At 32.5% G+C, this 57671-nt stretch carries 52 protein-coding genes and 1 tRNA gene (2 of these 53 cut by a window edge); 34 read left to right on the top strand and 19 right to left on the bottom strand.

Going from position 1 to position 57671, the window contains the following annotated elements:
- From IUY40_RS11340 to IUY40_RS11325, 4 genes are all read right to left on the bottom strand, one after another.
- Positions 1 to 79: the 5' end (the start) of a Gfo/Idh/MocA family oxidoreductase gene (locus IUY40_RS11340; protein ID WP_195736981.1), read on the bottom strand. Its footprint begins 920 nt before the window's first position; the window shows 79 of its 999 coding nt (coding positions 1-79); it begins with the start codon at positions 77 to 79; the stop codon falls past the left edge of the window.
- Positions 80 to 375: 296 nt separating this feature from the next.
- Positions 376 to 2496, bottom strand: coding sequence for a prolyl oligopeptidase family serine peptidase (locus tag IUY40_RS11335; RefSeq protein WP_195736980.1), 2121 nt, complete (start codon positions 2494 to 2496; stop codon positions 376 to 378).
- Positions 2497 to 2609: 113 nt separating this feature from the next.
- Positions 2610 to 4817 carry a TonB-dependent receptor gene (locus IUY40_RS11330; RefSeq protein WP_195736979.1) on the bottom strand — a complete coding sequence of 736 codons (2208 nt, stop codon included), beginning with the start codon at positions 4815 to 4817 and terminating at the stop codon, positions 2610 to 2612.
- Positions 4818 to 5018: 201 nt separating this feature from the next.
- Complete coding sequence (locus IUY40_RS11325) at positions 5019 to 5363, bottom strand: hypothetical protein (protein WP_195736978.1); 345 nt, start codon at positions 5361 to 5363, stop codon at positions 5019 to 5021.
- A 422-nt stretch (positions 5364 to 5785) separates the two neighbouring features.
- On the opposite strand from IUY40_RS11325, the gene IUY40_RS11320 reads away from it, so the two are divergent.
- Complete coding sequence (locus IUY40_RS11320) at positions 5786 to 6487, top strand: porin family protein (RefSeq protein WP_195736977.1); 702 nt, start codon at positions 5786 to 5788, stop codon at positions 6485 to 6487.
- Here IUY40_RS11320 and IUY40_RS11315 read toward each other — a convergent pair.
- Positions 6482 to 7093, bottom strand: a complete 612-nt coding sequence (locus tag IUY40_RS11315; RefSeq protein WP_229335511.1) for a hypothetical protein — start codon at positions 7091 to 7093, stop codon at positions 6482 to 6484. The two genes, IUY40_RS11320 and IUY40_RS11315, sit on opposite strands and share 6 nt — an antisense overlap.
- Before the next feature lie 412 nt (positions 7094 to 7505).
- Here IUY40_RS11315 and IUY40_RS11310 point away from each other — a divergent pair, with 412 nt between their 5' ends.
- From IUY40_RS11310 to IUY40_RS11220, 19 genes are all read left to right on the top strand, one after another.
- Positions 7506 to 9977 carry a bifunctional UDP-N-acetylmuramoyl-tripeptide:D-alanyl-D-alanine ligase/alanine racemase gene (locus IUY40_RS11310; RefSeq protein WP_195736976.1) on the top strand — a complete coding sequence of 824 codons (2472 nt, stop codon included), beginning with the start codon at positions 7506 to 7508 and terminating at the stop codon, positions 9975 to 9977.
- Positions 9978 to 10061: 84 nt separating this feature from the next.
- The gene (gene mscL / locus IUY40_RS11305; protein WP_195736975.1) at positions 10062 to 10436 is read left to right on the top strand and encodes a large conductance mechanosensitive channel protein MscL; all 375 of its coding nucleotides are present in this window, start codon (positions 10062 to 10064) and stop codon (positions 10434 to 10436) included.
- Between the two features lie 164 nt (positions 10437 to 10600).
- Positions 10601 to 11590 carry an aspartate-semialdehyde dehydrogenase gene (locus IUY40_RS11300; RefSeq protein WP_195736974.1) on the top strand — a complete coding sequence of 330 codons (990 nt, stop codon included), beginning with the start codon at positions 10601 to 10603 and terminating at the stop codon, positions 11588 to 11590.
- Positions 11591 to 11711: 121 nt separating this feature from the next.
- Entirely contained in the window at positions 11712 to 12221 is a 510-nt protein-coding gene (locus IUY40_RS11295; protein ID WP_195736973.1) for an SMI1/KNR4 family protein, read from the top strand.
- 25 nt (positions 12222 to 12246) lie between these two features.
- Positions 12247 to 12711, top strand: a complete 465-nt coding sequence (locus IUY40_RS11290; protein WP_195736972.1) for a DUF4265 domain-containing protein — start codon at positions 12247 to 12249, stop codon at positions 12709 to 12711.
- 65 nt (positions 12712 to 12776) lie between these two features.
- Entirely contained in the window at positions 12777 to 13304 is a 528-nt protein-coding gene (locus IUY40_RS11285; protein WP_195736971.1) for a GNAT family N-acetyltransferase, read from the top strand.
- Positions 13305 to 13406: 102 nt separating this feature from the next.
- Positions 13407 to 13790: a DUF1801 domain-containing protein gene (locus IUY40_RS11280; RefSeq protein WP_195736970.1), complete on the top strand. Its 384-nt coding sequence runs from the start codon at positions 13407 to 13409 to the stop codon at positions 13788 to 13790.
- Between the two features lie 15 nt (positions 13791 to 13805).
- Positions 13806 to 14204, top strand: coding sequence for a tautomerase family protein (locus IUY40_RS11275; protein ID WP_195736969.1), 399 nt, complete (start codon positions 13806 to 13808; stop codon positions 14202 to 14204).
- A gap of 15 nt (positions 14205 to 14219) precedes the next feature.
- Positions 14220 to 14729 carry a hypothetical protein gene (locus IUY40_RS11270; protein WP_195736968.1) on the top strand — a complete coding sequence of 170 codons (510 nt, stop codon included), beginning with the start codon at positions 14220 to 14222 and terminating at the stop codon, positions 14727 to 14729.
- Positions 14730 to 14750: 21 nt separating this feature from the next.
- Positions 14751 to 15119, top strand: coding sequence for a glyoxalase superfamily protein (locus IUY40_RS11265; RefSeq protein ID WP_195737030.1), 369 nt, complete (start codon positions 14751 to 14753; stop codon positions 15117 to 15119).
- A gap of 171 nt (positions 15120 to 15290) precedes the next feature.
- Complete coding sequence (locus tag IUY40_RS11260; RefSeq protein ID WP_195736967.1) at positions 15291 to 16079, top strand: PhzF family phenazine biosynthesis protein; 789 nt, start codon at positions 15291 to 15293, stop codon at positions 16077 to 16079.
- A 15-nt stretch (positions 16080 to 16094) separates the two neighbouring features.
- Complete coding sequence (locus IUY40_RS11255) at positions 16095 to 16625, top strand: N-acetyltransferase (protein WP_195736966.1); 531 nt, start codon at positions 16095 to 16097, stop codon at positions 16623 to 16625.
- A 23-nt stretch (positions 16626 to 16648) separates the two neighbouring features.
- Positions 16649 to 17002: a hypothetical protein gene (locus IUY40_RS11250; protein ID WP_195736965.1), complete on the top strand. Its 354-nt coding sequence runs from the start codon at positions 16649 to 16651 to the stop codon at positions 17000 to 17002.
- Positions 17003 to 17109: 107 nt separating this feature from the next.
- Positions 17110 to 17901 carry an arylamine N-acetyltransferase gene (locus tag IUY40_RS11245; protein ID WP_229335509.1) on the top strand — a complete coding sequence of 264 codons (792 nt, stop codon included), beginning with the start codon at positions 17110 to 17112 and terminating at the stop codon, positions 17899 to 17901.
- A gap of 249 nt (positions 17902 to 18150) precedes the next feature.
- A complete protein-coding gene (locus IUY40_RS11240; protein ID WP_195736964.1) occupies positions 18151 to 18978 on the top strand; it encodes a helix-turn-helix domain-containing protein in 828 nt (275 codons plus the stop codon).
- 135 nt (positions 18979 to 19113) lie between these two features.
- Positions 19114 to 20079 (top strand): nitrilase family protein, encoded by a 966-nt coding sequence (locus tag IUY40_RS11235; protein ID WP_195736963.1) that lies wholly within the window; start codon positions 19114 to 19116, stop codon positions 20077 to 20079.
- A gap of 372 nt (positions 20080 to 20451) precedes the next feature.
- Entirely contained in the window at positions 20452 to 20958 is a 507-nt protein-coding gene (locus tag IUY40_RS11230) for a GNAT family N-acetyltransferase (RefSeq protein WP_195736962.1), read from the top strand.
- A 220-nt stretch (positions 20959 to 21178) separates the two neighbouring features.
- Positions 21179 to 21799: a hypothetical protein gene (locus tag IUY40_RS11225; protein WP_195736961.1), complete on the top strand. Its 621-nt coding sequence runs from the start codon at positions 21179 to 21181 to the stop codon at positions 21797 to 21799.
- A 176-nt stretch (positions 21800 to 21975) separates the two neighbouring features.
- A complete protein-coding gene (locus IUY40_RS11220; protein WP_195736960.1) occupies positions 21976 to 22359 on the top strand; it encodes a helix-turn-helix transcriptional regulator in 384 nt (127 codons plus the stop codon).
- A gap of 91 nt (positions 22360 to 22450) precedes the next feature.
- On the opposite strand, the gene IUY40_RS11215 is transcribed toward IUY40_RS11220, so the two are convergent.
- The 6 genes from IUY40_RS11215 to IUY40_RS11190 all read right to left on the bottom strand — a co-directional run bounded on the left by IUY40_RS11215 (position 22451) and on the right by IUY40_RS11190 (position 30625).
- Positions 22451 to 24079 (bottom strand): type I restriction-modification system subunit M, encoded by a 1629-nt coding sequence (locus IUY40_RS11215; protein ID WP_195736959.1) that lies wholly within the window; start codon positions 24077 to 24079, stop codon positions 22451 to 22453.
- A 9-nt stretch (positions 24080 to 24088) separates the two neighbouring features.
- Entirely contained in the window at positions 24089 to 25162 is a 1074-nt protein-coding gene (locus tag IUY40_RS11210; RefSeq protein WP_195736958.1) for an AAA family ATPase, read from the bottom strand.
- Between the two features lie 3 nt (positions 25163 to 25165).
- Complete coding sequence (locus IUY40_RS11205) at positions 25166 to 26470, bottom strand: restriction endonuclease subunit S (RefSeq protein WP_195736957.1); 1305 nt, start codon at positions 26468 to 26470, stop codon at positions 25166 to 25168.
- Positions 26463 to 29441: a type I restriction endonuclease subunit R gene (locus tag IUY40_RS11200; protein ID WP_195736956.1), complete on the bottom strand. Its 2979-nt coding sequence runs from the start codon at positions 29439 to 29441 to the stop codon at positions 26463 to 26465. Before IUY40_RS11200 ends, IUY40_RS11205 begins: the two co-directional genes overlap by 8 nt.
- Before the next feature lie 166 nt (positions 29442 to 29607).
- Positions 29608 to 29692, bottom strand: a tRNA-Ser gene (locus IUY40_RS11195).
- 60 nt (positions 29693 to 29752) lie between these two features.
- Complete coding sequence (locus IUY40_RS11190; RefSeq protein ID WP_195736955.1) at positions 29753 to 30625, bottom strand: LysR substrate-binding domain-containing protein; 873 nt, start codon at positions 30623 to 30625, stop codon at positions 29753 to 29755.
- A 91-nt stretch (positions 30626 to 30716) separates the two neighbouring features.
- Here IUY40_RS11190 and IUY40_RS11185 point away from each other — a divergent pair, with 91 nt between their 5' ends.
- Positions 30717 to 31949 (top strand): MFS transporter, encoded by a 1233-nt coding sequence (locus IUY40_RS11185; protein WP_195736954.1) that lies wholly within the window; start codon positions 30717 to 30719, stop codon positions 31947 to 31949.
- A gap of 244 nt (positions 31950 to 32193) precedes the next feature.
- Here IUY40_RS11185 and IUY40_RS11180 read toward each other — a convergent pair whose 3' ends face one another.
- The 4 genes from IUY40_RS11180 to IUY40_RS11165 all read right to left on the bottom strand — a co-directional run bounded on the left by IUY40_RS11180 (position 32194) and on the right by IUY40_RS11165 (position 36209).
- Positions 32194 to 33225, bottom strand: a complete 1032-nt coding sequence (locus IUY40_RS11180; RefSeq protein ID WP_195736953.1) for an asparaginase — start codon at positions 33223 to 33225, stop codon at positions 32194 to 32196.
- Entirely contained in the window at positions 33215 to 34351 is a 1137-nt protein-coding gene (locus IUY40_RS11175) for a 1-acyl-sn-glycerol-3-phosphate acyltransferase (RefSeq protein WP_195736952.1), read from the bottom strand. Before IUY40_RS11175 ends, IUY40_RS11180 begins: the two co-directional genes overlap by 11 nt.
- Positions 34352 to 34416: 65 nt before the next feature.
- The gene (locus IUY40_RS11170) at positions 34417 to 35196 is read right to left on the bottom strand and encodes a TatD family hydrolase (protein WP_195736951.1); all 780 of its coding nucleotides are present in this window, start codon (positions 35194 to 35196) and stop codon (positions 34417 to 34419) included.
- A 281-nt stretch (positions 35197 to 35477) separates the two neighbouring features.
- Positions 35478 to 36209 (bottom strand): tetratricopeptide repeat protein, encoded by a 732-nt coding sequence (locus IUY40_RS11165; protein WP_195736950.1) that lies wholly within the window; start codon positions 36207 to 36209, stop codon positions 35478 to 35480.
- 315 nt (positions 36210 to 36524) lie between these two features.
- Between IUY40_RS11165 and IUY40_RS11160 the strand changes: the two genes are divergently transcribed.
- The 3 genes from IUY40_RS11160 to IUY40_RS11150 all read left to right on the top strand — a co-directional run bounded on the left by IUY40_RS11160 (position 36525) and on the right by IUY40_RS11150 (position 39622).
- On the top strand, positions 36525 to 36962 hold the full coding sequence (locus IUY40_RS11160; protein WP_195736949.1) for a retropepsin-like aspartic protease: 438 nt from the start codon (positions 36525 to 36527) through the stop codon (positions 36960 to 36962).
- A gap of 220 nt (positions 36963 to 37182) precedes the next feature.
- Positions 37183 to 38706, top strand: coding sequence for a T9SS type A sorting domain-containing protein (locus IUY40_RS11155; RefSeq protein ID WP_195736948.1), 1524 nt, complete (start codon positions 37183 to 37185; stop codon positions 38704 to 38706).
- A 202-nt stretch (positions 38707 to 38908) separates the two neighbouring features.
- Positions 38909 to 39622 (top strand): inclusion body family protein, encoded by a 714-nt coding sequence (locus IUY40_RS11150; protein ID WP_195736947.1) that lies wholly within the window; start codon positions 38909 to 38911, stop codon positions 39620 to 39622.
- A 162-nt stretch (positions 39623 to 39784) separates the two neighbouring features.
- Here the strand turns inward: IUY40_RS11150 and odhB are convergent, their stop codons facing one another.
- Entirely contained in the window at positions 39785 to 41011 is a 1227-nt protein-coding gene (gene odhB, locus IUY40_RS11145) for a 2-oxoglutarate dehydrogenase complex dihydrolipoyllysine-residue succinyltransferase (RefSeq protein WP_195736946.1), read from the bottom strand.
- Between the two features lie 101 nt (positions 41012 to 41112).
- Positions 41113 to 43884, bottom strand: a complete 2772-nt coding sequence (locus IUY40_RS11140; RefSeq protein ID WP_195736945.1) for a 2-oxoglutarate dehydrogenase E1 component — start codon at positions 43882 to 43884, stop codon at positions 41113 to 41115.
- 115 nt (positions 43885 to 43999) lie between these two features.
- Between IUY40_RS11140 and IUY40_RS11135 the strand changes: the two genes are divergently transcribed.
- The gene (locus IUY40_RS11135; RefSeq protein WP_195736944.1) at positions 44000 to 44551 is read left to right on the top strand and encodes a hypothetical protein; all 552 of its coding nucleotides are present in this window, start codon (positions 44000 to 44002) and stop codon (positions 44549 to 44551) included.
- Positions 44552 to 44638: 87 nt separating this feature from the next.
- On the opposite strand, the gene IUY40_RS11130 is transcribed toward IUY40_RS11135, so the two are convergent.
- A complete protein-coding gene (locus tag IUY40_RS11130) occupies positions 44639 to 45001 on the bottom strand; it encodes a hypothetical protein (RefSeq protein WP_195736943.1) in 363 nt (120 codons plus the stop codon).
- 84 nt (positions 45002 to 45085) lie between these two features.
- Positions 45086 to 46060 carry a polyprenyl synthetase family protein gene (locus tag IUY40_RS11125; protein WP_195736942.1) on the bottom strand — a complete coding sequence of 325 codons (975 nt, stop codon included), beginning with the start codon at positions 46058 to 46060 and terminating at the stop codon, positions 45086 to 45088.
- Between the two features lie 210 nt (positions 46061 to 46270).
- On the opposite strand from IUY40_RS11125, the gene IUY40_RS11120 reads away from it, so the two are divergent.
- The 9 genes from IUY40_RS11120 to IUY40_RS11080 form a co-directional block, all read left to right on the top strand.
- A complete protein-coding gene (locus tag IUY40_RS11120) occupies positions 46271 to 46741 on the top strand; it encodes a YceI family protein (protein WP_195736941.1) in 471 nt (156 codons plus the stop codon).
- 97 nt (positions 46742 to 46838) lie between these two features.
- Positions 46839 to 47438: a TetR/AcrR family transcriptional regulator gene (locus IUY40_RS11115; RefSeq protein ID WP_195736940.1), complete on the top strand. Its 600-nt coding sequence runs from the start codon at positions 46839 to 46841 to the stop codon at positions 47436 to 47438.
- 21 nt (positions 47439 to 47459) lie between these two features.
- Positions 47460 to 48830 (top strand): TolC family protein, encoded by a 1371-nt coding sequence (locus IUY40_RS11110; protein ID WP_195736939.1) that lies wholly within the window; start codon positions 47460 to 47462, stop codon positions 48828 to 48830.
- 4 nt (positions 48831 to 48834) lie between these two features.
- Entirely contained in the window at positions 48835 to 49905 is a 1071-nt protein-coding gene (locus IUY40_RS11105) for an efflux RND transporter periplasmic adaptor subunit (protein ID WP_195736938.1), read from the top strand.
- A 23-nt stretch (positions 49906 to 49928) separates the two neighbouring features.
- Positions 49929 to 53105, top strand: a complete 3177-nt coding sequence (locus IUY40_RS11100) for an efflux RND transporter permease subunit (protein ID WP_195736937.1) — start codon at positions 49929 to 49931, stop codon at positions 53103 to 53105.
- A 214-nt stretch (positions 53106 to 53319) separates the two neighbouring features.
- Positions 53320 to 55812 carry a TonB-dependent receptor gene (locus IUY40_RS11095; RefSeq protein WP_195736936.1) on the top strand — a complete coding sequence of 831 codons (2493 nt, stop codon included), beginning with the start codon at positions 53320 to 53322 and terminating at the stop codon, positions 55810 to 55812.
- A gap of 61 nt (positions 55813 to 55873) precedes the next feature.
- Complete coding sequence (locus tag IUY40_RS11090; protein WP_195736935.1) at positions 55874 to 56206, top strand: hypothetical protein; 333 nt, start codon at positions 55874 to 55876, stop codon at positions 56204 to 56206.
- A 28-nt stretch (positions 56207 to 56234) separates the two neighbouring features.
- Positions 56235 to 56537, top strand: coding sequence for a hypothetical protein (locus tag IUY40_RS11085; protein ID WP_195736934.1), 303 nt, complete (start codon positions 56235 to 56237; stop codon positions 56535 to 56537).
- Between the two features lie 3 nt (positions 56538 to 56540).
- A protein-coding gene (locus tag IUY40_RS11080; protein WP_195736933.1) for a PepSY-associated TM helix domain-containing protein crosses the window boundary here: on the top strand, positions 56541 to 57671 show its 5' portion. The gene runs 414 nt beyond the window's last position; 1131 of the gene's 1545 nt are visible here — the first part of the coding sequence; it begins with the start codon at positions 56541 to 56543; the stop codon falls past the right edge of the window.

Genomic DNA, 57671 nt, shown 5'->3' with positions numbered 1-57671 from the left:
TTGCTTTTTGAAACGCTGGTCCGCTTTTTACTTCGGTTACATTACCACAGCCTATAATTCCCCATCTTACAATTTCCATGTTTCTGTTTTTTTTGGTAGTTCAAATTTAGCTTAAACTAAATAAAAAGTTTACCATGAATTCGCTAATTATTTTTTTCACTGCTCCCGATAGTTATCGGGATAAAAATATTTGAGCAGATACACACAGATTTTCAACTAATCAGATCTGCAGAATTTGCGTGAAACAATAAAAAACAAACTACGAATTCGCCAATTAGCACGGATTTTAAAACTTTGCGGTTAAATTTAATCTCACAAAAAAAACAGGCTCCTCAAATTAGAGAAGCCTGTTTTTAACTATTTAATTCTTAAGTCTTACTTTTTAGGTAATGCTTTAAATCCCATATTGAATAATGTAAATGCCTGAATATCGACATTTTCTTGAATTGTAGCTGCTACTGATTTTCCTGCTCCATGCCCTGCTTTTACATCGATACGGATTAAAACTGGATTGTCTCCTGTTTGTTTTTCCTGTAATTCGGCTGCAAATTTAAAACTATGTGCTGGTACTACTCTATCATCATGATCTCCTGTAGTTACCATAGTTGCTGGGTAATGAACTCCTTTTTTTACATTGTGAACTGGTGAATATCCTTTGATGTATTCAAACATTTCTTTGCTATCCTGTGCTGTTCCGTAATCGTATGCCCAACCTGCTCCTGCTGTAAATGTATGGTAACGTAACATATCCATAACTCCTACTGCTGGCAACGCCACTTTCATTAATTCTGGACGTTGTGTCATTGTTGCTCCTACTAATAATCCTCCGTTTGAACCTCCACGAATCGCTAAGAAATCTGAAGATGTATATTTTTGAGCGATAAGATATTCGGCTGCTGCGATGAAATCATCAAACACATTTTGTTTTTGCATTTTTGTTCCTGCATCATGCCATTTTTTACCATATTCTCCTCCTCCACGAAGATTTGGAACTGCATAAACTCCTCCATTTTCCATCCAAACTGCATTTGCAATACTAAATGATGGCGTTAAGCTTACATTAAATCCTCCGTAACCATATAAAATAGTTGGGTTTTTACCATCTAATTTTAATCCTTTTTTATAAGTAATCATCATTGGTACTTTTGTTCCGTCTTTAGAAGTATAGAATACTTGTTTGGATTCGTAATCGGCACTTTTGAAATCAACTTTTGGTTGCTGATAAATTTCTGATTTTCCAGACTTAACATCAAATGAGTAAATAGTTCCTGGAGTTGTGTAATTTGTAAATGAGTAATAAACTACTTTATCTGCTTTTTCTCCGCTAAATCCACCTGCTGTTCCTAACGCTGGCAATTTTATTTCGCGAACTAATTTTCCTGTATAATCATATTGTTTTACTGCAGAAACAGCATCTTTCATATAATTTGCAAAGAAATATCCCCCTCCTGTTGATGGCGAAAGTACATTCTCTGTTTCGGCGATGAAATTTTTCCAATTTTCTGGTTTTGGATTGCTTACATCAACTGTTACAATACGCTTGTTTGGGGCATTTAAGTCAGTTTCGATAAACAATTTTGTTCCTTCGTTTTCGATAACATTGTTGTCGCTATTAAAATTATCAACTACAGTAACTATCGGACTATTTTCTTTAGTTAAATCTTTAATGTATAACTCATTTCCGTAAGTAGAGTTTGCTGCTGTAATAACCAAATATTTCATATCATCGGTTACTGAACCTCCAACATATCTTCTTTTTTGGTCTTGTCCAAAAACAACTTTATCATCTTTTTGAGGAGTTCCTAACTTGTGGAAATACAATTTGTGCTGATCTGTTTTTGCAGACAATTCGCTTCCTTTTGGTTTATCATAACTTGAATAGTAGAATCCTTCTTTCCCTTTCCAAGAAATACCACTAAACTTTACATCTACCAATGTATCTTCTAATACTTTACGAGTTTGTGCATCAATGATGATTACTTTTCTCCAATCGCTCCCTCCCTCAGAAATAGAATAAGCTGCAAGTGAACCATCTTTAGTAAAATCTAATCCTCCTAACGATGTTGTTCCGTCTTTTGAGAATGTATTTGGATCTAGAAAAACCTCATCTTTTCCATTTTCACCTTTTCTATACACTACAGATTGGTTTTGCAATCCGTTATTTTTAGAATAATATGTTGCTTTTCCTTTTACAGAAGGAGCTCCAATTTTTTCATAGTTCCATAACTTTTCCATTCGTTTTTTTAACTCATCACGAAAAGGAATTTGGTCTAAATACGCATAGGTAACTTTATTTTCTGCTTTTACCCAAGCAGCAGTTTCAGCAGATTTATCATCTTCCAACCAACGATATGGATCACTTACTTTAGCATCAAAATAGGTATCAATAGTTTCTCCCTTTTTGGTCTCAGGATATTGTATAGAATTTGATTTTTTACTTTGTCCAAACGCAACTGTTGTAGCGGTTATAGCCATTAGAATACTAATTTTTTTCATTGTTATAATATTTCAGTTTGTAGCAAAAATAGTTATTTTTTCAATCTAATTTAATATAAAAGCGCCAACTATATCGTTAGCGCTTTTAGCGGTCTTCTTTACGATTTATTATCTTACAAATTGAAATTAACTCCTAAAACTATGTTACGTCCTATATTAGGAATTCCATCTGTTTTTAATCGAGATAGGTGTGCAATATATTTTTTATCAAATAAGTTATTTCCGTTTATATTTACATCAAAAGCAGTTTTTCCAAATTTCACTTTTCCTCCTAAACCTAGATTAACCAATGAATATCCTTTTGAAGCTGTTTCAAAACCACTTACATTATCCTGATTAAAAGTAGAACTTACATTTAAAGTTGCAAATCCATCTTGGAACCAGTTTTTGATATTAAACTCTGTTCTTATGGTATTATTCCAGTTGTTTGCAGGAATTAATGGCAGGTAATCTCCATTTTGTTTTTTGCCAGTTACAGTTTCAAAACTAGTTTCAAAATGCAACCAATCTAAAGGATGTGGATGAAAATGTAATCCAACCTCTCCACCATATAATTTAGCATTATCTTGTACATAAGCAAAAACATCATTATTATCGATTATTTCTCCTGTTGGCGAAGTATAAATATAGTTGTTTACATGATTATAAAATCCATTTACAAAAAACTCAAAATGGCTGTTTTTATATTCTAGATTCAAATCTGTTTGTACGTTTTGTTCTGTTTTTAAAGCACTATTCCCAATTTCATAACGATTTGTTCCTTCATGAACTCCATTTGATGTTAGCTCTGCCAAGTTTGGTGCTCTAAATCCCGAAGCTACATTTAAACGCATTGTTAGATTATCGGCAAGATTGGTTTTATACCCCAATGATGCATTAAAGCTATCAAACGATTTGTCTAATGCCTGAAAATAACCTTCTTCTCCTTCTGTTCCGTGTGCAATCGAAGTTATATTTCGGTTATCAAAACGCAAACCTGCTTGTAACACATTACTTTTCCATTCGTAATTTGCCGTTCCAAAAACTCCAAAATCATTTGTTGTTGCATCTGGTATTAAATATTCTTTTCCCGAATTGGCATTCTTTTGATGCATTCCTTGAACACCAACAATAGTTTCGATTTTACCCATTTTAGGCAAATGATATTTTGCATTGTAATTAAATGTTTTCAGTTTCATGTGTAATGAAGCTTCATTACTATCTTCGAACTCACTTCTGTCATTTGTGATATATCCTAAATCAACATCTAGTTTTGAATTCTGAAAAAAGAAAACATTATTTAAACTCAACAAATGGTTAAAAACCCCTTGTCTGGGAAACTCTGTTTTTTTACTAGTCGTTTGTTCTCCAAAACCTTCTTCTGGAATTCCTAAATTTAGTTTGTTGTAATTGTAACGTAAAACACTCGAGAAGCTAGAATTACTATATCCTATTCCGGTTTTAAAATCAGTTTCATTATAACGCGTATTGGTTACACGGTCACTATCTCCAGCTTTATAATCAGAATGTGAGTTGAAACTTCCGCGAGCCAAAAATTTCCAATTTTCTGTAGATGTTTTTAAACCAATTGAAGAATTACTTCCTTGTGTATTTGAAAAATATTTCTGACTGAAATTTGCCTTGAAATCTCCTGCATCTGCAAATTTCTCTGGGTTAAAATACAAAACTCCTCCCAAAGCATCTGAACCATATAATAATGATGCTGGTCCTTTTATAACCTCAACACTTTCGACTCCTGCATCGTTTAATCCCAAACCATGTTCATCTCCAAATTGTTGATTCTCTAATCGAACTCCTTGTGAGTACACTAAAACACGATTTCCACTTAATCCTCGGATTACTGGTTTACCAATAGAAGTTCCTGTAGAAATTTGAGAAACTCCTGGTATTGTTGCTAGTCCTTCTATCAATGTCGAAGTTCCTTTTTGTTGTAATGTTTTTATAGTTTCATGTTCTACTTTCATTACGTTTTGTGATTGTAATTTGCTAAAAGCGGTTGACACAATTACCTCGTCCATTTCAAAAGCTGCTTGCGAAAGCAAAATATCCAACGTGTTCTCTTTTAATAATTTTTCGATATTTTTATTTTGAGTTGTGTAACCTACAAACGTAAACGCAATACGTAATCCTCCTTTTGGAAGATTATTTAAGACATACTTTCCATTTTCGTCGGTTGTCGTTCCTTTATGTAATTCTGCTACATAAACCGAAACTCCTGGAACTGGCTGATTTTGCAAATCGGTTACGGTTCCTGAAACTGTATTTTGGGCATTAACTAAACCTGAAAACCCTAAAATTAGGGCAATTATAATTTTTTTCATTGTAAATGATACTATAGTTAGATGATTTATTCGTTTAAAAAAACTCAAAAAAACATATAAATAAGCTCAACAACTCCGATAACTATCAGAATTAGTAAACCATTTTTACTTTTCGAATTTATAAACGAAGATTTTGTTTGATTTTAGGAAAATCAAAACGGGGTAAACACGTTGCATTCCGAAAATATTGGATACAAGAATCTAAACTATAGGTGGGCCTCGAAGGGAATATAAACTTCCGGAAAATAAAATAATTGTTCCGGAGAAGTTAAAGAAATAAGGAATTTCATCATGAAAAACAGGTAACTGAAATGTGAATTTTTCAGGTGTAATATAGCTGCTTATTGCAAAATGACACACATAACAATAATCGAAATTATGGTGCTGATGCGTTATTTCGGTATTTGTTACGTTATACTCATGATGGCATTGTTTTTTTGAAAACTCTTGTACAATATGCTCATAACTATGAAATGACTGAAACAGCATTGAGAACAATACCGTTATCGTCAAAGAAATACTTATTATAAACTGTTTTCTTTTCATGCCCTACAAAGGTATAAAAAACATGTAAACGAAAAGAATACTATAGAAAAAAGAAAATACTGAGGTTTTAAGTTGCAGATAAAGGTACTGAGCCACTAAGTGGCAAAGCTAAAAGGTTCAGAGGCTTTCCTTAAACCATAAAAGAAATAGTAGTTTATGTAAACATACACATAAACTTAAATGTCCTTACATTACTTACATGATTAAACAAAAAAAATACTTTTAATCTATTAATACTGATAGCTATCTGGAGTGGCTGAAATTTAAAAATAAATCCTAAATTTGAACAAATCATAACACAAAACAGAATATTCACAATCAAATCGAAACCGAAACACTCAAAATCTTATATTTGTATTGTTTATATCAAAATACAAAAATCACTTATACTCTTAGAACAATCATTAAAACCAAAATCCAAAATGCGATTATTTTTTAGTTGTATATTTTTAGTATCGTTTCTGAATGTTTTTTCTCAGGAAGAAAAGGCTCCAGCTGCTGATGCTCCAAAAGTAAAAATTGATTCTCTGTACAGAGAAGATCAGTTTTATTTTGCCATTACCTATAATGCATTAGCAAATGCTCCAGAAGGATTGTCGCAAAAGAAATTTTCGGCAGGACTGAATTTTGGTTTTTTAAGAGATATGCCTATTAATAAAAATCGTAACGTATCGATTGCTACAGGTTTAGGATTTAGCTATAAAAATTACTTTCAAAATCTTGCCATAACTGGTACAAACGACGCTCCTATTTATAATGTTGTTAACTATTCGGATGTTAATAGTAACAAATTTACTCAGTATTTAATCGATTTACCAATTGAATTCAGATGGCGAACTTCTACTTTTGAGAGTTATAAATTTTGGAGAATTTACGGTGGCGTAAAATTTAGTTATCTTTTATTCGACCGTTCTGTTTACAAAGATTCTGAGCAAAAAGTGGTCATTAAAAACAATAAAGATTTTGAAAAAATACAATACGGAGTCTATATTTCATCTGGTTTCAACACCTGGAATATATATGCCTATTATGGCTTAAACTCTTTATTTAAATCGGCAAAAACTCCTACGGAAGATATCGATATGCGAACGATGAATATTGGTATAATCTTCTATATCCTATAACCAAAAAACTAAAAATAGTATTTGCGGAATTATCCCTATCAATAATCCTATAATGAGTTCCTTATTGGTGTGAGCATTCATTTCTAGGCGAGATGAAGCCACAAAACCATTCATTAATATAAAAAAGGCAACCCAACACATCATACCAGCAGGCACTTGAAGATGTCGGCTTAAACCAATTGCGAAAATCGTTAATCCGCTAATGGCTATCATGTGCAAACTAGCTTTTATTTTAAAAAAAGACAATACCAGTGCAATTATAGTACTAAACAATGCTCCTAAAAAGAAAAAATGCAACTCTGGATATCGCATAATCACTACACTACGCTTAACCAATAAAATAATTAAAAAACAATGAAGCACCAACGGAATCTTACGTTGTGACGTTTCATGAATCATAATCGAATCGACATTTCCTGTTGAACGAAGCAGTAAGAAAAACAAAATTGGAACCAAAACCGTAATAATCAATATTTGAAAAAGAATAAAGAATTTCTCCTCATTGGCAAATGCATCTTCTTTAAAAAAAAGGTAAAACATACTCGCATACATCGAAATAAACAATGGATGGAATAGATAAGAGATTATTGGAAGAAGCTTTTTCAACGGCTTAATTTTATTGTCTTGAACAAATATAAAAAAATATATGACTTACTATAAATTGCTCAAAATTTTAACAGCAACTAAAATTAAGGAACGCGGATGAAGCAGTTTTTTATCAGCGCCATCCGCTTTCCCTTTTTAAATAATCTTTGCGACACGAAATCAAGGAACGCAGATGACGCGGATTCGCCAAGGCGAAAACGCGGATAAAAACGGATTTTTTTCAATTGTTTTAATAAATCCGTGTCATCCGCGTTCCCTTTTTAGATAATCTTTATCACCTGAATAATTGCATTTTTAAGAAAATATTAAAAACTCTTTTCTACCTTTAATGCTTCAAATTAAGTTTAGCTTTCTAAATCAGACTTATCGTTAATTACATATTACATTTCAACATAAAACACTTCATAATACAATGCCTATAAATCTTAAAAATATAATTCAAATACTTCATGCTAAATGGTTTGGCGGCAATTCTGACATCAATATCGACCATCTTTCTATTGATAGCCGTTCTTTACAAAACGGACCTAAAACTTTATTTTTCGCTTTAAGCGGACCAAACAATAATGCGCATGATTATATTCCTGACTTAATCGAAAAAGGCGTTCATAATTTTGTAGTAACACATATTCCTGAAAATTATACACAAAGAGCTAATTATATAGTTGTCGAAAATTCACTAACTGCATTACAGGCCGTAGCTGCTTACTATCGAAGTCTTTTTGATTTCCCTATTATCGGATTAACCGGAAGTAACGGTAAAACGATAGTAAAGGAATGGCTTAATTTCTTGTTGAGTCCTGACCATAACATTATAAGAAGTCCAAAAAGCTACAACTCACAAGTTGGCGTTCCGTTATCGGTTATTGCAATCAATGAGAAACACAATCTAGGTATTTTTGAAGCTGGAATTTCGACAGTTTCTGAAATGGATAAACTAGAAAAAATCATCAAACCTACTATCGGACTTCTTACCAATATTGGTTCAGCACACGACGAAGGCTTTTTAAATCTAGTACAAAAGATAGATGAAAAACTACTTTTATTCAAAGAAACTCCCGTAATTATTTACCAAAAAACGGAGGTTGTTCATTCTTGTTTGACACAATTTGCAGCCGAATATCTACTGGAATCCAGAAAGCTTTTTTCTTGGAGCTTTACTGATAAAAATGCCGATGTTTTAGTTACTACAAAACAAACTCATAACGAAAACATATTAATCCGATATGAATATATCGATGAAATAAATGAATTTACTATTCCGTTTCAAGACGATGCTTCGATAGAAAATGCTGTTTCGTGTCTGATGGTTTTGTTGTACTTAAAATACGATTCGGCTACAATCCAAAACCGAATGCATTTATTATATCCTGTAGAAATGCGCCTAGAAGTAAAAACGGGAATCAACAACTGCAGTATAATCGATGATAGTTATAGTTCGGATTTTCAATCGCTGAAAATCGCATTAGATTTCTTAGAAAGTCAAAACAAATTCAAAAAGAAAACCGTGATTTTATCTGACATTCTTCAGAGTGGCTTTTCTAATGATGAGTTATATGCAAAAGTAGTTCAACTTATCGAATCTAATAAAATAAGCCGTGTTATTGGTATTGGCTCAACGATTTCAAAATTTGCTGATAAATTTTCGAATTGTATTACATTTCCTGATACAGCAACATTCATTACGCATTATGAATCATTGGATTTTGAAAATGAAACCATTCTTGTAAAAGGAGCACGCTCATTTCACTTTGAAGAGATTGTTGCGTTACTCGAAGAGAAAACACATGAAACAATTCTAGAAATTAACCTCAACGCCATTGGTCATAATCTTAATTTTTTTAAATCAAAAATAAATCCAAACACCAAAATGATGGTGATGGTAAAAGCATATAGTTATGGAAATGGCGGACTGGAAATTGCCAAATTACTCGAACATCATAAGGTGGATTATCTGGGTGTGGCTTTTGCCGATGAAGGAATCTCGCTTAAAAATGGCGGTATCAAACTTCCTATTATGGTGCTTAATCCAGAAACGACTACTTTTTCGGCTATTATTCAGCATCAATTAGAACCTGAAATCTATAGTTTAAAAGGGTTAAATGCTTTTTTAAAAATTGCTAAAGAGAAAAAACTACATCATTTTCCGATTCATATAAAATTAGATACAGGAATGCACCGGCTAGGTTTTGAAGCCAATACAATCGATGAATTAATTACTACTCTAAAAGGAAATACAACTGTCGAAGTAAAAAGCGTATTATCGCATTTAGCAACCAGTGATGAAGAGAAACATTTTGACTTTGTCCTTTCTCAAATTGATTTATTCGAGAAACTATCTTCTAAATTATTGACAGAACTAAATATCAATCCGATCCGACATATCCTGAATACCTCCGGAATTAGCAATTTCCCACAGGCCCAATACAATATGGTTCGTTTGGGAATTGGTTTATACGGAGTATCTAATGACCCCGCAGAACAAAAATATTTGGAAAATGTAAGTACATTAAAATCGATTATTTCACAAGTAAGAACTATTCCCGTTGGTGACAGCGTAGGTTATGGACGTCGTTTTGTGGCTGAAAAAGAAACCCGAATCGCTACAATTCCGATTGGTTATGCCGACGGAATTGCCAGGCTTTGGGGTAACGGAGTGGGTTTTGTAACTATAAAAGGGCAAAAAGCACGAATTATTGGAAACATTTGCATGGATATGCTCATGGTTGATGTAAGTACCATTGATTGCAAAGAAGGTGACGATGTAGTAATCTTTGGCGAAAGCCCAACTGTAATCGAAATGGCACAGGAATTACGAACGATACCGTATGAAATCCTAACCAGTATTTCGCAACGTGTGAAACGTGTCTTTTTCCGTCAGTAATATTTTAGTTCATAATTAATTAAAATATGCGAAATATTACTTATTTTCGAGTGAAAAAAAATTTTAAACTAAATAATATCAATTATGGGAATGCTATCTGAATTTAAGGAATTTGCAATGAAGGGCAACGTGGTAGATTTGGCTGTCGGTGTCATAATTGGAGCTGCTTTTGGTAAAATTGTGAGCTCGTTTATAGAAAATGTTATTACACCATTACTATTAAAACCTGCATTGGATGCTGCACATTTATCTACAATCGAAGAATTAACTGCTTTTGGAGGTGTAAAATATGGTTTATTTATCTCGGCAGTAATTAACTTTATTATTGTGGCTTTTGTACTATTTATGATAATCAAAGGGATTAATCATGCTAAGAAAAAAGACGTTGCTCCGCCTGCGCCTGCTGGACCAACGCAAGAAGAATTACTTACGCAAATTAGAGATTTGTTAAAGAAATAATCCGCTACACTATTGTCTAATTAAACCGTTCAAAATCTGAACGGTTTTTCTTTTTTGTTACAAATGTAACTTTTTGTTATTTTTTGTGAACCCGCTTGTTTTCAACTTCATTATACCTATTTTTGCACTTCAAATAACAAACATTCACAATAAAAAATATAAAAATGAGAATAGCGATTGTAGGCGCTACCGGTATGGTTGGCGAAGTAATGCTAAAAGTGTTGGCAGAAAGAAATTTCCCTGTTACAGAATTAATTTTGGTTGCATCTGAGAAATCAGTTGGTAAACAAATCGAATATAAAGGAACAAATTATACGGTAGTTGGATTGCAAACAGCAGTTGACATGAAAGCTGATATTGCAGTTTTCTCAGCTGGCGGAGAAACTTCATTAGAATGGGCCCCAAAATTTGCAGCTGCAGGAACAACTGTTATCGACAACTCGTCGGCTTGGAGAATGGATCCTACAAAAAAATTAATCGTTCCTGAAATCAATGCTTCTACTTTAACAAAAGAAGATAAAATTATAGCAAACCCAAACTGTTCAACCATTCAAATGGTTTTAACATTGGCTCCATTGCACAAAAAATATAATATTAAAAGAATTGTTGTTTCTACTTACCAATCGATCACAGGAACTGGTGTAAAAGCAGTAAAACAATTAGAAAATGAATACGCTGGCGTAAAAGGCGAAATGGTTTATAAATATCCGATTCACAGAAATGCTATTCCACATTGCGATAGTTTTGAAGAAAATGGATATACCAAAGAAGAAATGAAACTGGTTCGTGAAACACAAAAAATTCTTGGCGACAACACTATCGCTGTAACGGCAACTGCGGTTCGTGTTCCTGTTGTTGGCGGTCATAGTGAAGCTGTAAACGTTGAGTTTACAAATGATTTTGATGTAAATGAAGTACGTGAGATTTTACATCATACTGACGGTATTGTTGTTCAGGATAACCTTGACACATTTACCTACCCCATGCCTCTTTATGCAGAAGGAAAAAATGATGTATTTGTAGGCCGTATTCGTCGTGACGAAAGCCAGCCAAATACTTTAAATATGTGGATTGTTGCCGATAACCTAAGAAAAGGTGCTGCAACAAATACAATTCAGATTGCAGAATATCTTGTTGCTGCAAAATTGGTATAATACACACAATTATATTAGATAAAAACCGTAATCGCAAAATTGTGATTGCGGTTTTTTCGTTTAAAAACTTTATTCTCAACAATAAAAAAGCCATATCTTAGCTATTAAAAACTCAGAACGCATGAACTTCGATAACTATAAAATAATCCCGAATTACAACACCCACAGAACCGACTTGTTTCTTGCTGATGATGAAGACATTCAGGCTTGCGAACAAACTTTAAACATCACTTTTGACAACAATTATAAAGAATATGTTGTAACGTACGGAAGCGGAATTCTAGGCGGAACTTACGTAAGAATCTATCTTCCGGAAACTATAGTACTCACTGTTGATCAATGGAAAAAAAGAATAAACGAATATTGGTTTTGGGATGAGGGAGCTGCTGTTCTAACAAAAGAGCAGGTTTTAGACTCTGTAAGGATTGGAGATACTTTTGACGGTGACGAAATTATTCTCTATAAAAACGAGTATTACATTTTACCAAGAAATAGCGAAATGATATACAAAGCAGGTAAAACACTCGAAGAAACTATAAATTGGTTATGTAATTCTGGAATTTTAACTGAAGCATTTTCCGAAAGAGAATTCGAACCTTTTGACCCAAGCGAATGGGGAGATAAATTATAATAAAAAACGATAGCATTTAAATAAAATGGCAGAAGAACAAGACAAATATGTCAAAATCCTTTTTAGATTTTTTAGCAATATTCTTAATGAATCGGCTGTAGAAACTTTATGGGCAACAACAATAAACGCTGAAAATGGATTGTATAAATTGGATAATATTCCATTTTACGCACCTGTTTCTTGTGAAGATGTAGTTTTTGCAGAATTCGACGAAACGGAACAAAAATTAGTTTACAAACAAACAATAGAGCATTCAGGAAATTCTACAATTCAAGTTATTGTATTAGATAAAAATGTGCCAATAAATGATTTACGTGAAGTATTTAATGAGCTTGGCTGTGAATCTGAAAAATTCAATAAGGACTATTTTGTACTACAAATTCCAGCAACTTTAAAATACGAACCTATCCGACAAAAATTAATCGAGTTAGAAGAGAACAAGATTATAAATTATGCTGAACCTGATTTATCAGATAATCATTGGTATTAGATGTTGTAAAATGTGAAATGTAAAAAACTTAATTCACTAATAAAATATAGAATAATTAGTCATCGATGGAAACGATACAAATTAAAAAAGTTACGATAATAGATATTGAAAAACTGCAAAATATCGGAAGGCAGACGTTTCTAGAAACTTTTTCGAAGCCAAATACTGAGGAAAATATGAACCATTATTTGTCTACCAGTTTTGCCTTTGATAAACTAAAAAAGGAAATTGAAAATCCAGATTCCGAATTCTTCTTTGCAATATTAAATGATGTCGTTATTGGATATTTAAAAACAAATTTAGGAGATGCACAAACAGAATTAAAGGATAATAATGCCTTAGAGATAGAACGTATCTATGTTTCAAAAGAATTTTTAGGTAAAAAGGTCGGACAACTTTTATATGACAAAGCGTTACAAATTGCAAAACAAGAAAAAGTTGGTTATTTATGGCTTGGCGTTTGGGAACAAAACCACAGAGCATTGGCTTTTTACAAGAAAAATGGTTTTGTAGAATTTGACAAACACATTTTTAAATTAGGAAATGACCCGCAAACAGATATAATGATGAAGCTGACCTTAAATTGTCTATAGAGGAACGCGGATTAAACAGATTTTCCATTTATTATTTTTAAAAATCCGCATTCCTTTCGCAAAGAGTTAGATAGACTATTTACATTATTAATAAATAAAAAAATGAATTTAGAACTTGATAATTTTTACCTAAAACAAGAAGAACCCAACAAAGGTTGTTTACTTGCATTACGAGATATTATTCTTTCGCAAGATTCTGATATCACTCATACACTAAAATATGGCATGCCTTTCTTTTGTTACAAAGGAAAGATGTTTTGCTATTTGTGGGTTCATAAAACAAATAACAAACCCTACCTTGGAATCGTCGAAGGAAAACACTTTGATAATCCTGAGTTAATAACTGAAAAACGATCTCGAATGAAAATTATGTTTTTTGATGCAAATGAAGATTTACCAATTGACACCATCAAAGCAATTATAAAAAAAGCAATTGGTCTTTACAAAAGTGGAGAAATCAAAATAGTAAAAAAAGGAAAACAGTAACACTAAAAATCAATTATGCCATTTGTTAGAATAAGTTTGCCGAAAAAATTATCTCAAGAAACCAAAGAAAACATTTCGATTTCGATACACGAATCTTTAATTCAGGAATTCAACATTCCGGAAGATGATTATTTCCATGTAATTGAAGAGCTGGAAGTTACACAAATTAAATTTCCGAAAAGTTATCTTGGTATTACCCATTCAGAAAATATTATTTATGTACAAATAACTGCTGGACAAGGAAGAACAAAAGAGCAAAAAGCAAAACTATATACTCAGATTGCAACTAGAGTTTCGAGTACAACCGAAATCCTAAAAAATGACATTATCATAATGCTACTGGAGAATAATGGCAGCGAAAATTGGTCGTTTGGAAACGGAGAAATTCAGGAACCAAAACATTTAAAACAATAAGTAATAAACAACAAAATGGACAATTACCTAAGACAATTAATCTCAATCGAATTTGAAGACAGAAAAGAAATCTTTACTGGTTTTCTTATTGATTATACCGACGATTGGATTTTAATCAAAAACAATCCCGTTGACTTTATAATAGATGGTTATGTGATTATAAAAAATAAAAACATAAAGTCAATTACACGAGATAGCGATAATGCATTTACAGAAAGTGTAATTAGACTAAAAGGATTAAAAACCAATTCAGATGAAATAATTCCGCTAAGAGATTTATCTTCTATACTTACCTTTATAACAAACAAATATGAAATTTTCCAGATTGCAAAAAAATCGGAAAAAGCTGTTTATCTTGGTAAATTGATAAAACTGGACGATGAAGAATTGGTTATCGATTTTCTGGAAACAAGAGGAAAATTTGGTGGTGAACTAAGCTTTAATCCTAACAAAATAAGAGTAATCGAATTTGATACTGATTATATCAATTCATTAAAGCTTCTTGTTAATGAAGGAAAAAAATAATTCATTTAAACCTTAAACAAAATCAATCATGCAATTATAAGACCTATTTTTAGAATTTTTGATTATAAAAAAGCTGTTGAGTTTTATGTTGACTGGCTTGGTTTTAAAATCCTTGACGAACATACTTTTGAAGAGAATTCGCCATTGTATATTCGGATTTTACTCGATGATGTAGAAATTCATTTGTGTGAACATCACGGAGATTGTTCGCCAGGAGCAAAAATAATTATTGAGAATTTTATTGGTTTAAAAGACTATCACCAAAAACTGATTCAGAAAAACGACAAGTACAACAACCCAGGAATTGAAAAAGCTTTCTGGAATGAAAAAATCTACTGTGTAGAAGTTATTGACCCATTTGGCGACAAAATAATATTTACTGGAGAATAATTTCACCACATAGAAACATAGTTTTTTGATGTATTCTGAAGTCGTTTCACTCTTACATTAAAACACAATAGGGTAACTATGAGAAAAAGCATAGCTTTCTTATTTATCTCTTTTTAGAAAATCCATTCTATGTTTCTATGTGTTAAATAAAAAACACAAAACTAACTTACAATGAAATTAAACTTATATCAAATAGACGCATTCACAGATAAAATCTTCGGAGGAAATCCTGCTTGCGTTGTTCCATTAGAAAGTTGGTTGCCTGATGAAATCCTTTTAAAAATTGCACAAGAAAATGCCGTTCCCGAAACTGCTTTTTATGTTGTTACCGATAAAAGAGTCCACTTGCGCTGGTTTACTCCTGAAATAGAAATGGATTTATGTGGTCATGCAACTTTGGCTACTGCACACACTTTAAAATCGATTCTTAATTATCCCGAAAATACCATCGTATTTGATACTTTAAGCGGTGAACTAATTGTAACTATTGATAAGGATGTATATACTTTAGATTTTCCGTCTAGAAAACCTGTTCCAACGGAACTTCCTGAGATCATCAGAGATTCATTAAACATTCAGCCTAAAACTGTTTTAAAATCGAGAGATTACGTTTTAATCTACGAAACCGAACAGCAAATCAAAGACATCGTAATCGACAGACAAACATTTGATAAATTAAACCTTGACCCTGGTGGAGTTATAGTAACTGCAAAAGGAACTCATTGCGACTTTGTTTCACGATTTTTTACCTCGCAAGCTTCTATTCTGGAAGATCCCGTTACTGGTTCAGCCCATTGCTCGTTAATTCCTTATTGGAGCGAACAACTTGGTAAAAAAGAAATGCATGCCAAACAACTATCAGAACGTGAAGGCACATTATATTGTGTCGATAATGGCGAAAGAGTTTTAATAAGCGGAAAAGCAAAAACATATTCTACAGGAACATTTTGGATAGAATAAAACATTTAAACAATCATGGAAATTACCATACGTCAAGAAAATAAAAATGATTACGCAAAAGTTTTCGAAATCATAGAAGAAGCATTTAAAGATGCAGAATACAGCGACCATAAAGAACAATTTCTGGTTGAAAAACTAAGAAACTCGGATGCTTTTATCCCAGAATTATCACTTGTTGCCGAAATTGACAATGAAATAGTTGGACATATTTTGCTAACCAAATTACAAATCGAAAATAAAGACCAAACATTTGATTCACTTGCTTTGGCTCCCGTTTCGGTAAAACCAGCATTTCAAAAAAAAGGAATTGGTGCAAAACTGATTCTCGAAAGTCATGCTATCGCAAAAAAACTAGGTTACAAATCGATAATTCTTTTGGGTCATGAAAACTATTATCCTAGATTTCGATACGAACTTACTAGCAAATACAATATCGAAATGCCGTTTGATGTTCCTGCAGAAAACTGTATGGTAATTTCGTTAACCGAAAATGGATTAGATGGTGTAAGCGGAAAAGTAAAATATCCAGCAGCATTCATGGAGTAAAATAGTAGCTAAATAGAACTAGAATGGATTTAGATAAACTGAAGATAAGCATTCCATACGAGCAACCGATTGAAATCATAATCGAATTTCCAATTGATATTCTCTCTGAATATAATGGACCTTCTGATCTTGATGTTACTTGGGATGACAACATAATGTACTTTATCAATGATTCTTTAATCAACAACGGAATTCACATCAAACAATCACAGTTAGAAATGGGAGAGCTTACTCTTTCATATTCGCTAGTAGTTATTGCAAAACCTCCAATACTAGATTTAAGTTGTATTGTTGATCGCCTGATAAAAGAAAATTTTCAAAAAGGATTATCTATTAAACAGAACACAAAATACAACAATTCAATGAAATTGTTTTAACCGTATAAGAAATATAAGTAACCATAATTAATCAACATAACTTTAAATGAGCTTATATTTCTTATGTGGTTGGCTTTTTGGTTATAATTTTAATTAATTCAGATAGAATGAAAAAACAAGCAAAATCAAGCCCGATAGTTTCAGACAATTTTGTTTTACAAGATTATCTGGACAGAATTCATTTTGTTGGCGATATTAAATCAAATATCAAAAGCATTGGTAAATTAATGCAATGTCAGTTGTTCTCCATTCCTTTTGAAGACTTAGATGTTCAGGCAGGAAAAACCATTTCATTAGCAGGAGACGATATTGTTGATAAACTCATTACTCATAAACGTGGCGGATATTGTTATGAACTTAATGGTTTGTTTGCTCTAGTGCTCCAAAAAATGGATATTCCGTATCGTTTTGTGGCTGCACGCCCTTTGGTAAATCCTGGCGAAAACCCTAAAACACATATGGCAATTATTGTAACTGTTGAAGAGGAAGAATATTTGATCGATTTAGGCTTTGGCGGCAATGGAATAAGAGAGCCACTAAAACTAAATGATACTACAGCTGTACAACAAGGCACTGAAACATTTGCTATAACAACAGCAGAAAACGGAGATTATCTATTGCAAACTTTATTGAGTGATGAATGGAAAAACCTTTATTCTTTTGATTTATCACATCAGGAATGGATTGATTTTAAACCGGCTAATTATTATAACTCAACACATCCAGATTCTTTTTTTACCCAAAATCTTGTCGTTGTTTTACAAAATCCATTGGGTAAAAAGATACTTTTTAAAAACTCATTTAAATCTATAGAAAACGGAAAAGCTCAAAGTTATACTTTCGAACCAGAAAAACTAAACGCTATTTTGGCGACTGAGTTTAATTTGAAGAAGTCATAGTAATCAATACCAATCAGAATTTACCATTTCTAATCTCAACGAAAACGGGTTAGGTTTTCCTCTATAAATATTCGTTTAGATTTAGCACATAGAACGCAAAAAAGAAATATTTCTATACATAGCAAGCTATATGTGTTTTGAATAAGTAAAACACATTCTTAGAGGGTGCAAGATCTATATTACAATATGTTAAAATTAATTACGCCCACCGGCTTTTAGCTAATTTTGTATTTCATAATTACTAAAACCATGCAAGTTTTGCCTCCAAAGGAATTATCCCCTTATATCAAACACTATCTTTTTTTAGAAAATAAAGGTAATGCTACTCAGAAACTCCGTTTGTTTTCTGATGGTAATACTGGTGTTGTGTTCTCTTTGAAAAGTAAACTTATTTCTGGCTTCAGTAATTATGAGGCACAAAATTACTTGCCAAGTTCCTTTTTGTACGGACAACTAAATGGTTTTAAAGACATTTATTCGGGTAGCGAAATGTCTATTGTTATTGTGGTTTTTCAACCCAACGGAATCAACCAATTATTAGGAATCATCAGTAGCGAACTCCGTGATACGATAATCACTATCGATGATATATTTGGTTTGGAAGGAATTGAACTTCAGGAAAAATTATCCGAACAAGCTACTATTCAGGAAAGATTGAAGCTTTTAAATCATTTTTTTAAAACGCTTGAAGCGAAAAAGCCAATGTCAAACCAATTGATTGCTGCAGCTTCATTAGATTTTATTATCAAAACCAAAGGACAGTTTTCGCTCAAACAATTAGTTGATTATACGGGTTATACCGAAAGGCATATCGAAAGAAAATTCACAGAATGCGTTGGATTAAATCCAAAGAAATTTGGGAATATTGTGAAGATTCATGGCTTTTTAAAATTACTCAAGAATAAATCGCAAGATACCAATCTTACCACGATTTCTTATGACGCAGGATTTTCGGATCAATCCCATCTTATACGAGAATTTAAAAAACATACCGGAATGACTCCCAGAGAATATTTGTATAATGCAGGAAAACTAACCAATAACTTTATAGAAACTGTTCCTGCTAAAAATCCATAGACCACTTTGCGTAAACCTTTGCGCCCTTTGCTGTTAATTTTTTTTCCATAGATTTCACAGATTAAAATGTCGGTTTTATACAATTTACGACTAATCATGAGCGCTATTTTTGTCTAAAATTAATAGTGTACAATTATGAAAAATCTAAAAATAGCCACAGCTCAGTTTGAGAATAAAAGCAGCGATAAAAACTATAATTTATCTGTAATCGAGAAACTTTCACAAAAAGCATCCAGCGAAGGTTGTGATGTAATTGCATTTCATGAATGCGCTGTAACCGGATATACATTTGCAAGGCATTTATCAAAAGAACAAATGCTAAATCTAGCAGAAGTTATTCCGAACGGAGAAAGCGTCTTAAAACTTACCGAAATAGCCAAAAAGAACAACATAGTTATATTGGCAGGACTTTTTGAAAAAGATGACAATGATAATTTATTCAAAGCCTATGTATGCGTAGATAAAAATGGTTTGGTTGCCAAATACCGAAAACTGCATCCGTTTATAAATCCTTATCTAACACCTGGAGATCGTTATTGCATTTTTGAAATCAAAGGTTGGAAATGCGGAATCTTAATTTGCTACGACAACAACATTATCGAAAACGTACGTGCGACTACACTTTTGGGTGCTGACATTATTTTTATGCCTCACGTAACCATGTGCACCCCTTCTACCCGACCTGGCGCTGGTTTTGTATCATCTCAGCTTTGGCAGAATCGTGAAGCCGACCCAACTTCGTTACGATTGGAATTTGACGGAATGAAAGGGCGTGACTGGTTAATGAAATGGTTGCCTGCAAGAGCGTATGACAATGCTATTTATGCTGTTTTCTCTAATCCAATTGGTATGGACGATGACCAGTTAAAAAATGGTTGCTCTATGATTATTGATCCTTTTGGAGATGTAATTGCCGAATGCCGTTCTTTTGATGACTCTTTTGCAACAGCAATAATTACTCCCGAAAAACGCATTCAAGCTGGAGGAAATCGTTACATAAAAGCTAGAAGACCAGAATTATACCGAGATATTATCGGGCAAGAACATAAATCGGAACAAAATGTAGTTTGGTTAGATACGGATGAAAAAAAACATAACTAAGTCATTAGGTATAATTATTTCAACACATAGACACATAGTTTAACAAAGCCTAAAAAAGACGCTTCACTTAAAATAAATCACATAAGGCTATGCGAAAAAAATATATTTTTCTTGAATCATCTTTGATTATCAATTCTGTGAATCTATCCCGATATGTATGGGAACTATGTCTCTATGTGTTAAATATCATTTTTACAAATTGCAACCAACTACTTGAAACTAATCTTTACAGCCACAAAAGAGTTGTCCCCCACAACAACATAAATCTTCTGTTAAAATAAAAAAATGGGCTTGACGACCAAATTTCAGCTGTTTTCCGAAAGAAAAATTTATCTTTGAGGAATTGATTAATCTACAGAATAAAACACTACAATGGAATTTTTTAAAACTACAAATGAAGATATTGGTGCCGTTTTCGATATCTATAATGAAGCTACATCGTATCAAAAAACAGTTAATAACAAAAGCTGGAGAGGTTTTGAAAAAGCATTAATAGAAAAAGAAATCGCCGAAGACCGCCATTTTATAATCAAAGACGAAGGGGAAGTTGCCTGTACATTTGTGCTTACTTTTAATGATTTGATTATCTGGAAAGAAGCGAGTGCAGATCCTGCAGTATATCTTCATCGTATTGCTACAAACCCAAAATTCAGAGGTCGTTCTTATGTTACAAAAATCATAGAATGGGTGAAAGTATATGCCAAAGAAAACGGTAAAGAATACATAAGACTAGACACTCATAGCGGAAACGAAAGAATAAACAAATACTATATGAGTTGTGGCTTTGACTATAAAGGCGTTAGCGTTATCGAGTGGACAAACGAATTACCAGAACATTACAAAGAAGGTTCTTTTAGCTTGTTTGAGATTAAGCTATAATCCTTTTGAATGCGATTATTTTTAACACATAGAAACATAGTTTACAAAGTCTAAAAAAAGACGTTTCACTCAAAATAGATCACATAGTGCTATGCGAAAAAATTATAATTTCTAGAAATATCTTAAATCATAATTTTAAATCTATGTTTCTATGTGTTAAATACCATTTTTCCGAATTACACTCAACTAATTAAAATTTTAAATTATATCGTTTCAGATTATGAATACACATAAAGATTTTAAAGTTGGGCAATGGGTTAAATCCTATGCAAAAGGGATTCATCGAATTGAGAAATTTGTTCCTATTGAGTTTGAAGAATATCATTCGTTTGTTGGTGCAATCCCAAAAGATAAGATTGGAACTCTGGATGAGCCTTTGGTAATACTCAAACGTCTTTTTAATTCAAAATTAAAAAAACAAGTTGGAACCGACTTTTGCTCAAGTACCTTTTTGAAACCAATATCTGCAGAAGAAAAAACTAATATTGAGGAACAATTAAAGCTAAATCCAAAATTCATAACAGATCTTGACAAGTATAGCATTTCAAAATTTGAATCGAGATATGGATTAAACATCCATATTTCTGAAGAAACAAAATCGATTCTTCCGGAGCTTGCTTCGTTTATAAGACAAGAAGGTAAAACGTTTACAGAAATTTTTGAATGGTTAGACAATAAAAACTGTAAAGACCTTTTGGACAACAGAAGTACTTTAGGTAATAACACCCCATCACATTATCTGCAATTTATAAATTGGAGCTACGAAACGAGAGATAACAAACTCCTGTTTACAGATTTACTAGCATTTACTCCTAACTTTGAAAAAATTGATTTAGGATAGACTTCTATGTTATAATATAAACAAAAATACTGCATTTAAAAATTGATGGATTGTGTTTTAATTAATCATCTGAAAAACTGTATTTTTGCATACATAATGAAAACCGTATCTTACAAAAACAAGCCTGTTTTGACTAAAATATATTTTCCTTTAAGAATTTTAAATATCTTTGATATATGAGCACAGCAATAAAACCAAAACATATTGGCAGAAATATTAGCCGAATTAGAGAACTTAAAGGCATGAAACAAGAAGCGTTGGCTTTTGCAATTGGCTTAACTCAACAATCTGTTTCTAATATTGAAGCAAGCGAAAATGTTGATGAAGAAAAACTTATTGAAGTTGCAAAAGCTCTTGGAGTATCTGTTGAAGCAATTAAAAATTTTACAGAAGAAAATGTGATTAATTATTTCAATAACATTTATGATAATGGAGTTTTTAATACTGGTAATTATTGCAATTTTAATCCTTTAGATAAAGTTGTCGAACTTTACGAACGCTTAGTTCAGGCTGAAAAAGATAAAAACGAATATTTGGAGAAATTATTAAAAGGGAAATAAAGCCTTTTATATTTATAACAAAAAAGAGATCTGAAAGTTTCAAATCTCTTTTTTGTATTTATAGACATTCTAAATGACTATTGAGAATTCTTTAAATCCTTGGCAAACCTAACTCGTCTAAAAATTTATTATGTTCATTTGTAAATTTTTCAATCTCTAAATCTATAGCTTTCGATTTTTTATTGACTTCTACTAAATCAATTTTTTCTTCTGCAACAGTAGTATTTACATAACGAGAAATATTTAAATTGTATCCCTGATTTGCAATTTCTTCCATTGATACTCTTCTTGAATATCTTGGTAGTTCGTTTCTGTATTTGTAAGTATCAATAATTTTTTTGAAATGCGCTTCGCTTAATGTATTTTGTCTTTTACCTTTTTCAAAATGTTCGCTGGCATTGATAAAAAGAACATCATCTTCTTTTTTACATTTTTTAAGAACTATAATACAAACCGGAATTCCAGTAGAATAAAACAAATTAGAAGGCAAACCAATAACGGTATCGATATTGTTATCTTTCAACAATTTGGTTCTAATTCTCTCTTCTGCCCCGCCACGGAATAATACACCGTGAGGTAAAATAATTGCCATTGTTCCGTTTTGGCTTAAGAAATGAAAACCGTGCAGTAAAAAAGCAAAATCAGCTGCAGATTTTGGGGCTAAACCATAACTTTTAAAACGAAAATCTTCAGCCATTGCTTCGTTAGGCTCCCAACGCAAACTAAATGGCGGATTGGCTACAATAGCATCAAACTCGATTTTTTTTGCAGGATTCATTTCGTTTAATTCATCCCATTGATTGAGTAAAGTATCGCCATGAAATATTTCAAACTCGGTATCTTTCATGCCGTGTAATAGCATGTTCATACGAGCTAAATTGTACGTTGTAATGTTTTTTTCCTGACCGTATATTTTTCCAACACTTCCTCCGTTGTCTTTAATGCGTTTTCTAACATTAAGCAATAAAGAACCTGAACCGCTTGCAAAATCCAATACCCTTTCCAGTTTATTCTTTGGTCCTGTTGTTGGATCCTGACTATCTAGAGTTACAATTTCAGAAAGTATAGAAGATATTTGTTGTGGCGTATAAAATTCTCCTGCTTTTTTTCCAGAACCAGCTGCAAACTGGCCAATTAAATACTCATAAGCATCTCCTAAAGTATCAGAATCAGTACTAAAATCTTTGATTCCTTCTGAAATTTTTTGAATAATAACACAAAGTTTATCATTTCTATCTTTATGCGTTTTTCCTAATTTTTCAGAATTCAAATTAATCTCAGAGAACAAACCTTGAAATGCATTTCCAAATGATTGATTTTCTATATAATCAAATCCTTTATTTAATGTTTCCAACAAATCATCACTATGAGTGCGAGCCATTTCTGTTATATTACTCCACAAATATTTTGGTTCAATAACGTAATGAATTTTTTTACGCATTTGTTTTTCAAAAAACTCAACATCTGTTGAGTTTTCTGTGTACCAAATCTCTAAAGGTGTACTAACCTTTAACTTAGACATAACATCTTTAGGAGTATTATCAGGATAATCTCTGCCTAATTCTTTTTTTGCAGATTCTTCATAATTAGCAGATAAATATCTCAGAAAAAGAAACGACAGCATATAATCACGAAAATCATCGGCATTCATTGCACCTCGTAAGTTGTCTGCAATATCCCAAAGGGTTTTACCTAATTGTTGTTGTTCTTTTTTTGTCATTTTTTTTGATTAAAATTTGAAATTGTATTTAATTAAGAGTTTATCAAATACTTCACTAAATACTTTTACCTGCTCTTCGTTCATCTCGCTTATTTGAGGAGTAAAAACTCTTGTGTGCGATAATGAATTAATCATCAATATTGTATCTTCAGGTTTTTCTACTTTTATTTCCTGCAATAATAATGTTATTTGACTTGTACCTATAAATGAAGTAATATTCTCTAATAATTGACGTAAAAGAACAAAATGAAAAGTGTATAATTCTCCTGAATTTTTCGCTTCTGACAATACTTGCAAAAGATGTAAATGAAAAAGAAATACTTCCTTATTAAAAGGCTTTAATTCTAATTCGTTTTTTTGCTTTTTAAGCATAAAAAACTTTGAATTCTTTTTGTATTTATCGCTTTTTTCTCCTTTACTTAATCTATCAAATAATATAGAAAACAATCCTATATGGTGGGTCGTAACAATTATTTGCTTTTTTGGAAATGTATCATCTATTAACTTCGTTATAGATTCTGCAGTCAAAAAGATATTATGATCATCCATACTCGAAACAGGATCATCAATGAAGAAATGAGCATCTTGTCCACCAGTCCATGAGTCTGTTTCAAATAAAGCAACAAAAAAACACCAGATAAAAATTCTTTCTTCGCCTCTTGATATTTTTATAGGATTGTTATTTTCATCATCTAAATAAAAAGTTACCGAATGAATACCTTTTTCTCTATCTGCATCCTCATAAAGATTTAAATTGAATTTATATCTTGGATGATATAATGCTAGTGTTTCTTCTAATATTTCTGTGTCCAGTAATAATGAATGAAATTGATTTAATGAACTTAATACAACATCTAGTTTTATGTTTGCATTATCATGTTCTTCATCATTATCCCAAACAAATAAATCCTCACTAAAGGCATTATAGTAAACTCCAGTATGACTCCCATCATCAGGATTTTTGGTTATATTTTTATATTCAACTGATAATCGTGTTTTTCCCGTTGCATTAAAAGCATAAACAAGAATAATTTTCTCTTTTGCAACTTTTAATTCTTGAGCTATTTCTTTTAATGTACTCATACTTTAATTTTTTACTTTAGGAAATAGCCCTTGCATTAACCCTTTTTTATGCAGTTTTAAATTTTCAATTTTATTTGCTTGCTCTGAGATTAATTCATCTAAAGAAGAAAATGTAACAGCTACTTTTTGTTGTTCCTCGAATGTTGGAGGAAAGTTTAATTCAATCGCCGAAAATGTGGATTTATTTATAATTGGCACTGCGTGATTTCCTGCCAAATCAGCTATTTTAGAAGCATGGTGTTCTAAAACTGAATAGAGAAAATCGTCTGAATAATTTTCAAAGCATGTTAAAGAATTTATTTGTTGGTTTGTAGCACATTCAACCTTTGTCTGTACTATTTTTCCAATTGTTGAACCAATACAAACAAACAAAACACTATTTTCTTTTATTTTTCGTGTTCTTGAAAATCCTAAATCGCTTAATCTAGTCCTAGTTTGTGTTAAATATCTATATTCATTAATATCAGCAGGAGATACAAATAATTTCCCACCATTGTAATATTGAGTTTCGTTTGTACTAGGAGTATTTCCAGTAACGATATCAGCAACTTTCTCTAAACTCTTTTTTTCCCAATTTCCATCTTTTTCAAACTTCTTAAATCTTAACTTAGGCACTTTTTCACCTTCTTGAGGAAAAAGATTTTGCATTAATCCTTTTTTGTAGGTTTTTAAAGTTTCTAATTTATCTATATGAGCTGTTATTAATTCATCTAATGAAGCAAAACAATCAACTATTTTTTTTTGTTCAATAGGACTTTTAGGATAGTAAATATTAATCTTGGAAATTCTTGTTGCAGATATACTTAGTACTTTTGTTCCTTGAGCTTCTTTTTGGATTTGTTTTCTTATGAATTCTGATTTAAATAAATAACCTCCAAATCCTATTATTAATTTCTGTTCGATTTGTCTCGCTAACAATGTATGCAATCCAGATAATAATTTTTCATCATTTAAATTTATTATTTCTATACTTTTTCCAACATCTTGAATATCTTCTGATGCATCAGCAAAAACTATATCTCCTTCTTCGCAATAATTATCTTGGTTAATTCGATCAATTGATATATTAGAATTGATATATGGAACTCTTTCTTTTTGAATGTCAAATAAGGTAGAGAACTTAGTATGTATATCTCCATAGTGGATATTTTTAACCAATCCATCTTTATAATTTAAATTTTCTCTTGAAAATGAATTTGTTATTAGAAAACGATAGGTTTTATTTAAAGGTTCAGATATCCATTCCTCTTTATTTACAAACTCAGAAAAACGCAATTCAGGAATTAATTTATGTGTTTTATTATTCATAAGCCGTAAGTCCAGATATTTCTTGCCCTTGGGCTTGTTTTTTAAGTAGAGGTATTAAATCGGTCATAAGAGCTTGTTCTTTTACACTTCGCTCTTTCCAGTTCAGTTCTAAAGGTTCTAACAAATCGGTTAATTTTTCACCATCAAAAATCAATCGACTCATAATATTTTCAACAAATATTTTTAAATCGATTGTCTGTAAACCGTGTGAAAATGCAATTTTGGCTAAGGCTTTATCATTTTTTGCAGCTTTAAAAGCTTGGTATCCTTTACGTAGTTTTTCTACATCTTGTCCAATGTTCCAATCTAAACTATTGATATAATCGGTTAAATCTTCCTGTTCTTCCATTAAATTGGCAGTAGAAGTTAACAAACTAATAATTTCCTGCTTCGTCATTTTTTGTTTAGACGGTTTCATCTGCAAGTTATCAGCTACCAAATTCATGATATAATCATAGTCAATGACCGCAGAAGCAAACAAAACAAATTCAAAATCCAATTGCTGTACATCAACTGGAGCATTATTACCTTCTTTATCCTGTATTGCTTTATATTGTCTGGCTGTTTCTAAATACGAACTTCTAAACGACTGCAAACGATCTGTTGGTAAAATGCTTTCTATTGCTTCTTTTTGTGTTTCGTTTAAATCAGTATATTGATCTAATTGTGTCTTTAGTTTCTGTACTTCTTTAAAGTTCCTTACAAAAGCAATTTTAGCGCTATCGCCTCTCAAATTATAAACTTCAGAAGGCTCACATACTAAATTATTTTCTTCCATAAAATATCCCAAAGCTTCTACAGCTTTTTTATACTCTTCTATAACCACAGGAGCAGGATCAACCATCCAGATTTTAATGGCTTTATCGTTGTTTTCTCCTGAAAATAATGTAATTGCATTGTTTACTTGTTCTTTCTGTGAACGGAAATCTAAAATGTTACCATACGGTTTTGTATCATTCAATATACGATTGGTACGCGAAAAAGCCTGAATTAAACCATGGTACTTTAAGTTTTTATCTACGTATAAAGTATTCAAAAATTTAGAATCAAAACCTGTAAGTAGCATATCTACTACAATAGTGATGTCTATTCTTTCTTTGCGTGGAAGTGCCCACTTTTGGTCTTTGATACGTTTTTGTACATCCTGATAATAACCGTCAAATTCGTTAATGCTATGATTTGTTCTAAACTGTTTGTTGTAATCGTCAATAATTTCAATCAATGCTTGTTTCTTCTCTTCTGGATTTACTTGATTATCAAACTTCTCTTGCTGTAAATCTTCTTGCAATTGTTTGATATCATCCGCATTTTTTTGGTCTCCTTCTTTAGCTATTAATTGAGCAGGCGGAGAGAAAACACAAGCAATATTTAGAGGAATATAATCTTCATCCGTTTCTTTCTTTTTTTGCTGGGTTTGCTTAAATAAACGATAATATTCAATAGCATTATTTATAGAAGCCGTTGCCAAAACCGCATTAAATTTTCTGTGATTTGTTGCAGCATCGTGTTTTTCTAAAATAGCATCAACTATTGCTTGCTGTGCAATCACTTCACCCGGTTTTGGTTTTATATCTCCCTGGCCTTTAAAATAATCAATATGAAAACGCAATACATTTTTGTCTTCAATTGCATGTGTTATGGTATAAGCGTGCAACTCTTTTTCAAAAATAGATTCGGTTGTTTTATAAGTTGCTTCTTCACCTTCTCGTACAGTATAATTTGAATTTTCTTCAAAAATAGGTGTTCCTGTAAATCCAAACAATTGAGAATTTGGGAAAAACTCTTTTATTGCTCTATGGTTCTCCCCAAATTGAGAGCGATGGCATTCGTCAAAAATAAATACCATTCGCCTGTCTTTCAGATATTCTAATCGTTCTTTGTAATTTTTAGTATCATCAAGAGCTAAACCTAATTTTTGAATAGTTGTAACAATTACTTTATCTGAATAATCAAAAGATAATAAACGTCTAACCAAGCTTTCTGTATTAGTATTTTCTTCAACACTTCCTTCTTGAAATTTATTGAACTCTTCTCTTGTTTGTCTATCTAAATCTTTTCTGTCTACAACAAATAAACACTTATCAATTTCAGGATTTTCTTTCAAAAGTGTTGACGCTTTAAAAGAAGTTAAAGTTTTACCACTTCCTGTAGTGTGCCAAATATATCCGTTTCCACGATTCTGATTGATACAATCGACAATCGCTTTCACCGCATAGATTTGATAAGGGCGCATCACTAAAAGCTTTTGTTCACTTTCAACCAATACCATATATTTACTAATCATTTCGCCCAAAGTGCATTTAGACAAAAATTTATCAGCAAATAAATCTAAGTTATTGATTTTGTAGTTTTTCTCATCAGCTAATTTATAAACAGGTAAAAACTGTTCATCAGCATTAAACTGAAAATGTTGGTTTTTGTTATTCGCAAAATAATAGGTATTAGATTGGTTGCTTACTATAAACAACTGCATAAAACACATTAACGAATTTGTATAGCCATTACCTGCGTCATTTTTATAATCAACAATTTGTTGCATTGCCTGTCTTGGAGATATGCTTATCCCTTTTAACTCAATTTGAACAACTGGCAAACCATTAATCAAAATAACGACATCGTAACGATGGTTACTATTTTCAGTATTTATTCTTAACTGGTTAATTACCTCAAATTCATTTTTGCACCAATCTTTTATATTTACCAAAGTATAGTGCAAAGGCGTTCCGTCTTCACGCTGAAAATAATTCTTTTCACGTAAAGTTTTTGAAGCTAAAAAAACATCCTGAGTAATAATTTCGTCACGCAAACGAGCAAATTCAGAGTTACTTAAATTTACTCTGTTAAGTGCTTCAAACTTATCTCTAAAGTTTTTTTCAAGAGAATGTCTATCGCATATCTCTGGGCGATAAGTATATTTTAAATCTTTCAGCTTATTAACTAAGCTTTCTTCAATTTGTTTTTCTTTTGTCATTTAATAAAAAAATGAGTCCTTATAAACTTATTATTCAAAAGTAGTTAAATATTTTTTTAACCCATAAGATAACGATAAGGATTAAAGCAATTAATTGCAGTAAAAAACCCAATCTTACATTTCTGAGTGTAAAATTGGGCACAAGCATTAAAAACCAATGGTTTTGCAGAGAGGATGGGATTCGAACCCACGATATGTTGCCATATACACGCTTTCCAAGCGTGCGCCTTCAGCCACTCGGCCACCTCTCTATTATAGGATTGCAAATAACATGAAAAAAACTGAGTTATTAAAATAAAATCAACTAATCCTTACATACTTTTTTTAAATTCTTCTACAAACAGTTTTACTGCCTTTTTTTGATATGCTCCTCCTATAGTAAGCATAAACGAATCTCTCTTTGTTGCCACTCCCGTTATCTGGATTGCTTTAAGGTTATCCCAGCCTTTTAGTGCTTTTTCTGTAACTACAGTCGCCCAATGGCCACCTTCAACCAATCGAAATAAGGCATGAATTGCATTTAGCTCTATAGCAACTCGAGGTTTCATATTATTCTTTATAAACAATTCATCCAAAAACTCTCTGGAATTAAACCCTCTTGCAGGTAAAATAAGCGGTAGCTTTTCTATTTCTTTAAAAGCAATTGTATCTAAACTTGCGAGCTCATGCGATTTAGCAACAGCCATAACTAAATCAGAAGTAAACAAAGGGACTTTATGAAATGGCTCTTCTATTTCATATGAAGAAATTAATAAAACCAAATCTAACTCATTATTCAATAATTTTTTTTGCATGGGTTCTGTAGTCCCATATTCAACCACAATTTTTAAATTCGGGTAAGTTCTCGCAAATAAATTGACAATTGGCAAAACCAAAAGACCAAAAATATAAGTAACCCCAATTCGGAGTTCACCACCAATCATCTCATTCAAATCATCAATAGCTTGCTTCCCGTTCTGAACGTTTTCTATTACTTGTTTGGCATGGATCAAAAAAACCGACCCTGCTTCAGTGAGTTGGACTTTCTTACCAATCCTAACAAACAAAGGCATTCCGAGTTCTTCTTCTAATTTTTTTATTTGCTGTGACAATCCCGATTGGGTTACAAAACACAACTCAGCAGCTTTTGTAAAATGAAGTATTTCTGCTGTTTTAATAAAATATTGCAATTGATAGATTTCCATAGTGATAAGTTTTACTACTCATTATCAGTAAAATTATTAATTTTTCTAATGAAATCATAATCCCGAACTTTGTAAAAAATTATTCAGCATCATGTTTAAAGCCTTAAAATCAAAAAACTTCAAATTATTCTTTTACGGACAATCAGTGTCTGTAATTGGCACATGGCTGCAAAAAACAGCTGTGAGCTGGATGGTTTATAGTATAACTGGTTCTGTTTTTTTATTAGGGTTGACCACTTTTTTAAGCATGATTCCATCTTTATTTCTTGCTCCTTTGGCTGGAAGCATTATTGGCCGTTACGACAGACACCGCAGTATAATTATCTTGCAATCTTTGGCAATGTTACAGGCTGGTGCATTGGCTCTGCTTATTTATCTAAAAATATACAACATCAACTTTATTTTAGCATTGAGTCTTATACAGGGAATTATAAATGCATTTGATATGACTTGCAGACAAACAATGATGATTGATATTGTAGACAATAAAGAAGATTTACCAAATGCTGTAGCCCTAAACTCTACCCTTAATAATTTTGCTCGAATTGCGGGCCCTGCTCTAGCGGGGATTATTTTACATCAATATGGCGAAGACATCTGTTTTATTGGAAATTTCCTGAGTTATATTCCTGTTTTAATTTCTTTGTTAATGATGAAGTTTACTCCTCACATTAAAGCAACTGATAAACTTAAAATGCTTGAAGATTTTATTGAAGGCTGGGATTATGTAAAAAAAGAAAGAGAAATGGCGAGAATGCTATTGATGTTAATGTGCAGTAGTTTATTTGTTATCTCTTTCAATACGTTAATGCCTGTTTTTGCAAAAGATATCTTTAGTGGTAATGCTGAAACTTTTAGTTGGTTCGAAAGTGCTGCCGGTATAGGTTCTATTGTATCGGCTATTTACCTAGCCAATTTAAAAACAGCAAAAAATATGAATAAAATAATGATTGCCGCCAGTCTTTTGATGGGCTTTAGTATTATTATTTTAGCCTATTCAAACAGTTTAACAATAGCTCTTATCTGCATGGGATTAAGTGGTGTTGGAATGATGGCACAAACCTCATCGATAAATATATACATCCAAACGCAAAGTACAGTTAATATGCGTTCAAGAAGCATTAGTTATTATCTTATGGCATACCAAGGAATGATTCCTGTGGGGAGTCTGATTATTGGCTATGTTTCTCATACATTAGGAGTACGCCACACAGTTGCAATACAGGGAATAGTATGTATTATTTCGGTAATTGTTTATGTGTATTACAAAAAAGTTAGTTCGCAAGAAGAGTTTGAAACTTGTGAGGTTCGTTATAAGAATTAATAAATTCCAAAGGAAAAACGCAACCATATAAGTGATATAAGAAAATATAAGTCTGGTTTAAATAGCCTGAGCCGAAATCCTAATTATCGGCAAACTTGTCATTCTGAGCGGAGTCGAAGAACACATAAGTAACTCGACATAGTTTGTGGATTTACTCGTTCCATTCTTCGACTCCGCTCCGAATGACAATATTGGGGAAGAAGTTCGCTAAAATGAACTTAATCATTTATATGTTTAACTGAATTTAAAGAGAAATTTCTCCACGTAGTGCCGTTTCGAAAATGGTTTTAAAGTTTTCTGCTTCAATTCCACGTCCCAACAAATACATTAATTTAGTAATTGCTGCTTCGGTTGTAATGTCTTTCCCAGAGATAATACCAAGTTGTTTAAGTTCAGTACTTGTTTCATATTGTCCCATATTCACACTTCCACCTGAGCACTGCGTTACGTTTACAATATGTATGCCTGATTGAATTGCTTTTTTAATAGCATTCAGAAACCAGTCTTCTGTTGGTGCATTTCCTGAGCCATAGGTTTCCAGAACGATACCTTTCAAACCTGGAATTGCTAGTATTCCTGCAAAAACAATTTCGCTCATTCCTGGAAACATCTTAATAATAGCAACATGATTGTCTAGCTTTTTGTGAACAATCAATTTAGCATCTGTTTTTATAGGAAGAAACAAATGTCTGTTTAATTTTAAGTGGACTCCAGATTCTACCAATTCAGGATAATTTGGAGCTGTAAAAGCTTTAAAATGCTCTGCATTTACTTTAGAAGTTCTGTTACCACGGTACAATTTGTATTCAAAATACAAGCAAACTTCATTAATTACAGGCTTCCCGTCTTGCTGAAGTGAAGCAATCTGAATTGCCGTGATTAAATTTTCTTTAGCATCTGTACGCAAATCTCCAATTGGCAATTGCGATCCAGTAAAAATAACTGGTTTTGCTAAATTTTCAAGCATAAAACTCAATGCTGAAGCTGAGTATGACATTGTATCCGAACCATGCAGCACTACAAATCCGTCAAAAGAATTGTAATTCTCTTCAATTATGGTGGCAATTTCTATCCACTTATCCGGATTCATATTCGATGAATCAATAGGATTGTCATATGAAACTGTTTCAATTTCACAATCTAATTGTTTGAGCTCAGGAATTTTTTGTAATAATTTATTAAAGTTGAAGGCTTTGAGCGCTCCAGTCTCAAAATCTTTACTCATACCGATAGTTCCTCCAGTATATATTAAAAGTATTTTGGCTTTAGATGGCATCTTGATATTTTAATTTATTTACAACAGGGTTTGCATACATTGCAAGAATTCCCTGTACTGCAATTGGATTATCGCTACCGATACGCATTTCTAATCGTCGTTCAAATAATGATTTTTCGTTTTCTTTATACAAATGAGAAAACTTATCTGTTTTATTCAAGATATCGTAGGCAATATAATTAGTTGGCCACAATTTATAATTTTTCAATACCGAATCATCTATAACTTGCGCCAATGCTTGAATTTGTTTATTTCCATTATCATTTTCTGCGGCAATCAGATCAATTTCTTTATCTAGAACATCCCCAACAGAAATATGTATTCTTTTTTTAGTTCCCATGATACCACTTAAAATAGTCATGAAATCCTCATTTTTTTCTTTAATGTAAGTCTCATTATTCGCTTCTGCCATTAATTGTGGCATTTTTAGTGCATCAGTCGGGTCATATTCGTATGAAATAGAAACTGGAACTATTTTCATTTTCTTGAAATAGCTCATCAGGTTTACTTCATCCGAACCCATTCCTAACATTTTTAAAACACCTGGATTTGTAGCATCATTTCCGTCTTTAGTTCTTCCTTCACGTTGTGCAATCCAAACTGAACGGTTCTCACGAAACAATAAATGTCCGATATACTCTGATAATAGCTTTGAACTTTGTAGCATTTCTCGAGGAGAAAGTCCACGAAGAACCAGAAAGTTACGGTTTAATTTAGCCAATATATTTAAAAAAGATTTTTTAACTAAATTATCTCCAATCGCAGAAGCTGTCATTACCAAACCATGCTCAAACAAGCAAACATTTAATAATGTGGTATCTAAAAGAATGTCTCTATGATTAGAAACAAATAAATAAGAAGTATTTTTTTCAAGTTTCTCAAATCCCGAAGTGGTTAAACCTTCTGAACTTCTTTCTAAAACTTTTTGAATTGTTTGATAAATAAAATTGCATTGAAAATCACGAATAGAGTGAGTTCTCTTCAATTGTTCCTTCCAAACTTCGTCTTCTAACTCTGGAAATGAAAAATTCATCATGGCTTTCATCATCGGATGATTTGCCACATCATGAAGGGCTTCATTTACTTCTGAATCATAAAACGGTCGAATCGCATCAAATTTCTGCATTATTAATATCTATATTTAAGTGGACAAATGAACAAAAAAAAAATCAAAATATCATATGTTCTTAGTTAAATCCCAAAAACGTCTTTTGAATTTTGAGTTGTTATTGTTGCTATTTCTTCTTCGGAAACATCATATATATCGGCTAATTTTGCCACAACACTCACCAAATAACTACTTTCGTTACGTTTTCCGCGAAAAGGAATTGGTGCTAAATAGGGAGAATCAGTTTCTAATACTATATGTTTTAAATCGATATGATTAAGAAATTGATCGATTTTTCCGTTTTTAAATGTGACTACACCTCCGATTCCAAGTTTCATGTTATAAGATATCGCTTGTAATGCTTGCTCATGAGTTCCTGTAAAGCAATGAAAAATTCCAAACAAATCATCTGATTTTTCTTCTTCTAAGATTTCAAAAATTTCATCAAAAGCATCACGGCAATGAATCACAATTGGTAATTTATATTGTTTTGCCCATTGAATCTGTGTTCTAAAGGCAATTTGTTGTTCCTTTAAATGTGTTTTATCCCAATACAAATCGATTCCGATTTCTCCGACTGCATAGAATTTTCGTTTTGCTAATTCAGTTTCTACATGTTTTAGCTCATCGAGATAATTATCTTTCACGTAAGTGGGATGTAAACCCATCATTAAAAACACATTATCTGGATATTTCTGCTCCAAATCATACATTGGTTGTGTAGAAGCTGCATCGATAGCAGGAATAAAAAAACGAGAAACACCAGCATCAATTGCTCTTTGAATCATTTCACCACGATCTTGGTCAAATTCTTCTGAATATAAATGCGTATGTGTATCGGTAATAATTGTATTTGGATTCAATTGTATAATTTTAAAAGCCCAAAATTACGACAATATTAAAAACTTTCCCAATTTGATTGCAATAACCAATTTTTGTGACAAGATGGAACACAGATGAAACAGATTCACTAAAGCGAAGACACCGATAAAAATAGATTTTTCAATTCGCTATCTTAATCTCAATCTTGTCAGACTGAGGCGAAGGCGAAGTCCGCAAGTAACTCCACAAAAAAACAGCAAAGTATCTTAACTCTTTGCGAATATTTGTGTAAATTCTTTATGGCTTTTGTGGAATAACAACTCTAATCCAATTCATTCAAAAGTTCCTGTACATCATCATACCCCTCATAATCTTGAGAAATTGTCTCTAAGATTTCTTTACAGGATTTATAATCCTTTTGTTTTAATTTACTTAAAGCAAGATTCCATAATGCCTTGTCTTTATACACAGATGTTCCCGTTTTCAATTCGTTAAAAACTCCTTCGGCTTTATGAAATTCATTTTCTTGTAATAATGCTACACCATAAAAATATTGAACCTCTGGTGTTTTTATTTCTTTTAGAGTTTCGTTAAAAAGTGGAATTGCTTCTTTATACTTTCTGGCATTGAATGCGATTTCGGCTTGCTTTAAAGTAATATTTGTATCTCCTCTTTCTGTAAAAAATGCTTCGTCGGGATGATTAAAGTCTTCAAAAGTAGGATTCGAATCATAATTAATAAAGAATAAACCAATTAAAACAGCCACAGAAGTGGCAACTGCATAATACCATGGTTTTAAAGATACTACTTTAATTTTTTTCTTCTTTTTATCAAAATGAGTATTCGAAATCTGGGTTATATTTTCTTTAAATCCTTCTCTTTCTTTTTCATACCCAAATTTTGTCTCCAATTGAAGATTTACGGTTTTAAAAGTTTCAAATGCCGAAGCAAATTCTGGATTTTCGGCTAATTGTTTTTCAAAACTATTTTTTTCTTCAACAGTCATCTCTCCCTGAAGATATTGATCGAATAATATATAACGTTCTTCGTTCATGACTACTTTTTTTTAGTTTATTGAAAATGTTTGATTTAGATTAATTTTAGATTACCTCGCAAAACGTATTTTTCGATTAACTAATGTAAAAATAATCCTTAAATAAACACATACCAAATACATAATCAATATAATATTCAAGAATAACAAGAATTTTAAAATTACCCCAGAATAAAAAAAAATGACCCCTCTATTGAATATTTTTTTACATTATACACAATTGCATTTGCTAGTTAAACCAACAAATTATATGCTCTACATCATTAGTTTTTTGGCAGTAATTGGTTTATTTTTGATATTCAATCAGTACAAAAAATGGAAAACCTTCACGATGTTCTTAAAAAAGAGAAATACAAAAAAATTAAATTTAAAGTTACCAAAACACAGCACCTTTTAATAAAAGCCAAAATCAATGGCATTTCTGGTAATTTCATTCTAGATACTGGTGCTTCTAATACTTGTGTAGGGTTTGAAAGTATAGAACATTTTGCATTGGGTGCTGAAGCTTCTAAAACTAAAGCCGCTGGAGCTGGTGCAACTGGAATGCTTACACAAACGGCATCTAACAATATATTACAAATTGGATCCTGGAAAGATTTGGATTTTGCCTTGGTAATTTTTGACCTTTCGCACGTAAACGAGGCCTTACGACAATACAAAGCCAGACCTGTTCATGGCATTATCGGAGCTGATGTTTTGCTTCAAGGCAAAGCTATTATCGATTATTATAATCATTATGTATATCTGCAATAAAAAAGAGACTAAAACCTAACATCCTGATATAACTACAACCCTGATTATAATGGACTATCTACAAGAATACACTCGACTATAGAAAATCAACATATAAAAAAGCCATCGTTTGATAACAGAAACTCATTTGTTTTCAAAAATTACATCATTACAAATATACATCTAATTAACATTCAGTTTTTTAACTATATTTGTTAACGAATTTAACAAACCGATACGTATGAAAAAAACTTTACTCTATCTATTATTTTTACTTACATCCTTTAACTTCTATGCACAAGTCAGTCCTATTGTGCATTGCGATGGAAATACTTTATTTGATTTAACCAGTCGAGAACCAGAAATAATTGGAGATTTAAATCCTGCCGAAACTACAATTAGTTATCACCTTAGTAACTATGATGCTAGTAGAGACGCTTATGCAATTCCAAATCCAACTTCGTTTCAGAGTACAGGTGCATCAACTAGTGTTTATGCTCGAATTATTAATAACAGAAGTTTTACCGCTACCATAAAGTCTTTCCTTTTAAACGTTAACCGTTCTCCTCTTGTCTTAGATGGTACCACTGCCTATTCTGGATGTTACAAATCATTAATAACCTTAAATGCTTCAGGTGGCACCTTTCCATATCAGTATTCAAAAGACGGAGTTAACTATCAAATAGAGCGCTATTTTTATAATATGACACCAGGAACTCATACAATATATACCAAAGACTCAAATGGGTGCACTGCTTCGGCAACTATAGTTGTACAAGATGTAACGATTCCTCCTTTAGAAGCGAAGACACTAAATACTATGACTAGATGTAATGGTGATTCCAGCGCAGAAATAATATCATTTGTATCTGGAGGAACTCCGCCTTATAGCTGTTATATTGAAGAGAAAATGGATGCTTTAGTAAGCATGTATGAAAATAGCTATACCATTCGTAATATACCTGCTGGCATGTACAGGGTAGTTATTAAAGATGCGACGGGATGTCGTGTAATGAACCCTATAGAAGTTCAGGAACCAAAAGCACTTACAGCTACTGCTGTAATTACAGAGCAAACAATAACGGTTAATGCAACTGGCGGGTCTAATAAATACAGTTATTCTATAAATCACATGCCTTATCAGTCTAGTAATGTTTTCACAATTACATCTCCTGGCATTTATGATGTAACTATTCAAGATGAGAACGGCTGTCTTGTGTTAATATATATCACAATAGACGTACAAGCACCGCTTGTAGATGGTAAAAATGAAATCACTTTAGAATATAAATCTGGACAAACTTTAGCTGATATTATAGTTAAAGGTCAAAATATAAAATGGTACAGTACTAAAAATAGTTCGACAGGGAAAACAAGCAAAGCGAGTAAAACAACCGAAACACAATTACCCCCAACAACTGTTTTAGTAGATGGTACAACTTACTATGCTTCTCAGACTATTAATGGAATTGAAAGCAAAGAAAGACTGGCAGTAACGGTGAAACTAAATACGTTATCAACTCCTGATTTTATTCTTAGCAATTTTAAATACCATCCAAATCCTGTAAAAGACATACTAAGTATCGAAAACTCATCCGTTATTGACGAAGTAACTCTTTTTTCTGTTGCTGGAAAACGCATTTTGGATAAAAAAATAAATAACCTGCATTCAGATCTTGATTTATCTAGTGTTGCAACAGGAATTTATTTCCTTAAAGTAAAAACAGAAGGCCACGAAAAAACAATAAAGATTGTAAAAGAATAAAAAAATAATCAATCAGAATAGAAGAAGCCGTCATTTTTATTAAATGACGGCTTCTTTATTGAAAACCATACCCCTATTTTTTGAATTGTTACTCATTAATAGTTCCTTTCAACTTTTTAGTACTTCTTTACGTACTGCCCTAACACTATCATAAATGATTCTCTATCCTTAATAAAAATCTACGGCTAAATACAAGATTAAAATGCAACAAAATAAAAATCAGGTATTTATACTCTATACAGCTAATCTAGTTTGCTATAATTTTGATTTGAAATATAATAGCAGTGGAAACCGAAAAACTGAAAAAAGAGTAGGTAAAATCAAAAAAACAATCAAAATGGATTCAGAATTAAAAAACTCGCAAACACTTGATGCAGCATTAAGTAATGTTGCACAGATTACCAACATCCAAATAATCATTGACACGGATAAAATCCAGAATGACTTTCCGGGTGGAGGAAGCAAAGATTCGACAAAACCTACTGGTATAGGACACCAATATCAGTATATGGTAGCCTCTAACTTAACAGGAAGTGCAGGAAGCGGCACAGCAGATTTAGTTATTAATGCCCTTTCGGGAGATGTAGTCCGATTTAATGCTGTATCTGAATATGACAATTTTAACAATGCAGTCATAATCTATAACATACAAAAATTTGGTGGTGCAAACGTATTTAGCGATTTTACATCTAGAGTATTTAGCGCACCTGGTGTACAACCATCTGCGGGAGCGTCTCCACTTCCCATTCAAACGGTTAACACAATGACTTATTGGTTTTATCAAGCAGATGTAATCACGTCAGGAACAGAAAACTACAATATTAGTTTTGCTCTTTACACTTTAGACAGACCATCGGGCACAATGAAACTATATGGCTATTTTGTATGGGATCCAACAATTATTGTTAAAGGTTAATTATTAAAAAATTCAGCCCCAAAGACTGAAAAAATTAAAATGGCTATCTAGAACAAAAGGTTTTAGATAGCCATTTACTTTTGTAGTTTTTGATAAAATGTTTTGATAAAAAAAACCGTTTAGTAAAACTAAACGGCTTCTCAATTGAAAAATTATTATAAACTATAACTCTAATGCTTTCTTAGGATTGTTATCCATCAATAATTCAACTGGATTTTCTAATGCTTCTTTAATAGCAACTAAGAATCCTACTGACTCACGACCATCGATGATTCTGTGATCATAAGAAAGAGCCACATACATCATTGGGTGAATTTCTACTTTACCATTTACAGCAATCGGACGCTCAATAATATTGTGCATTCCTAAGATTCCTGATTGTGGTGGATTGATGATTGGTGTACTTAACATACTTCCGAAAACTCCTCCGTTTGTAATTGTAAATGTACCACCTGTCATGTCATCAACTGTAATCTGTCCATCACGTGCTTTAATAGCCAATCTTTTGATTTCTGCCTCTACACCACGGAAAGTCAAATTTTCTGCGTTACGAACCACAGGAACCATTAATCCTTTTGGCCCAGATACTGCGATTGAAATATCACAGAAATCATAAGCTACTTTATAGTCACCATCCATCATAGAATTTACGTCTGGAAATAATGCTAAAGCTCTTGTTACTGCTTTTGTAAAGAATGACATATATCCTAAACCTACACCTGCGTGTTTAGCTTTGAATGCATCTTTGTATTCATTACGTAAGTTGTTTATTGGTGTCATATTAACTTCATTAAATGTAGTTAACATAGCTGTTTCGTTTTTAGCGGCTACTAATCTCTCTGCTACTTTACGACGTAACATTGACAATTTTGTACGCTCTGAACCACGGTTCCCTCCTGTTGGAGTTCCCATAGAAGGTACTGCATTTAGAGCATCTTCTTTAGTGATTCTTCCATCTTTACCTGTTCCTGAAACTGTAGATGGTGTTATATTTTTTTCGTCTAAAATTTTTCTTGCTGCTGGCGATGGTGTCCCAGATGCATATGTTGCAACTGGTGCTGGAGCCGCTTTTGGCGCTTCTGCCTTAACTTCAGCTTTTGGTGCTTCAGCCTTTGGTGCCTCTGCTGCTGGAGCAGATCCAGATGGTTTTGCTGCACTAGTATCAATTAAGCAAACTACTGCTCCTACTGCTACTGCATCTCCTTCTTCCGCTTTTAATGTGATTGTTCCACTAGCTTCTGCTGGTAATTCAAGTGTTGCTTTATCCGAATCGACTTCAGCAATAGCTTGATCTTTTTCTACATAATCTCCGTCTTTTACTAACCAAGTTGCAATTTCAACTTCTTTTATTGATTCCCCTGGTGATGGAACTTTCATTTCTAAAATCATGTCTTATTATTTTAAATTATGAATTTTATATTTTTAAATTGTTTTGAAAACAACTTTTGTTAATTGATTTTCATTCTTTTAGCCCTGATGATAACTCCTTATTATCGGAACAGATTTTTATCAAAAACCATTCTAATTGCATCTGCATGACGACGTTTTGCACGTGTATAACTTCCTGATGCTGGTGCAGCGTAAGCTTTTAATGATGCTAATCTCCATTTTACAAGGTCAAAGTTCATTAACATAAAGCTATAAGCTCCCATGTTTTTAGGTTCTTCTTGTGCCCAAACATAATCATCAGCATTTGGATATTGTGCAATAATAGCTTTTAATTGATCTACTGGGAATGGGAACAATTGTTCGATACGAACAACAGCAACATCATTACGTCCGTTATTTTCTCTTTCTGCAACTATATCATAGTAGAATTTACCTGTAACAAAAACCAAAGTTTTTACGTCTTTTTTGTTAACTGTATTATCATCTATTGTTTCTTGGAAACTTCCTTTTGCTAGTTCTTCAACTGTAGATACACATCTTGGATCACGCAATAAACTTTTTGGAGAGAAAACCACCAAAGGTTTACGGAATGTTGTTTTCATTTGTCTTCTCAATAAGTGGAAGAAGTTAGCTGGCGTTGTACAATCAGCAACATACATATTTTGTCTTGCACAAAGTTGCAGGTAACGTTCCATTCTTGCTGAAGAGTGCTCTGCTCCTTGTCCTTCGTATCCGTGTGGCAATAATAAAACAATACCGTTTTGGTTGTTCCATTTATCTTCTCCACATGAGATATACTGGTCAATCATGATTTGTGCTCCATTTGAGAAATCTCCAAATTGTGCTTCCCAAATTGTCAATGCATTAGGGTTAGCCAAAGCATATCCGTAGTCAAATCCTAAAACTCCGTACTCTGATAAAAGTGAATTGAATACTCCGAATTTTCCTTTTTTGTCCTCGATTGCATTCAATAGGATAACTTCTTCTTCTGAATCTTCTACTTTTACTACCGCGTGACGGTGTGAAAATGTTCCACGCTCTACATCTTGTCCAGAAATACGAACATCAAATCCTTCTGTTAATAGCGAACCATAAGCTAATGCTTCTGCTGTTCCCCAGTCAATAGTATTGTTGTCGTAACCTGTTTTTCTATCAGTAACAATTTTAGTTATTTTATTGATAAACTTCTTATCTGATGGTAAGGTTGAAATTGTTTTTATGATAGAATCCAATCCTTTTTTAGCAAAAGTTGTATCAAATTTTTTCAGCATCACAACATCCGAAACTTGTTCAAATCCTTTCCATTCATTTTGCATAAACGGAGTGATGATTGTTAGATCTTTTTTACGAGACGCTTCAAGATTCACTTCCATTGTCGATTTGTATTCTTTCTCTAATGCATTTACATAAGTAGCATCGATAATACCATCTGACAATAATTTCTGTGCATAAATATCTCTTGGATTTTGATGCTTAGCAATGATTTTATATAAAACTGGTTGTGTAAAACGAGGTTCATCACCTTCATTATGACCATATTTTCTGTATCCTAATAAATCAATAAATACATCACGACCAAATTCCATTCTGTAATCTAATGCAAATGAAACGGCATGAACTACAGCTTCTGCATCATCTGCATTTACATGTAATACTGGCGAAAGAGTTACTTTAGCAACATCTGTACAATAAGTAGATGAACGTGCATCAAAGTAATTCGTTGTAAAACCAACTTGGTTATTAATTACAATATGAATTGTTCCTCCGGTTTTGTAACCTTCTAATTGTGCCATTTGTATAATTTCATACAAAATACCTTGTCCTGCAATTGCAGCATCACCGTGAACGGCGATTGGTAATACTTTTGAGAAATCGTCTGCGTAATATTTATCTTGTTTTGCTCTGGTAATTCCTTCAATAACTGCTCCAACTGTCTCTAAGTGAGATGGGTTTGGCGCTAGGTTAATATTGATATTTTTTCCAGTTCTTGTTTTTTTATCTGCAGTAAGCCCTAAGTGGTATTTTACGTCTCCATCAAAGTATTCCTGGTCGTAATCTTTACCATCAAATTCTCCGAAGATATCTTGCGTTGATTTACCAAAAATATTGGCCAACACATTAAGACGTCCACGGTGAGCCATACCCATTACAAATTGCTCTACTCCTTTTTCAGCTGCTTTTTCGATTAAAGCATCTAGAGCCGGAATAATTGATTCTCCTCCTTCTAGCGAGAATCGCTTTTGCCCAACATATTTAGTATGCAAGAAGTTTTCAAAAGAAACTGCTTGATTTAATTTATTTAGAATAACCTTTTTCTCCTCTGTAGAGAAATTAGGCTGATTGTCATTTACTCCAAGTTTATCCTGAATCCATTTTATGACATTTGGATTTCGAATATACATATACTCTACCCCAATATGCTGACAATAAATTGCCTGAAGGCGTCTCACAATATCTTGCAATGAACAAGGTGGAACACCAATTACTTTGGCAGCATCAAAAACAGTCGAAAGATCTGCTGACGTTAGTCCAAAATTTTCGATGTCTAAAGTTGGTGACGATGTTCTACGATCTCTTACTGGGTTTGTTTTAGTAAACAAATGACCGCGAGAACGATATCCATCAATCAATTTTAATACGTTGAATTCTTTTTGCAATTTTTCAGACACCAAACTACAATCGGCGTTGTTCGCTGCAAATTCAACAATTTGTTGAACTGGCGTCTCGTCGTTGTAAGTTGTCATTCCAAAATCAAAACCTTGGAAAAAACTTCTCCAGCTTGGCTCTACGCTGTCTGGATTTTGCGTGTATTGATCGTACAATTGTGCGAAAAACTCTGTATGCGCTGCATTTAAAAATGAAAACCTATCCATAATATTAGTGAATATACTTTTTGTTAAATAGAATGGCAAAAGTACGATAATCGAGTTTATTTAAACCTTTTTTTTACGTACTTTTACGTAAAAATTTGTTAAAATCCGCTTAACTATGAATAAAAATCATTTTTCAATCGTTTTCAAATCATTTTTTGTCATTTTGAGTCTATTATTTTCAAGTGGCGCATTATCGCAGCAAAAATATTATATCCCACAAAAACAAAATAATTTTTGGAACAATGTACAATTTGGTGGTGGAGTCGGATTGAGTTTTGGATCTGGATACACTGATATATCATTATTACCAAGTGCAATTTACAACATTAATCCAATTGTAGCTGTTGGTGTAGGAGCACAAATAGGATATATATCTTCTAAAAACGAGTATTCTTCTTTTCTATATGGAGGAAGTCTGATCGGATTAGTTAATCCTATTCCTGAAATTCAACTTTCGGCAGAGTTAGAACAAATCAACATAAGTACCGATTATAAATATTTTGGACAGCCTCATTTTAGTGATACTTTTTGGAACACTGCTTTATTCTTGGGCGCGGGTTACCGAGCTGGAAGTGCAACTGTTGGTATTCGCTATGACGTACTACACGATGACAAAAAAAGCATTTACAGAGAAGCTTTTATGCCATTTGTGAGACTTTATTTTTAAAAAAAGACCAAGATACAAAGGCATAAAAAAAAGGAAACAGATATAAAAAACAGTCCTAAAGAGAAAAACCTCTGAGCCTTAAAAAAACTACTTGTAGAAATTTCGAAACCAAACCTTCTGCCACTCCCTTTTTAAAATCAAAAAAGAAACTTGTTTAGCCAGAATCACTAAATCGAATCCTTCTAGTTTTTTTATTTCGGCTTCAGAAACATCTATTATATAAAGTAGATTTAAATACTCCGCAAACTTATACTGAATCATTTCGTATATTTTTTCGTGCATTTGGATTTTAAGTTCTTCTGGAGAAATACTCATCGGGAAATCAACCCCTTCATTAGCCAAATTAAAATCCTTATTAATTTGTTCGATTAAATTAAGATACAAAGCTTCTTTTTCAGCTTCCTGAAGTAGTAGATCTGTATTTTGTGGAGCTACAAACGTTTGATTCATAATATTGATTTCAGAATTAAAAGATTTAATAATAAAAAGGCTCAGAATACAAATTAGAATCTGAACTAAAACTGGTTTCTAGCTCTAAACCTTTCTCCCCATTAAGTTTTTACCAAATGTACGTAATGACAATTTCTTTTCGTCGCTAATATCCATTTTATCTAATGTTTTAAAGGCTTCGAGTGTATACATTTCTATTGCCTCTTGCGTTTCTTTTGAAGCTCCTGATGTATTAAAGATATTTTTTGCTATTTCAATTTTTTTAGAATTATCATCTGGTTGTGTTCTAAATAATTCCTTTAACTGTTTTGCAACCTCATCATCAGAATGCGCCAATGCTTTTAGATACAAATATGTTTTTTTGTTTTCTATAATATCTCCACCTACTTGTTTCCCAAAAGTTTCAGGATCTCCAAAAGCGTCCAAATAATCATCCTGCAACTGGAAGGCCAAACCTAGTTTCAATCCAAAATCATATATTAAATCAGCATTTTCATCTGATGTTTTAGCCACAATGGCACCCATTTTCATAGCTGCTGCAACTAAAACTGCTGTTTTATACTCTATCATTTTTAGATATTCGGGAATTGTAACATCGTTTCGCTGTTCAAAATCGACATCCCATTGTTGTCCCTCACATACCTCTAATGCTGTTTTACTAAATAGTTTAGCTAACTCTCTAAATGTATTTGGTTCATATTGTTCGAAATATTGATATGCCAAGATAAGCATCGCATCACCAGAAAGTATTCCAGTATTTAGATCCCATTTTTCATGAACCGTTTTTTGGCCTCTTCTCAAAGGAGCATCATCCATTATATCGTCATGCACCAATGAAAAGTTATGAAAAACTTCGACTGCCATAGCCGCAGGAAGCGCCTTACTATATGCAACATCAAAGACTTCAGCAGTCATTAATGTTAATACTGGGCGCATTCTTTTTCCGCCAAGACTTACAATGTATTCTATTGGCTCATATAAGTTTTTAGGCTCTTTACTTATAGTTTGTTTTTCTAGATAATCGACAAAGAATTCCTGGTATTGATAAATGGCATGCATAAAAATAATTTTTGGCTAATTTACGGCATTAAGCCTGCAAAGCAAACCCTAACTCTTAATGAAATGTTAAATAATTAAAAATACTTAGGAAACTATTTTGGTGTTTAGAGTTTCCAATATACATTTGCATCGAAATTTAACATAAAGATGGTCTAATCGATTCCTAACTTATCCTGTTAAATCCATTTAATTAATAAAACAGTGCTAGATATGAAAACACAATGGACAATTGATTCTGATCAATCTGATGTTTTAATCAAAATGAGACATTCAATACTTGCCTATTTGGGCGGTTCTATCAATACGTTTAATGGTCATGTCGACCTTCAAAACAATGAGATAGAAGATGCTACTATAGAATTTCATTTGGATGTAAACAATAAAGATACGAAACTAGAACAGGTAAATACATATTTAAAACTGAATGATTTCTTTGATGTAAATAAATACCCAACGATAAGTTTTAAATCGACTTCATTTCAAAAGGTAAACAAAAACATCAACTTTCTTAAAGGTGATTTAACAATAAAAGATATTACAAAGACTGTTGAACTTGATGTAGAATTAGTAGAAACCGATTACTATAAAGGCAACAAAAAAGTTTCATTTGAACTTACTGCTGACATAAACCGTAAAGATTTTGGATTAGCATATAATTCATTTAATCATAGTAACGGTTAGTTAACTGGCCAAGACATTAAACTTGTAGCAAATTTAGAATTCACAATCTAAACATTTACATCAAATTAAAGTTTTAAAATAGATTAAGAAAAACGAAATGAAAGAAAAAATTATATCAAAAGCGAGTGACTTATTCTTAAAATTAGGTTTTAAGAGTGTTACCATGGATGATATTGCCGGTGAAATGTGCATTTCTAAAAAAACGATATATAAATACTTCTGCAATAAGGAGGTTTTAATTAAAGAAAGTACTTCGTCTGTACATAGACAAGTTCATGAATTAATTAACTCAGTTGTTGCTAAAAAGCATAATGCAATTCAGGAAAATTTCGAAATACGTGAAACATTTAAAAACTTATTCCAGTCTTCAATTGACACATCTCCAATTTATCAATTAAAGAAACACTATCCTGAGATTTACACTAATTTGATGAGACATGAAATTGATCAATGCAGTCAATATTTTAGAGATAATATTACCAAAGGAATAGAACAAAAATTATATCGTGAAGGTATTAATATCGATATATATGTAAGGTTTTATTATACATTGATATTTAATATAAATGAAAATACAAGTTCCGAAAAGGAAGCTCAAAAAGCAGAATTTGAAGCTTTAGAATATCACACCAGAGCTATGGCTACTCCATCAGGAATACTAGAACTCGAAAAGCAAATACAAAAAATTAGCAATTAATCAATCAGCAATCAATAATCCATGAAAAGAATCCTATTTCTCTTTCTCTTGTCCTTTGCAATAACAGCAAATGCACAAGACACAAACAATAGCAATCTGAACAAACAAGCTGTACAGACCTTGACTCTAAAAGACGCTATTAACTATGCTCTACAAAACAAATCTGACTCTAAAAAAGCCAAATTACAAGTAGAGAATAGTGCGTATAAAATACAGGAAGTACGTTCAAGAGCCTTGCCTCAAATTTCGGCAAACGGAAATTTAACTTATAATCCTGTTATACAAACTACCGTTATTGACGGTGCTGGATTTGGAGCTCCTGGAACTACAATTCAAGCAGCTTTTGGTCAAAAATGGACTTCAACTGCAGGAGTAACATTAACTCAAAACATATTTGATCAGGCGGTATTTACAGGTTTAAGAGCTGCAAAAAGCACACGTGAATTTTATCAAATAAACGAACAGCTTACTGAAGAAGATGTGATCGAAAGAGTAGCAAATAGTTATTACGATGTATATGTGCAACGTTTGAACTTAACGGTATTAGATACTAATTACGTAAATACTACCCGAGTAAAAAACATTCTTCAAGGACAATATGACAATGGTTTAGCTAAAAAAATAGACCTAAACAGGATAATTGTAAAGCTTTCTAACATCAGTACGCAACGACAACAAGTAATCAACAAAGTTGCATTGCAAGAAAATGCTTTGAAATTCTACATGGGAATGCCGGTAGAGACCCAAATTGTAATTCCGAATACAGAATTTGAGATTACTCCGCAAGCTTTATCAGAAACTCCAAATGTTGAAAATTTAACTCAGTATTTACTTCTAAAAAAACAGGAAGAACTTTTAGTTTTTCAGAAAAAAGCAGTCCAAGCCGAATATTACCCAACGCTTTCATTAAGTGCTGGATACAATTATATAGGTCAGGGTCCAGAAATGCCTTGGTTTGCAAAACCTTCATCTGGCGTGTACTGGTCTGATTTTTCAGCTATCGGATTAAATCTGAGAGTCCCAATCTTTACAGGTTTTGGTACACGCGCCAAAGTTCGCCAAGCAGATGTTGCTATTCGTTCGTTACAAGAAGACTTAAAAGACACCAAGCTTTCGCTTGACATTGCATACAGCAATGCCATGATTCAGATGGAAAATAGCCTTATAACTATTAATAATCAAAAAGAAAACAGAGAGCTTGCGCAACAAGTATTACAGAACACAAAAAATAATTACCTACAAGGATTAGCCTCTTTAAATGATTTATTAGATGTAGAAAATGCCTATATCGAAGCAGAAAATAATTATTCATCGGCAGTGCTAGGATATAAAATAGCAGAAATTCAAGTAATCAAATCAAAAGGCCAACTAAAATCACTTATAAATAACTAAACAAATGAAAAAAACAATAATAATAACAATAGTAGTCATCATCGGAGCATTAGCATTAATAGGCTTCATTTTAACGAAGAACAAAGAAGAGAACAAAGCTAAAACCGATATTGTTGCCGAAAAAAATGCTGCCGTTTCTGTTAAAGTTTCTACTGTAAAAACAGAAGAGGTTTCATTAGATTTTGTTACCAACGGAAACTTTCAACCAATCCAGGAACTAACTTTCTCTGCCGAGAAATCAGGAAAAGTAATCACTGTTTTAGCAAAAGAAGGCGATTACGTAAAAGTAGGTCAAACTTTGTTAATAGTTAGAGGTGATGTAATTAATGTAAATGCACAAGCTGCTCAGGCTGCCTACCAAAATGCAAAAGCTGATTACATGAGATATGAAAATGCTTTTAAAACTGATGGGGTTACAAGACAACAATTAGACCAAGCAAAATTAGCTTTAACAAATGCTGAAGCGAATCTAAAACAAGCTAATATTAATGTTGGGGATACTAAAGTAAAAGCACCTATTAACGGATTCATCAATAAAAAATATATTGAGCCAGGATCTATTTTAACTGGTATGCCTGCTACTCCATTATTTGATATTGTAAATGTTTCAAAATTAAAACTAGTTGTAACTGTAAATGAAAATCAAGTAGCAAGTTTGAAATTAGGCAATACAATAAAAGTAACTGCTAGTGTATATCCTGACAAAGTTTTTTCAGGAAAAATCACTTTTATTGCAGCAAAAGCTGATGAGAGTTTAAACTTTCCAGTTGAAATCGAAATTGTAAATAATGTAAGCAACGACCTTAAAGCGGGTATGTACGGAACTGCAAATTTTGCATCAAACCAACAAAACCAAACCTTGATGGTTGTACCTAGAAATGCATTTGTAGGAAGTGTAAGCAGCAACCAGATATTTGTAGTTGAAAATGGTATTGCAAAATTAAAAAAAGTAACAGCTGGAAGAATCTTAGGTGATAAAGTAGAAATTATCAACGGACTAACTGATGGAGAAATCGTAATTACTACTGGTCAAATTAACTTACAAGACGGTAATCCAGTAGAAATTATTAAATAGTTTAAAAGCATTAAGCAAAACATATGAAATTAGCCGAAATATCCATAAAACGTCCGTCGTTGATAATTGTAATGTTTACAATTTTAATACTTGGTGGATTATTCAGCTACAGCCAATTAGGCTATGAGCTGATTCCTAAATTTGAACAGAACGTTATTACTATTTCTACTATTTATCCTGGAGCATCTCCGAGTGAAGTAGAAAACACCGTAACAAAGAAAATTGAAGATGCGATTGCATCTTTAGAAAACGTTAAGAAAATCGACTCTAAGTCATACGAGAGTTTATCTATCGTATCGATTACATTAACATCTAATGCAAAAGTTGACTTTTCTCTGAATGATGCACAACGTAAAATAAACGCTATTATAAGCGATTTACCCGATGATGTTAAAACACCAGCATTGACTAAATTCTCGTTAAGTGATTTACCAATTATGACACTTGGTGCCAACGGAAAAATGGACGAAGCAGCATTTTATGACTTAATTGATAAAAAGATTGCTCCTATATTATCTCGTGTACAAGGTGTTGCTCAGGTAAATATTATTGGTGGTGCAGAGCGTGAAATCCAAGTAAATCTTGATGCCTTAAAAATGCAAGGTTACGGACTTTCGATTCCTCAAGTGCAACAAAATATCTTGACTTCAAATTTAGATTTCCCAACAGGAAACATTCAAACTCGTGAACAAAAAATATTAATTCGTTTAGCGGGTAAATATAAAAGTGTTGATGAATTAAGAAACTTGGTAGTATCTTCTCAAAACGGAATTCAAGTTCGTTTAAGTGATATCGCCGATGTTCAGGATACGCAAAAAGTTGCAGAAAAAATATCTCGTATCGATCAAAAAAGTGCGATTATTTTACAGATCATCAAACAATCAGATGCAAATGCAGTTGCGGTAAGTGAGCAATTATTAAAAACAATTACTGTTCTTGAAAAAGATTATAAAGACAATGAATTAAAATTAGAAGTTGCAAAAGACAGTACCGTTTTTACACTTGAAGCGGCTGACTCTGTTGTTCATGATTTATTAATTGCTGTAATTCTGGTTGCATTAGTAATGTTGTTCTTCTTGCATAGTATTAGAAACTCATTGATTGTAATGGTTGCAATTCCTGCATCGTTAATTTCTACGTTTATTGGTATTTACTTTATGGGATACACATTAAACTTAATGAGTTTATTAGGATTGTCCCTTGTTGTAGGTATTCTTGTCGATGATGCAATTGTGGTTCTAGAGAACATTTACCGACATATGGAAATGGGTAAAAGCAAAATTCGTGCATCATACGATGGAACGGCAGAAATTGGTGGAACCGTTACTTCTATAACATTAGTAATTGTGGTGGTATTCTTGCCGATTGCAATGAGTTCTGGTTTGGTATCTAATATTATTACACAATTTTGTGTTACCGTAATTATTTCGACTTTATTCTCATTATTGGCGTCATTTACAATAATCCCTTGGTTATCATCTCGTTATGGAAAACTGGAACATATTGAAGGAAAGAATTTATTTGGAAGAGTTATTCTAGGTTTCGAAAGTTATTTAACTCGTTTTACAAACTGGATATCTAATTTATTAACTTGGTGTTTAGACCATTATATTAAAACCATTGCAGTAGTTCTTGTATTATTCTTTGCTTCTACTTTTGGATTATTAGGTGGAGGTTTCATAGGTGGTGAGTTTTTTGCAGCATCAGATAGTGGAGAGTTTTTAGTGCAAATCGAAATGCCAAAAGATGCTTCATTAGAGCAAACTAACTTTATGACTCAAAAAGCTGAAGCCTATTTGAAAAACGAGGAATACGTTCACAGTCAAATTACAACGGTAGGACAAACCAGTGAAGGTTTTGGAGCATCACAAGCTACTGCTTACAAAGCAGAGATAAACGTGAAGATGATTGATCAAAAAGATCGTACCGATGGTGCTTCTGTTTATGCAGCAAAAATCAAACGTAAACTAGAAAAAGTATTAGTTGGAGCAAAAGTAAAAACAGTTCCAGTAGGTATTCTAGGAACTGCCGAAGATGCTACTTTAGGATTAATTGTAACGGGACCTTCTACTGAAAGCGCCATGGCTTTTGCAAAATTAGCCGAAGCAGAATTACGTACAATTCCTGGAACAACAGAGATTAAATTAACAGTTGAAGATGGAAACCCTGAAATTAACGTTAAAGTAGACCGTGATAAAATGGCAGCATTAGGATTAACTCTTCAAACAGTTGGTTTAACCATGCAAACTGCTTTTAGCGGAAATACTGATGGTAAATATAGAGCTGGTGAATACGAATATGATATCAACATCCGATATGATGAATTTGACAGAAAAAGTATTACTGATGTTAGTAATTTAATTTTCATTAATGCAACTGGGCAACAAATAAAATTATCTCAATTTGCAGATATTACAGAAGGTTCAGGACCTAGCCAGTTAGAGCGAAGAGATAAATCGGCTTCGGTAACTGTAAAAGGACAAAACGTTGGGGTACCATCTGGAACCATTGTAACACAATGGCAAGCAAAGCTTGATAAACTAAAGAAACCTGCTGGAGTAAATTACATCTGGGGAGGTGATCAAGAAAACCAAAGTGAAGGTTTTGGAACATTAGGAATTGCTTTATTAGCCGCTATTATTTTGGTTTACCTTGTAATGGTTGGTCTTTATGATAGTTTCGTTCACCCGTTTGTGGTATTGTTTGCCGTTCCGCTTTCGTTTATTGGTGCAATGCTGGCTTTGGCCCTAACTAATAACTCATTAAATATCTTTACGATTCTGGGGATTATTATGTTAATTGGTCTGGTGTGTAAGAACGCAATTATGCTTGTTGACTACACCAATCAGCGAAGAGCTGCTGGGGAATCAATCAGAACAGCATTAATTCAGGCAAATCACGCTCGTTTACGTCCGATCTTAATGACAACAATTGCGATGGTATTTGGTATGTTCCCAATTGCATTGGCATCTGGAGCTGGAGCTGAATGGAAAAATGGTTTGGCATGGGTAATTATTGGAGGATTAATTTCTTCATTATTCCTAACCTTAATTATTGTTCCAGTAATTTATGAAATCATGGAAAAAATCATTCACAAATTCTCTAAAGGAGAAAAGATTGATTATGAGACAGAAATGGTTGCCGATTATGTACATACAGAACTAAGTGAAGACGGATTCAATCCAAAACATACACTTTAGATTACAAAATAGATTTAAACTTTAAAAACCTGTTCAGCTATCTGAACAGGTTTTTTTATTTGATTTTAACAAATAAAAAAAAATTATGTTAAAAAACTAACAATGAAATAAATTGAATCCTTGTTTTAAATTTTATTTAGAATAGATAAAAATAATTTGGTTGGTTTTTATCCAATAACTAAATTTGCACTATTAAAATCAATTCTAAATAATTATGAAATCCAAACTTACAATATCTTTTTTGAGTTTCTGTTTTGTTTTGCTACTAAGTACCACGACTTGGGCACAGCAAAAAGCAACTATTAAAGGACAAGTTATTTTAACAGATAACAGTAGTGCCGACAATGTTTCGGTAGTTCTAAAAGGAACCAGAGTAGGAACTGTAACAGATGCTGAAGGGAAATACATCCTGAAGAACATTAAACCTGGAACCTATATTATAAAAGTATCAGTAATAGGACAAACTACTAAAGAAAAGAAAATAACGGTTAACAGTGGTGATGAATTAATGGAGAACTTCACTATTAGTTCAAGTTCTGAACAATTAAGCGAAGTAGTTATCAATAGTGGTAAAAAAAATCATTACGCTCGTAAAGAAAACCAACAAGTATCAAGATTAGCACTTAAAAATCTTGAAAACCCGCAAGTATATACAACTATTACTGGAGAAGTTCTAAAAGAACAAGTTGTAACTACTTTTGATGACGCCCTGAAAAATGCTTCTGGAATCACACAATTGTGGGCTTCAACAGGTCGTGCTGGAGACGGAGCTGGTTATTATTCTTTGAGAGGATTTGCAGTTCAACCAACAATGGTTAACGGATTACCTGGTTTAACAAACGGAAGTTTAGAACCTGCTAATATCGATAGAATCGAAATAATTAAAGGGCCTTCAGGAACATTATTCGGAAGCAGTTTAATTTCATACGGTGGACTAATCAACACAACTACCAAGAAACCTTATAGCGTTTTTGGTGGCGAAGTAAATTATACTGTTGGAAGTTATGGTCTAAATCGTACTACAGTAGATCTTAACACGCCATTAAATGATAAAAAGACACTAAACTTTAGAATCAATTCGGCTTATAACAAACAAAATAGTTTTCAAGATGCTGGATTTAGAGAATCTTTTTTTATTGCACCTTCCCTATCATATCAGGTAAATGATAGATTATCGTTTTTAGTAAACACGGAGTTTATGACTAGCGAAAGTACTAATCCGACTATGTTATTTTTAGATAGAACGAGTCCATTAAGAGTTCACAATATTGCTGAATTAAAATATGATAACAAACGTTCTTATACAAGTAATGAACTTACAATGAAAACACCTTCGTATAACTTACAAGGTCAAATGAATTATAAGCTTTCTAATCAATGGACATCACAAACTATCTTCTCGACAAGTTCAGCAAAATCAATAGGGAACTATACCTATTTGTATGAATCAACAAGTAGAACCGAATTTGAATCAATCAAAGAAGGAATAGTTCTTGGCAGATCTTTTACTGATCAAGATGCCAGAGATGTCTCTACTGATATTCAACAGAACTTTATTGGTGACTTTAAAATTGGAAAATTAAGAAACAGACTTGTAGTAGGTTTTGATTATTTCAACAGAACCGCAACAGATCATAACTCGGGTTGGTTCAACAATGGTTTAGTATATATTGGAGAGGACTTACAATCATTCAATAACGTTATTGGCCACCCTACAAATGGAGATACTGGTGACTTAACAAAAGCTGGATCTGATGCAATTATAGCAAATACTCCAAGAAATAATAACAAAACAAGACAAGAAGTTTACAGTGCTTATTTCTCTGATGTAATTAACTTCACACCTGCTCTATCAGCAATGGTAAGTTTACGAGCTGACCGTTTTATAAATGGTGGTGATGTTACTACTAAAGATGACAACTACAATCAAACTTCATTTTCACCTAAATTAGGTATCGTTTACCAACCCATAATAGACAAAGTTTCTGTTTTTGCTAATTATATGGATGGATTTTCTAATGTAGCGCCAGGTCAAAATCGTAATGCGGGTATTGTTACTCCTTTAACATTTAATCCAGAACATGCTAATCAATTTGAGGTAGGAACTAAATTAAATCTTTTTAGAGATAAACTATACGCTACTTTTAGCTACTATGACATAAAAGTTACAGACAAAGTGTATGTAATAGAAACTCCATATGTTGACCCTACTGACCCAACAGCTGCACTACCTAATAATCAAGTTTCGCATCAAGACGGAGGGCAACGTAATAAAGGTTTTGAAGCAGAACTTATTGCTAACCCAGTTAGAGGCTTAAACATTCTTTTAGGTTATAGCTACAATGATGCTGTTTTAACCGCTGGTGATCCTGATTTCGTAGGATTTAGACCAGAGAGCGCAGGGCCACAGAACTTAGCAAACCTTTGGGCTACTTATAAATTCTCTCAAGGATTCATAAGAGGACTCGGAATAGGTTTTGGAGGGAATTATGTTGGAGATAACAAAATTATGAATAGAGCTATAGCTGGAGCATTTACAATTCCGGAGTACACAGTAATCAACTCCTCTATATTTTATACTGCTGAGAAGTTTACTGTAACGCTAAAATTAAATAATATTACGAACGAAGAAATTTACGATGGTTGGTCAACAATTCATCCAAAAGACCCTAGGACTTTTGCAGCAAGTTTCTCCTACAGATTCTAATAAAAAAACAAGGCGTCTTTCTAATATAACATTAGAAAGATGCTTTTTTAATTATACAATCATGATAACCATAGCCAGCCTTTTTGTTTTTATTTCTTTTTACACATTATACTACACATCTAAAAGAGCAATACTATCTTATGATTTTAGTTTTGAAAAATGGATACAAAGAAATCCAAAACAAACAAAAATTACAGGTTCGTGTATGCTTCTTTTAGCCTATTTATTATGGTTGCTTAGTGCCTCTTTAGGCTCAGCAACTTTATTTTTTTTTATTCAGTTAATGACAATTAGTAGTTTGGTTATAATAGTAACCCCTTTAAAAGTTATTAATTTCAAAGGTGTAATTATTCTATTTGCACTATCTGGACTATTAGAATTTTACTATTACTAAACCAACTTTTTGTTAATCAAAAAAAAACATGCCTGCAAACCCAAAATATTTAACCCAATCCATATGGCAGCGTATTGCCAAAATAACAGCTGCAATACTAGGCGGTTATTTTGTATCGGTAAGTTTTCATCTCGCATTAGCTTCATGGATTAGTCATGTCAACGTTATCATAACAATGGCTTTTACTGGGTTTATTCTTTGGGTTGTTTTAATGATTGTAGCTTTCTTGGCAAAAAATGGGTGGAAAATCTGGGGAATTTATTTATTACTAACCTTACTATTTTGTGGTATTATATATCTTGGGCAAACCTATAACCCTATTACTCGATAATTTATGAATAACAGGAACTATAATATCTATTTTCATACACATACAGTAAGTGGCATTGTAATAAGTGTTGTATTATTTATCATTTTCTTTGCTGGATCTTTTTCGTTTTTTAGAGATGAAATCATCAATTGGGAACGAAGTGAATCTGTAGCAATAACAAAGAATATTCAACTAGATTACGATAAAGCATTAAGCAATCTAGATAAGGAATACACTTTACATGGTAGAAATATTTCCATATCAAAAACCAGTGCAGAAAGAAGGGTAAATATTTATCTTGAGGCTACCAAAGATTCTTTGGCTCCAGCCAAATTAAAAGAAAGATCTTTTTTTTATTTAGACACTAAAAACTTCAAAACCCATACCTATGAAAACTCGTATTCATTAGGTGAGTTTTTATATCGACTTCATTTCCTAGCCCAGGTACGCTACCCTATTGGATATTATCTATCCGGATTTGTAGCATTGTTTTTTCTATTTGCAATTATAACAGGAGTTTTATTGCATTGGAATAAAATCGTTTCTAACTTTTATATTTTTAGACCAAAAGAAAAACTAAAAACATTGTGGACAGATGCGCATACCTCATTAGGAATGATTGGCTTGCCTTTTCAGTTTGTATATGCTGTTACGGGAGCCTTTTTCATGATTAAACTATTAATAATCGCTCCAAGTGTAATGGCACTTTATAAAGGCGATCAGGATAAATTATATAAAGATTTAGAATACACTGATCCCGAATATAAGTTTGATAATAAAAAATTGGCAACTCCATTTAGCATTGATGAATTGGTTGCTAAAACTAAAAGTAACTGGAATGATTTTGAGATTACTCGCGTATATATTCAAAATTACGGCGATACCAATATGCATGTTTTGGTAGAAGGCGAAATAAAGTATGACAAAAAATTCACCGGAATTGGTAAAGTAATTTATAAAGTAGCCGATAGTAGTATCGTTGCAAAAAAAGACCCAGTTACAGAAACTACTTATCTCGATGGAGTAAAAAATGTTTTGTACCGAATACATTTTGGAGATTATGGAGGATATGCTCTCAAAATAATAAGTTTTGTACTTGGTATAATTACATGTTTTGTAATAATATCAGGAGTTATGATTTGGCTGGTAGCCAGA

The sequence above is a fragment of the Flavobacterium sp. ALJ2 genome (assembly GCF_015594725.1).
Lineage (GTDB): Bacteria > Bacteroidota > Bacteroidia > Flavobacteriales > Flavobacteriaceae > Flavobacterium.
This window is presented reverse-complemented; position numbering and strand designations above follow the sequence as displayed.

Bases quoted from the DNA above. Each gene is read 5' to 3' on its own strand.
- IUY40_RS11335 (WP_195736980.1), bottom strand. From the start codon at position 2,496: ATGAAAAAAATTAGTATTCTAATGGCTATAACCGCTACAACAGTTGCG.
- IUY40_RS11330 (WP_195736979.1), bottom strand. From the start codon at position 4,817: ATGAAAAAAATTATAATTGCCCTAATTTTAGGGTTTTCAGGTTTAGTT.
- IUY40_RS11325 (WP_195736978.1), bottom strand. From the start codon at position 5,363: ATGAAAAGAAAACAGTTTATAATAAGTATTTCTTTGACGATAACGGTA.
- IUY40_RS11320 (WP_195736977.1), top strand. From the start codon at position 5,786: ATGCGATTATTTTTTAGTTGTATATTTTTAGTATCGTTTCTGAATGTT.
- IUY40_RS11310 (WP_195736976.1), top strand. From the start codon at position 7,506: ATGCCTATAAATCTTAAAAATATAATTCAAATACTTCATGCTAAATGG.
- mscL (WP_195736975.1), top strand. From the start codon at position 10,062: ATGGGAATGCTATCTGAATTTAAGGAATTTGCAATGAAGGGCAACGTG.
- IUY40_RS11300 (WP_195736974.1), top strand. From the start codon at position 10,601: ATGAGAATAGCGATTGTAGGCGCTACCGGTATGGTTGGCGAAGTAATG.
- IUY40_RS11295 (WP_195736973.1), top strand. From the start codon at position 11,712: ATGAACTTCGATAACTATAAAATAATCCCGAATTACAACACCCACAGA.
- IUY40_RS11290 (WP_195736972.1), top strand. From the start codon at position 12,247: ATGGCAGAAGAACAAGACAAATATGTCAAAATCCTTTTTAGATTTTTT.
- IUY40_RS11285 (WP_195736971.1), top strand. From the start codon at position 12,777: ATGGAAACGATACAAATTAAAAAAGTTACGATAATAGATATTGAAAAA.
- IUY40_RS11280 (WP_195736970.1), top strand. From the start codon at position 13,407: ATGAATTTAGAACTTGATAATTTTTACCTAAAACAAGAAGAACCCAAC.
- IUY40_RS11275 (WP_195736969.1), top strand. From the start codon at position 13,806: ATGCCATTTGTTAGAATAAGTTTGCCGAAAAAATTATCTCAAGAAACC.
- IUY40_RS11270 (WP_195736968.1), top strand. From the start codon at position 14,220: ATGGACAATTACCTAAGACAATTAATCTCAATCGAATTTGAAGACAGA.
- IUY40_RS11260 (WP_195736967.1), top strand. From the start codon at position 15,291: ATGAAATTAAACTTATATCAAATAGACGCATTCACAGATAAAATCTTC.
- IUY40_RS11255 (WP_195736966.1), top strand. From the start codon at position 16,095: ATGGAAATTACCATACGTCAAGAAAATAAAAATGATTACGCAAAAGTT.
- IUY40_RS11250 (WP_195736965.1), top strand. From the start codon at position 16,649: ATGGATTTAGATAAACTGAAGATAAGCATTCCATACGAGCAACCGATT.
- IUY40_RS11245 (WP_229335509.1), top strand. From the start codon at position 17,110: ATGAAAAAACAAGCAAAATCAAGCCCGATAGTTTCAGACAATTTTGTT.
- IUY40_RS11240 (WP_195736964.1), top strand. From the start codon at position 18,151: ATGCAAGTTTTGCCTCCAAAGGAATTATCCCCTTATATCAAACACTAT.
- IUY40_RS11235 (WP_195736963.1), top strand. From the start codon at position 19,114: ATGAAAAATCTAAAAATAGCCACAGCTCAGTTTGAGAATAAAAGCAGC.
- IUY40_RS11230 (WP_195736962.1), top strand. From the start codon at position 20,452: ATGGAATTTTTTAAAACTACAAATGAAGATATTGGTGCCGTTTTCGAT.
- IUY40_RS11225 (WP_195736961.1), top strand. From the start codon at position 21,179: ATGAATACACATAAAGATTTTAAAGTTGGGCAATGGGTTAAATCCTAT.
- IUY40_RS11220 (WP_195736960.1), top strand. From the start codon at position 21,976: ATGAGCACAGCAATAAAACCAAAACATATTGGCAGAAATATTAGCCGA.
- IUY40_RS11215 (WP_195736959.1), bottom strand. From the start codon at position 24,079: ATGACAAAAAAAGAACAACAACAATTAGGTAAAACCCTTTGGGATATT.
- IUY40_RS11210 (WP_195736958.1), bottom strand. From the start codon at position 25,162: ATGAGTACATTAAAAGAAATAGCTCAAGAATTAAAAGTTGCAAAAGAG.
- IUY40_RS11205 (WP_195736957.1), bottom strand. From the start codon at position 26,470: ATGAATAATAAAACACATAAATTAATTCCTGAATTGCGTTTTTCTGAG.
- IUY40_RS11200 (WP_195736956.1), bottom strand. From the start codon at position 29,441: ATGACAAAAGAAAAACAAATTGAAGAAAGCTTAGTTAATAAGCTGAAA.
- IUY40_RS11190 (WP_195736955.1), bottom strand. From the start codon at position 30,625: ATGGAAATCTATCAATTGCAATATTTTATTAAAACAGCAGAAATACTT.
- IUY40_RS11185 (WP_195736954.1), top strand. From the start codon at position 30,717: ATGTTTAAAGCCTTAAAATCAAAAAACTTCAAATTATTCTTTTACGGA.
- IUY40_RS11180 (WP_195736953.1), bottom strand. From the start codon at position 33,225: ATGCCATCTAAAGCCAAAATACTTTTAATATATACTGGAGGAACTATC.
- IUY40_RS11175 (WP_195736952.1), bottom strand. From the start codon at position 34,351: ATGCAGAAATTTGATGCGATTCGACCGTTTTATGATTCAGAAGTAAAT.
- IUY40_RS11165 (WP_195736950.1), bottom strand. From the start codon at position 36,209: ATGAACGAAGAACGTTATATATTATTCGATCAATATCTTCAGGGAGAG.
- IUY40_RS11160 (WP_195736949.1), top strand. From the start codon at position 36,525: ATGGAAAACCTTCACGATGTTCTTAAAAAAGAGAAATACAAAAAAATT.
- IUY40_RS11155 (WP_195736948.1), top strand. From the start codon at position 37,183: ATGAAAAAAACTTTACTCTATCTATTATTTTTACTTACATCCTTTAAC.
- IUY40_RS11150 (WP_195736947.1), top strand. From the start codon at position 38,909: ATGCAACAAAATAAAAATCAGGTATTTATACTCTATACAGCTAATCTA.
- odhB (WP_195736946.1), bottom strand. From the start codon at position 41,011: ATGATTTTAGAAATGAAAGTTCCATCACCAGGGGAATCAATAAAAGAA.
- IUY40_RS11140 (WP_195736945.1), bottom strand. From the start codon at position 43,884: ATGGATAGGTTTTCATTTTTAAATGCAGCGCATACAGAGTTTTTCGCA.
- IUY40_RS11135 (WP_195736944.1), top strand. From the start codon at position 44,000: ATGAATAAAAATCATTTTTCAATCGTTTTCAAATCATTTTTTGTCATT.
- IUY40_RS11130 (WP_195736943.1), bottom strand. From the start codon at position 45,001: ATGAATCAAACGTTTGTAGCTCCACAAAATACAGATCTACTACTTCAG.
- IUY40_RS11125 (WP_195736942.1), bottom strand. From the start codon at position 46,060: ATGCATGCCATTTATCAATACCAGGAATTCTTTGTCGATTATCTAGAA.
- IUY40_RS11120 (WP_195736941.1), top strand. From the start codon at position 46,271: ATGAAAACACAATGGACAATTGATTCTGATCAATCTGATGTTTTAATC.
- IUY40_RS11115 (WP_195736940.1), top strand. From the start codon at position 46,839: ATGAAAGAAAAAATTATATCAAAAGCGAGTGACTTATTCTTAAAATTA.
- IUY40_RS11110 (WP_195736939.1), top strand. From the start codon at position 47,460: ATGAAAAGAATCCTATTTCTCTTTCTCTTGTCCTTTGCAATAACAGCA.
- IUY40_RS11105 (WP_195736938.1), top strand. From the start codon at position 48,835: ATGAAAAAAACAATAATAATAACAATAGTAGTCATCATCGGAGCATTA.
- IUY40_RS11100 (WP_195736937.1), top strand. From the start codon at position 49,929: ATGAAATTAGCCGAAATATCCATAAAACGTCCGTCGTTGATAATTGTA.
- IUY40_RS11095 (WP_195736936.1), top strand. From the start codon at position 53,320: ATGAAATCCAAACTTACAATATCTTTTTTGAGTTTCTGTTTTGTTTTG.
- IUY40_RS11090 (WP_195736935.1), top strand. From the start codon at position 55,874: ATGATAACCATAGCCAGCCTTTTTGTTTTTATTTCTTTTTACACATTA.
- IUY40_RS11085 (WP_195736934.1), top strand. From the start codon at position 56,235: ATGCCTGCAAACCCAAAATATTTAACCCAATCCATATGGCAGCGTATT.